The organism is Actinomycetospora lemnae (assembly GCF_028737315.1).
GTDB classification, from domain to species: domain Bacteria; phylum Actinomycetota; class Actinomycetes; order Mycobacteriales; family Pseudonocardiaceae; genus Actinomycetospora; species Actinomycetospora lemnae.
Map to the genome: position 1 here is coordinate 57,672 of NZ_JAQZAO010000001.1, position 56,799 is coordinate 114,470.

Below are 56,799 nucleotides of genomic sequence, written 5' to 3' on the forward strand. Positions count from 1 at the left end.
TCGCCTGGTGCAGGCCCTCGTTGTAGCGCCGGCCGACGAGCACGCGGCCGGTGAACTCGTCGACGATCAGGACCTCGCCGTCGCGGACGATGTAGTCCTTGTCGCGGAGGAAGAGCTCCTTGACCTTGATCGCGTTGTTCAGGTAACCGACGAGCGGGGTGTTCGCGGCCTCGTAGAGGTTGTCGATGCCGAGCTGGTCCTCGATGAAGGACACGCCCTCCTCGGTGACACCGATCGTCTTCTTGCGCTCGTCGACCTCGTAGTGCACGTCCTTGGTCATCTTCGGCGCGAGGCGCGCGAACTCCGTGTACCAGCGCGCGCTCTGCTCGGCGGGACCCGAGATGATCAGCGGGGTGCGGGCCTCGTCGATGAGGATCGAGTCGACCTCGTCGACGATCGCGTAGGCGTGGCCGCGCTGCACGCACTCGGCCTTCGACCAGGCCATGTTGTCGCGCAGGAAGTCGAAGCCGAACTCGTTGTTCGTGCCGTAGGTGATGTCGGCCTGGTAGGCGCGGCGGCGCTCGTCGGACGGCATGCCGGAGTAGATGGCGCCGACCTCGAGGCCGAGGAAGCGGTGCACGCGGCCCATCCACTGCGAGTCGCGCTGGGCCAGGTAGTCGTTGACGGTGACGACGTGCACGCCCGCGCCGGCGATCGCGTTGAGGTACGCCGGCAGCGTCGAGACCAGCGTCTTGCCCTCGCCGGTGCGCATCTCGGCGACGTTGCCCTCGTGCAGGGCCGCCCCGCCCATGATCTGCACGGGGTAGTGGAACTGGCCCAGCGTGCGGGACGCGGCCTCGCGCACGACGGCGAACGCCTCGGGCAACAGGTCGTCGAGCGACTCGCCGTCGGCGTAGCGCTCGCGGAACTCCACGGTCTTCGCCCGGAGCTCGTCGTCGGTCAGCTCGGCGGTCTCGTCGGCGAACGTGTCGACGTAGTCCGCGATCTTGCCGAGGCGCTTGACCGTACGCGCCTCACCGGCACGCAGCAGTCGGTTCAGGACCACGCTGGTGACCTCGCTCGTCCTCGTCGGCGCCACGGATTGCCGGGCCCACGACACGCGAACGGCCACGGGCCCGCCCCCATCGTAGGTGCTCCGGGGACGGGCCCTGTGGCCGCGTGCGGGGGGACGGGCTCCCGACGAGCCCTGGACGAGCCCTAGACGAGCGCGATGACGCCGTACGCGTAGCCGTGGCGGCGGTACACGACGCTCGGCCGGCCGGTGGCCTTGTCGGAGAACAGGAAGAAGTCGTGCCCGACGAGCTCCATCTGCGAGAGCGCGTCGTCCACGGTCATCGGGATGGCGTGGTGCTCCTTGTGCCGCACCACCTGGCCCGGCGGGTACTCCTCGTCGGGCGTGTCGGCGGCGACGTCCACGGCACGGTCGTGGGCACGGTCGTGGGCAAGGTCGTGGGCACGGTCGTCGGCAGCGTCGTCGGCCCGGTCGTCGGCGCCGTCGTCGGACGGGACCCGCGCCGCCGGCACGTCGACCGACCAGCCGTCGGGCGTCTCGCGCTCGAGCAGCTCCGTGGCGGCCGCGGCGGACGAGGCGATCGGGGTCTCGGGCGCGGTGATCGCACCCGTGGCCCGCGCGACGGAGACCGGCACGCGACGGCCGTGGCTCACACGCCGGCGGTCGTGCGCGCGGCGCAGACGGGCCTCGAGGCGCGCCACCGCCTGGTCGAGGGCGCAGTAGAAGTCAGCTGAACATCCTTCGCCGCGGACCACGGGGCCGCGTCCGCGGCCGGTGATCTCGACGCGCTGGCAGTTCTTGGACCGGCGGGGGTTCGGCTCGTGGGAGAGCTGGACCTCCATCCGCACGATCTTGTGGTCGTAGCGCTCGAGTCGCGACAGCTTGTCTGCCGTGTGCTCGCGGAAGTGTTGCGGGACCTCGACGTTGCGTCCGCAGACGACGATCTCCAAGACGACCTCCCGGTCTGGGGATGGCTGCACGGCCCGCTCATCCGGGAGGGATCGGCACGCCTCGCCGGGACCCGGACCGCGTCCAACTGCGACGTTCGCGCCTCCTGTCGTTCACCGAATCAGGATGTGAGGCGTCACCGTAGTGTCGACCGCCGTTCCTGCGGAAGGTCCGATCCGCCCGATCCCGGCCGCGCGGACGACACCCGGCCGGAGGGTTCACCCCGAGTGGAGGAGTCCGGGCGGGTGACGACCCCCATCGCGCGACGACCTCACCCGGACGGACGACCGCGGGGCCCGACGGTCCGCGAGCGTGAGCACCACGACCACGTCGACCGGCCGGCCCGCCGCCGCGAGCACGCTCGTCGCCGCCCGGGCGGTGGCGCCGGTGGTGAGCACGTCGTCGAGCAGCGCCACCGCGCAGCCCGGCGGCGGGAGGCCCCGGGGGCGCAGGCGCAGGTGGCGGGCGAGGTTGTCGGCGCGGGCGGCGGCGTCGAGGCCCACCGAGTCCGCGGCGCCGCGACCGAGCGCCAGCGCGCGGGACACGCAGGGCACGTCGCCCCCGGCGGTCCGGGCCCGACGCACCACCGCCCGCGCCAGCCGCAGCACGTGGTCGCCCCCGCGGGCCCGGGCCGCGGACGGCCGCGACGGCGCGGGCACGAGGGCGGCCGGCGGCACCGCCGCGGCGCGCAGGGCCTCGGCGACCAGGCCCGCGAGCGGGCGGGCGAGCTCCCGGCGTCCCCGCTCCTTGTACGACAGCAGCACCTCCCGCGGGCTGCCCGCGTACGGCGCCAGCGCCAGCACCGGCGGCAGCCCCGGTACCTCGAGCAGCGCGGGGCGCCGCCAGCGGCCGCGGCAGGTCGCGCACCACCGCGTGCCGTCCACGCCGCACCCGGCGCACGGCGCGGGCAGGAGCAGGTCGGCCAGGGCGAGGAACGCCTCGCCCGCGCCGGCACCGGGTCGTCGGGACACGGCGGCCAGCCTCGGGCGGGACCGCGCCGCGGCGCCAGCACTGCTCCGGACGGCCGTGGACGCACCCGGAGGATGGGGACGGCGGGAGCTCAGCCCGGGTACGACGGCACCGTCGAGGCCCCGAAGCCGGGCACGGCCTGCCAGACGTCGCCGCCGCTGGTGCTGCCCCCGTCGAGGGGCAGGGTCCAGGTGCCGCTCTGGTCGGCCACGACGAGCGGGCGACCCGGGCGGGCGGCGACGGCCGTGACCGGCGGCGTCAGGTTCGTCGTCGACAGGGACTCGAGGTCCAGCCCGTCGACCGAGACGAGGGTGACGGGCCGGTCGGCGCGGTTGCCGACGGCGACGAGCTGGTCGGTGCGGGTCCAGCCGATGTCGAGGACCTGGTCGAGCGCCTCCGGGCGCAGCGCCGTCACCGAGCCGAGGCGGGCCCCGCCCGTGGTGTCGCGCGCGATCGCGGCCACGAGCACCCGCCCGCCGGCCACGAGCGCGAGCCGCGAGCCGTCGGGCGAGATGCGCAGCGCCGACAGCGGCCCGGGTGCCCCGGGTCGCGGGGCGACCCCGGCCCCGGCCAGCGCGGACGCGTCGACGGCCACCGGCCGCACCGCGCCGCCGGGTCCCTGCCGGGCGGCGCGCACGACGGTGGTCCCGTCGAGCACCGACCAGACCTCGGCGCCGTCGGGGGTCCAGGTGGGACGGGCCAGCGAGCGCCCCTCCACGCCGCTGGCCGTGAGCTCGGAGCCGCCGACGCCCGTGAGCAGGCGCGCCCGGGTGGCCGCGGGATCGCCGCCCGGGCCGTCCTCGGCCACCACCGCGACGTCACCCTCGAAGCTCGCCGACGCCGACACCGCCCGGTAGGTGCCGCGCCCGGCCGGGCCACCGGCGGGCTCCCCGGAGAGCAGGCGCAGGCGCCCGGCGTCGGCGACGAGCACGGGGACCTCGCTGTCGCCCGGGCCGCCGACGACCGGGTCGGCGGGCAGGTCGGGGCGGCGTGCGACCTCGAGGGGCAGGCCCTGGAGGGTCGTGGTGACGTCGACCTCCGGCGTCGCGGGCAGCAGCGGCTCGCCGTCGACCAGCAGCCGCGTGCGCGTCACCCCGATGCCCGCGAGCGTCAGCGACACCTGCTGGGCGATCTCGCGGCGCCGCGGGTCGTCGAGGGGTCCGGTGCGGGCGAGGTCGACCACCGCGGCGCCCTCGGAGGTGATCGTGACGTCGGACCGCAGGGTGGTGCCCACCGGCAACGAGCTCACCGCCGCGCCCGCGAGCGACTCCGACGGCCCGCTGAGCAGGTACTGCACGGTGCGCGTCGGCACCGAGCGCGCCGGGGTGGTCGCGAGGTAGCGGGGGTCGGACACGGGCCCCGCGCGCTGCGGGTCGAGGAACCACGTCCGCACCGGACGGGTGTTCGCGCGCAGGTCGGAGCGCCGCACGATCGTGCCCGTCGGGAGCGACGCGATGCGCCACTGGCCGTTCTGCTCGACCAGGCCGACGTCCACCTCGACGGGGCGCACGCCGGCGACGAAGACGCCCTCGGGGGTGAGGACGCCGAGCGCGGTGGCCCGGATCCGCACCGCGGCCTCGCCGACGGGGACGGGGCGGTCGGCGAAGACGGTGTCGACCTGGTCGTTGACGACGACCGGGGCGGCGCCGTCGTCCCACGTCCCGGCCGCGGCGGGCGTGAGGAACGCGCGCGCCGCCCGGTGGCGCTCGGCGGTGGCGCCGGAGGCCAGCACCCAGCCGCGCACCGTCTCCAGCGGGCCGGCGTCGCGCATGGGGCCGGGCGGGGCGGTCGGCTCGGCCGCGTCGCCGACCCGGCGCAGCACGGTGACCTCGGACGACCCGGGCACCGAGGCGCACCCGGCCGCGAGCGCCAGCGCGAGGAGCAGGGCCAGCGCAGCCAGCAGGCGGCGGGCCCCGCTCACCGGACCACCGAGGACGTGCCGGGGTCCGACGGCGGGGCGGGCTCGGGGAGGTCGGGGCTGCCGTTGCCGGTGTTGCCGTTGCCGGTGCCGTTGCCGCCCGCCGGGCCGGCCTCGCCGTCCCCGCCCGCGTCGTCGTCGTCGGGCGGGGGCAGCGCGGTGCCGGTGGTGGGCGCGGCGTCGTGGATGCCGGGCTCGGCGGCGGCGGGCGCGGCGGCCACGGGCAGCAGGGGCAAGGGGCTCGTACGCAGCCGCTCGCCGTGACGCAGCGGCAGCGTCAGCCGGAACACCGCGCCGCGGTCGACCTCGCCCCACGCCTGCAGCCAGCCGCCGTGCAGGCGCGCGTCCTCGAGGCTGATCGCGAGCCCGAGCCCGGTGCCGCCGCTGCGGCGCTGGCGCGACGGGTCGGCGCGCCAGAACCGGTTGAACACCAGGCCCGCCTCGCCGGGCTTGAGCCCGATGCCGTGGTCGCGCACGACCACCGCGAGCGCGCCCTCGTCGGCGGCCAGCCGGACCTCGATGGGCCGGCTCTCACCGTGGTCGATGGCGTTGGCGAGCAGGTTGCGCAGGATGCGCTCCACGCGCCGCGGGTCGATCTCGGCGAGGACCTGGTCCCCGAGGTCGAGCAGCAGCGGCGTGTGGGTCTCGTCGACGAGGTGCCGCACGGTCTCCGCGGCGCGACGCACCACCGCGCCGACGTCGACGGTCTCGAGGCCCAGCTCGGCCATGCCGGCGTCGAGGCGGCTGATCTCCAGCAGGTCGGACAGCAGGGTCTCGAAGCGGTCGAGCTCGTCGACGAGCAGCTGCGCCGAGCGCGCGGCGGTGACCTCGGCGGGATCGACCTGGGCGTGCAGCACCTCGGCGGCCATCCGCACGGTGGTCAGCGGGGTGCGCAGCTCGTGGCTGACGTCGGAGGTGAACCGGCGCTGGAGCGCCCCGAACTCCTCCAGCTGGCGGATCTGCGACTGGATGCTCGCCGCCATCTCGTTGTACGACTCCGCCAGGCGCGCGACCTCGTCGTCGCCGTGCACCGGCATGCGTTCGTCGAGGTGGCCGTCGGCGAAGCGTTCGGCGACGTCGGCGGCCTGGCGGACCGGGCGCACGACCTGCCGCGTCACCACCGACGAGATGCCCGCGAGCAGCACGAGCAGGACACCCGCGGCCAGCGCCAGCGTGCTCTGGACGAGCGCGAGCGTGCGCTGCTCGGCCGAGAGCGGGAAGAGCAGGTAGAGCTGCAGGTTGCGCCCGGCGGTGCGTACGGGCTGGCCGACCACGAGCGTCGGCACCGGCGCCGCCTGCCCCGACGAGGCGACCGTGAGGTACTTCGTCGCGAGGAAGCCCTGCAGCACGGGTGCGCGCAGCTGGGGCGGGATGACCTGGGCCGGGCCCGCGCTGACCTCACCCGACGTCCCGCCGGGCACCGTCGGCAGCGTGCCGGGCACGGTCCCCACGGTGTCCGAGCCCGCGATGAGCACCGCGTCGAACGCGCCGGCGTCGCTGACCGGGTCGCTGCCGCGGGCCAGCCCCGACGACTCGGCGTCCTGGCCGCTGGTGGACAGGCGGTCGAGGACGTCGTCGAGCACCGCCTGGGCGCCGTCGCGGTCGGGGTCGATGCGCGCGAGGTCGCGCTCGAGGGCCTGCCGGGAGATGTCGGCCTGGATGAGCGCGGCCTGTTCCTTGCCCTGCACCAGCCGGTCGGCGATCTGGGTCTGCAGCACGAGCCCCAGCACCGCCACGACGACGACCGACATGGCCAGCGTCGAGAGCACCACCCGCAGCTGCATCGACCGCCGCCACAGCACGCGCACCTGACCGACGCGCTCCGCGGCGAAGCGGTCGAGACGGCGGCGGACGGCGGTCAGCACGGCAGCCGTCCGATCAGGGTGGGCCGGCCTTGTACCCCACCCCGCGGACCGTCAGCACGACCTCGGGGTGCTCCGGGTCGACCTCGACCTTCGAGCGCAGCCGCTGCACGTGCACGTTGACCAGCCGGGTGTCGGCGGCGTGCCGGTAGCCCCAGACCTGCTCGAGCAGCACCTCGCGGGTGAACACCTGGCGCGGCTTGCGGGCCAGCGCCACCAGCAGGTCGAACTCGAGGGGCGTCAGCGGGATGGTGCGCCCGTCGCGGCGCACCTGGTGGGCCGGGACGTCGATGGTGACGTCGCCGATCTGCATCTGCTCGGCCGGCTCGGCCGGGAACTGGCGCAGCCGCGCCCGGATGCGCGCGACGAGCTCCTTGGGCTTGAACGGCTTGACGACGTAGTCGTCCGCGCCGGACTCCAGCCCGAGCACGACGTCCACCGTGTCGGTCTTCGCCGTCAGCATGACCACCGGCACCCCGGACTCCGCCCGGATCGCCCGGCACACGTCGATGCCGTTCATCCCCGGGAGCATGAGATCCAGCAGCACCAGGTCGGGCGAGCTCTCGCGCAGCGCCGGCAGCGCGGCCGTGCCGTCGCCGACCACCGTCGTCTCGAAGCCCTCGCCCTCGAGGACGATCGTCAGCATCTCCGCCAGCGAGGCGTCGTCGTCCACCACGAGGATCCGAGAGCTCATGTCTCAATGGTGTCACTTCTCACCGACGATCCGGAGCCGATGTCGCCCGACGATCGTCCGACGAGCCGTTCTGCGACCACGGACTCCGCCGTTCGGGTGACAGCCGCGTACCCCTCCTCGGCCCCGACCACCGACCATGGCGCGAGCCAGGCGCGCTCGACGAGCTGGTCGTACACGTGAGCGCACCGCGCCTGCAGGGCCGCGTCGGACTCGTAACCGTCGGGCGTGCGGGTCGGGTCGGCCGCGGCGCGCTCGCGGACCCGGCGCGCGGCGACCTCCCCCGGGACGCGCACGAGCACCTGGGCGTCCGGGGCGGGCACCCCGAGCCGCTCGATCTCCAGCGCGTGCACCCACGCCACGAACGCCCCGTCGACGTCCTCCTCGCGCCGGGCGGCCCCGTAGGCGGCGTTGGAGGCGACGTAGCGGTCGACGAGGACGAGGTCGTGCGCGTCGCGGGCGGCCCGCAGCTCCGCCGCCGCGTCCGCCCGGTCGAGCGCGAACAGCACGGCCATGGCGTGCACCGAGCCGCGCAGGTCGCCGTGCTCGCCGTGCAGCGCCTCGCCCGCCAGCCCGGCGTGGACGTCGGCGTCGTAGCGGGGGAACGCGAGCGTGGCGACGCTCGCGCCCCGCCGGACGGCGGCGTCGGCGAGCGCCGCGACCAGCGTCGCCTTGCCCGCCCCGTCGAGACCCTCGACGGCCACCATCACGCCCACGTCGGAACCCTATGCAGGGGTCCGTGAGGACGAGCGAAGGGCCCCTTCGCTCGAGTAGTCCGAGCGAAGGGGCCCTTCGTTCACAGCATCACGCGCTCACGCCCCGCCGGAGCGCGGCGCATCCAGCTGGCCGCGACCACTCAGTAGCGGTAGTGATCCGGCTTGTACGGGCCCTCGACGTCGACGCCGATGTACTCGGCCTGGTCCTTGGTGAGCTTGGTCAGCTCGCCACCCAGGGCCTCGACGTGCACCTTCGCGACCTTCTCGTCGAGGTGCTTCGGCAGCCGGTAGACGCCGAGCGGGTACTCGTCGTTCTTCGTGAACAGCTCGATCTGCGCGATCGTCTGGTTCGAGAACGAGTTCGACATGACGAAGCTCGGGTGCCCGGTGGCGTTCCCGAGGTTCAGCAGCCGGCCCTCGGACAGGATGATGATCGAGTGGCCGTCGTCGAAGCGCCACTCGTCGACCTGCGGCTTGATGTTGATCCGCGTGGTGCCCGACTTCTCGAGCTTCTCCATCTGGATCTCGTTGTCGAAGTGGCCGATGTTGCCCAGGATCGCCTGGTGCTTCATCCGCTTCATGTGGTCGAGGGTGACGATGTCCTTGTTGCCGGTCGTCGTGATGACGATGTCGGCCTCCTCGATCACGTTGTCGAGGACGTCGACGTCGTAGCCCTCCATGAGCGCCTGGAGCGCGCAGATCGGGTCCGCCTCGGTGACGGTCACGCGGGCGCCCTGGCCGCGCAGCGACTCGGCCGAGCCCTTGCCGACGTCACCGAAGCCGCAGATGACGGCCTTCTTGCCGGAGATCAGCACGTCGACGGCGCGGTTGATGCCGTCGATGAGCGAGTGGCGGCAGCCGTACTTGTTGTCGAACTTCGACTTGGTGACCGAGTCGTTGACGTTGATCGCCGGGAAGAGGAGCTTGTCCTCGTTGAAGAACTCGTAGAGCCGGTGGACGCCGGTCGTGGTCTCCTCGGTGACGCCGCGGATGCCGGACGCGACCTTGGTCCAGTGCTGCGGGTCCTGCTCCAGCGAGCGGCGCAGCGTGGCCAGCACGACCTGGTACTCGGCCGGGTCGTCGTCGGTGACCGACGGGACGACGCCCGCCTTCTCGAACTCGACGCCCTTGTGGACGAGCATCGTGGCGTCGCCGCCGTCGTCGAGGATCATGTTCGGACCGCGGGTGTCCGAGTCCTTCCACGACATCATCTGCTCGGCGCACCACCAGTACTCCTCCAGCGTCTCGCCCTTCCAGGCGAAGCAGGAGATGCCCTTGGGCTCGTCCGGGGTGCCGTGCGGGCCGACCACGACCGCGGCGGCCGCGTGGTCCTGGGTGGAGAAGATGTTGCAGGAGGCCCAGCGGACCTCCGCGCCGAGCTCGACCAGCGTCTCGATGAGCACGGCGGTCTGCACCGTCATGTGCAGGGAGCCGGAGATGCGCGCGCCGTGCAGCGGCTTGGCCTCCGCGTACTCGCGGCGCAGCGCCATCAGGCCGGGCATCTCGTGCTCGGCCAGGCGGATCTCCCGGCGGCCGAAGTCGGCCTGACCGAGGTCGGCGACCGCGAAATCGATCCCGTTCCGCTCGGTCCACTTCTCGTTGGCGGTGCCCACTGCGTTCGTCATGACTCCTCGTCTTCTCGGGTGTGTCGTCCGGCGGTGGACCGTGGGGCCCCACCCGCGCCGCGACGTGTCTCGACCGACTCTCGACCGACGGTTCGGACACGCCGGGAGGTCACGGGATCGGGAGCACGGTTCACCACCATCCACAGGCGCCCTTGCGATGGTGCGGACCACTGCCGAGCGTGGCGGACGATCGTCGCGACCGGCCGTTGCAGCGCCACTCGACAGCTTCCGTTCGCACGAGGTGTGCGATCGATGCCGTGACAGCAAGTCCAGCACAGGGCCCATACCCGGTCAACCGCGACGGGGCCGCCCCGGGTGCCCCCGGACGCGTGGTCCGGCACGTCCGCGCAGGTGACCGCGGGCGCCGCCACGACACCGTCAGGCGGGTCACAACGTCCGCCCACCGGGCGGCGTCCGGGCTCTCACCGTCCGTGACCGGATCCGACGAGCCGGTCATCCGGGCACGAGGTCCGTAGGATGCGTGACCGGAACCACAGGACGCCTGGACACCCCAGGACGAGGTCTCAGGAGGCCACGGACGTGCTCGGACAGATGCAGGACTACCCACTCGCCCTGCCGCACGTGTTCCACCGCGCCGAGCAGCTCTTCGCGCACAAGGCGATCGTCGGCGTGGGCGCCGGCGGCACCGTGCACCGCACCGACTACGGGTCGTGGGCCCGGCGGGTCCGGCAGGCCGCGGCCGCGCTCGACGCGCTCGGCGTCTCCTCCGAGGGCCGGGTGGGCACCTTCTGCTGGAACAGCCCGGCGCACCTCGAGCTCTACTTCGCCGTGCCGTGCAGCGGGCGCGTGCTGCACACGCTGAACATCCGGCTGTTCACCGAGCAGCTCATCTACATCGCGAACCATGCCGAGGACGAGGTCGTCTTCGTCGACCGCTCGCTGTTCGGGCAGTTCTGGCCGCACGTCGACCAGATGACGACGGTCCGCAAGGTCATCGTCATCGACGACGGCGCCGACGTCGCGATCCCCGACGACGAGCGCATCGTCGGCTACGAGGAGCTGCTCTCCTCGGTCGAGCCGTTCGCCGGTCGCTTCGAGATCGCGGACGAGAACCAGGCCGCGGCGATGTGCTACACGTCGGGCACCACCGGCAACCCCAAGGGCGTCGTCTACTCGCACCGCAGCTCGGTGCTGCACTCGATCGCCGTGCTCATGGCCGACGTCGCCGGCCTCGTCGAGCGGGACACCCTGCTGCCGATCGTGCCGATGTTCCACGCCAACGCGTGGGGCACGCCGTACGCGGCGGTGTTCGCCGGCTCCTCGATCGTCATGCCCGGGCCGAACATGACCCCGAAGGCGATCGCCGGCATCCTGCGCGACCACAGGATCACCGTGACGGCGGGCGTCCCGACGATCTGGATGGGCGTGCTGCCCGAGCTCGCCGAGGGTGACCTGCCCGACCTGCGCCTGCTGCTCTGCGGCGGGTCGGCGGTGCCGAAGTCGCTGTCCGAGGCGTGGCGCCAGAAGATCGGCCTGCCGATCACCCAGGCCTGGGGCATGACCGAGACCAGCCCGATCGCCACCACCGGCGTCCTCAAGAGCGTCCACGACGGCCTGTCCGACGACGAGCTCGCCGACGTGCGGGCCACCGCGGGCACCCCGTCGCCGCTGGTCGACCTGCGCATCTGCGACCCGGACACCGGCGAGGTGCTCCCGTGGGACGGCGAGACCTCGGGCGAGCTGCAGGCCGCCGGCCCGTGGATCGCCGCGTCGTACTACCGCAACGAGGACGGCGGCAAGCAGTTCACCGAGGACGGGTGGCTCAAGACCGGCGACGTCGCGGTGATCGACCGCTACGGCTACGTGCGCCTCGTCGACCGCACCAAGGACCTGGTCAAGTCCGGCGGTGAGTGGATCTCCTCGGTCGACCTCGAGAACGAGATCATGTCGATGGAGGGCGTCGCCGAGGCCGCGGTCATCGCGATCCCCGACGAGAAGTGGTCGGAGCGCCCGCTCGCCTGCGTCGTGCCGAAGCAGGGCGTGGAGCTCACCCGCGAGGCGGTGCTCGAGCACGTCGCTACCCGCGTGGCGAAGTGGCAGGTGCCCGACGACGTCGTGTTCATCGACGAGGTGCCCAAGACCTCCACGGGTAAGTTCTCGAAGAAGACCCTGCGCGAGAAGTTCGCGGGCCACCAGGCCCCGGCGCAGGCCTGACCCCCGCACGACGGCGCCCCCGGAGCCGCGGGCTCCGGGGGGCGCTCCCGTGCGCGCAGGGCTACTGCGGCTGGGTCGGCGGGGCCGACGGGCCGCCACCCGGATTGCTCACGGAGGCCTCCTCGCCGCGCTCGCGCTTGCCGAGCACGGAGTTCCGGCGCGAGTAGGCGAAGTAGATGACCACCCCGAGGACCATCCAGACGATGAACCGGATCCAGGTCTCGACGGTGAGGTTGATCATCAGCCACAGGCAGCTGATGACCGCGAGCGTGGCCACCAGCGGCAGGGCCTTGACGGTGAAGCCGCGGGGCAGGTCGGGCCGGTTGCGGCGCAGGTAGACGGTGCCCACGGCCACCAGCACGAACGCGAACAGCGTCCCGATGTTGACCATCGACTCGAGCTCGTCGATCGGGAAGAAGCCGGCCAGCACGGCGCAGAGCGCGCCGATGATGATCGTGATCATCACCGGGGTGCCCCGCGAGCCCGTCCGGGCCAGGCCGCGCGGGAGCAGCCCGTCGCGGCTCATCGCGTAGAACACGCGACTCTGGCCGAGCATGAGCACCAGGACGACGGTGGTCAGACCGGCGAGGGCGCCGATGGAGATCACGGTGGAGGCCCAGTTCGCCCCGACGAGCGAGAACGCCGTGGCCAGGGTGGCGCTGTCCTCGCTGCCGGGCGGGGTGGAGAGCTGGGTGTAGCTGACCATGCCGACCAGCACGAGCGAGGTCGCGACGTAGAGGACGGTGACGACGCCGAGCGAGCCGAGGATGCCGCGCGGCAGGTCCTTCTGCGGGTTCCTGGTCTCCTCGGCGGTGGTGGAGACCGCGTCGAAGCCGATGAAGGCGAAGAAGACCAGCGACGCCCCGGCGAGCAGGCCGTAGACGCCGAAGGTCGACCCCTCGCTGCCCGCGATCAGGGACAGCAGCGACGCGTCGGCCCCGCTACCGCCCTCCTGCTCGCCCCCGGGCGGCGGGATGAACGGGGTGTAGTTCTGCGCCCGTACGTAGAACAGCCCGACCACGATGACGAGCAGCACGACGAGCACCTTGATGGCGGTGATGGTCGCGCTGACCCGGCTCGAGAGCTTGATGCCGAGCACGAGGACGACCGTGAGGGCGCCGATGACCAGCACGGCGCCCCAGTCGAACGTCACCGGCCCCAGTTCCAGGGACGCGGCGCTGCTGCTGCCGCTGAAGAGCTCGCCGAGGTACTGCGCCCAGCTCTTCGAGACCACCGCCGCGCCGAGGGCGTACTCGAGGACGAGGTCCCAGCCGATGATCCACGCGATGAACTCGCCGAAGGTCGCGTAGGAGAACGTGTAGGCGCTGCCCGCCACCGGCACCGTCGAGGCGAACTCGGCGTAGCAGAGGCCGGCGAACCCGCAGGCGATCGCGGCGATGACGAACGAGATCGCGATGGCCGGCCCGGTGATGTCGCCGGCCACGCGGGCGGTGATCGTGAAGACACCGGCGCCGATGAGGACCGCGACACCGAAGATGGTCAGGTCGAGGGCACCGAGCTCGCGGCGGAGCTTGCTCCCGGGCTCGTCGGTGTCCGCGATGGACTGCTCGACCGACTTCGTCCGGAAGAGACCGCCTTGCGGCTGGGTCGACGACATGGGCGTTCCTCCCGGGGATCCTGCGTACGGGTGCGGCGGGACCCTACGCCCGCACGCGGCCCGTCGAGCACGGACACGACAGGTTTGCTGACACGGAGTTCACCGTGCTGCCCCCGGCAGGCAGAGCGCGCTGGTCCGTTCCACCCCGCGTCAGCGCGTCCGGGGCGTGGGGTCCAGGGCCTCGTCGACGGGGCCGGCGTCGCTGCGGTCGAGGTCGGGCTCGAGGTAGACGAGCCGCGCCTCGGGCACCGCCGCGCGCAGCCGCGCCTCGGCCTCGTCGATGGCCTGCGCGATCGTCTCGGTGGGCAGCGAGCCCGACACCGCGATCTTGGCCGCGACCAGCAGCTCCTCGGGGCCGAGGTACTGGGTGCGCAGGTGGATGACCCGCTCCACCGGCCCGCCGACGAGCGAGGACGAGATCGTGTTGGCGATGCGCGGGCTGACCCCCTCGCCGATGAGCAGGCTCTTCGTCTCGACGATGAGGATGACCGCGATGATCCCGAGCAGGACGCCGATGCAGATCGTGCCGATGGCGTCCCAGATGACCGCGCCCGTCAGCACGCTGAGCCCGACGCCCGCGAGCGCGAGGATGAGGCCGACGAGGGCGCCGAGGTCCTCGAGCAGCACGACCGGCAGCTCCGGGTTCACCGAGGTGCGGATGAACCCCCACCACGACTGGTCGCCCTTGAGCTCCCGGGACTCCTTGACCGCGGTGCGGAAGCTGTACGACTCCAGCCCGATGGCCACGACCAGGATGACCACGGCGACGATCGGGCTCGTGAGGTCCTCGGACCCGCTGAGCTTGTGGATGCCCTCGTACAGGGCGAACACCGAGCCCAGGCTGAAGATCAGCAGGGCCACGATGAAGGAGTAGAAGAACCGGTCGCGGCCGTAGCCGAAGGGGTGCTCGCTGTCGGCGTCACGGCGCGCCCGCCGGCGCCCGAACAGCAGGAGGCCCTGGTTGCTCGTGTCGGCCACCGAGTGCACGCCCTCGGCGAGCATCGAGGACGAGCCGGTGATCGCGAAGCCGATGAACTTGGCCACGGCGATGCCGGCGTTGGCCGCCAGCGCGGCGACGATCGCCTTGCCGCCTCCGGATGCGGACACGAGGGGCCTCCAGGGATGGACCGGGCGGGCGTGAGGTCGCGGTGAAGGTAGCGCGTCGGGGTGCCCGGTGACCCGCCCGGCTAGACCCCCAGGCCGTCGGCGGCCACGAACGCCAGCGCCGGCCCGTCCACCGGGGCCACGGTGACCGGGCCGTCGCACGCCGGCAACCAGGCGGCCGTCCCCCGCGGCACCTCGCGACACTGACCCCGCGACGTGCGCAGCCGCACGCTGCCCTCGACCGTGACGACGATGCGGGGCCCCTCGACGCCGAGGTCGACGCCGTCGTCGGGCAGGTCGGCCTCCTCGCCGGCGAACGCGCAGCGTGCGAGGCTGAAGTACTCCGACGGCGTGAACCGCGTGACGGGGCCGCGCCCCTCCCCCGGCAGCAGCGTCGGCGGCCCCGGCGCGAAGTCGAGCACCCGCAGCAGCTCGGGCACGTCGACGTGCTTCGGGGTCAGCCCGCAGCGCAGGACGTTGTCGGAGTTCGCCATGAGCTCGACCCCGGCGCCCGCCAGGTAGGCGTGCGGCGAGCCCGCCGGCTGGTAGAGACACTGGCCCGGCGCGAGCACGAAGCGGTTGAGCAGCAGGGCCGCCAGCACGCCCGCGTCGCCCGGGTAGCGCTCGCCCAGGTCGAGCAGGGTGCGCGCCTCGGTGGTGAACGGCCCGTGCTCGCGCGCGTGGGCGACGCAGCCGTCGAGCAGGGCGGGCACGAGGTCGTCGACCGCGCGCTGCGGCAGCGTGATCCAGGTGGTGAACAGCGCGCGCAGGCCGTCGGCGTCGGGCTGCGCGGCGAGCAGCTCGGTGTGGTGGTCGAGCGCGCGCACGTCGAGGGCGCGCAGGAGGGCCACGGTCTCGGCCGGGTCGCGGAACCCGGCCAGGGCGTGGAACTCGGTGAGCGCGCAGAGCAGCTCGGGCTTGGGCAGCGGGTCCGGGTAGTTGCGCTCGGCGGCCGTGCGCGGGACGCCGGCCGCCTCCTCGCGGGCGTAGCCGGCAGCCGCCTGCTCCGCCGACGGGTGCGCCTGCAGGCTCAGCGGCTCCTCGGCGGCCAGCACCTTGAGCAGGTAGGGCAGGCGGTCCGACCAGCGCTGACGGCGCGACGGGCCGAGCGCGCCCTGCGGGTCGTCGCGCAGGACGTCGGCGAGCGAGCGGGTGGCGTCCCCGCCGTTGCCGGGCGCGTCCCCGGGGGTGTCGCCGGCCAGCAGCTGCGAGGGCTCGTCGCGGTGCGCACCGAGCCACAGCTCGGCCTGCGGGTGCGGCGACGGGACCTCCTCACCGAGCAGCTCGGCGAGGTGCGTCCGGGAGCCCCACGCATACGTGCGCACGCTGCCCCTGAGGACCTCCACTGTTCTGGTGCCCCTCGTGGTCAGGCGGTCCGGACCCCGGTCGTGCGCGCCCCGAGGGCGAGACCGAGGTAGACCGCGGTGAAGTCGAGACGGGTGGCGAGCACGGCCGCGCGCAGCGCGTCCGGCGCCGGCCCCTCCCCGGCCAGGTCGACGTCGTCGATCTCCAGGACGTCCGCGCCCGGGTGGCGGGCGCCGACGTCGGCGACGAGCCGTCGCACCGCGAGGTCCTCGCGCGCGGCCAGCAGCACCAGCCGGGGCGGCGGTGCCTCCGGGACCGGGTCGTCGAAGGGGTCGGCGAAGATCGACGCCTCCCCCGCGCTCTCCTGCAGCCGCGCGCGCAGCGCCGGCTGCGCGCCCGCCGCGGCGACGGTGGTGGCCTGGGCGACGACCCCGGCGTGGGTGGCCAGCACCGTCGCGCCGTAGCCCGCGAGCAGGCCCGCGATCGGGTCGGCGCCCCACAGCAGCGGGGTGCGCTCGGCCAGGCGCAGCGCCAGGCTCTTCGCCGGGTTGACGAACGCCTCGCCCCGCGGGCCGTCGCGCTCGGCCTCGGCGTCGAGGCGGTCGGCGAGCACGTCGAGGTCGAGGTCGAGCAGATCGAGCGAGCGAGCGACGGCCAGCCCGGTCGCGAGGACCGTCCCGGTGTCCAGCCCGTCGAGGTCCTCGCCGGGCACGCCGTACGTCATCCGCGGGGCGACCGCGAGCACGCGCCCGGCGCCGGCGGCGGCCACCGGGCCCTCGGCCGGGCCCCCGAGCACCACGTGGGCGCCCCGGCGCACCGCGCGGTGCACCGCCTCGGCGAGGTCGGCCTCGACCGGGTCGCCCTCGCGCCCCCGGTGGGTGGCGACGACGACGTCGAGCGGGCCGAGCCAGGGCGGCGCGACCCCGCTGACGATCACCGGGAGGGGCGCGGTGGGCGTGAGCAGGGCCGCGAGCAGGCGGCACGCCGACTCGGTGGTCCCGGGGCGCGTCAGCAGCACCAGCGCGCGGGGGCGCAGGCCCGCGAGCTCCCGGTCCACGCCGGCCTCGCGGGCCGCCTCGGCCACGGCCCGGACCTGGGCGCCGGCCGTCGCCACCGCCCGCAACACGCCGTCACGGTCGGCGGCGAGCAGGCGCGTCTCGTCGGAGAGCAGGGCGTCGTCGAGCACCACGACTCACTCCTGCTCCTGGTGCTCGGGGCCCCCGGTCGCCTCGGACAACAGGAGCACCGGGATCCCGTCGGTGACGGGGTAGCGCCGATCGCACACCGTGCAGGTGAGGGCCGCGGCGTCGGCGTCCTCGGGCGTGCCGGGGCGCAGGGCCCCGTGGTCCGGCGCGGGGCACGCCAGGATCTCCAGCAGGTCGGCGTCCAGACCGAGCGGCATCCGGGTTCTCCTCCTCGGTCGGGTCAGCCGCGGACGAGGCCCAGGACCTCGTCGCGCAGCGCGGCCACGGCGTCGTCGTCGGCGGCCTCGACGTTGAGCCGCAGCAGCGGCTCGGTGTTCGACGGGCGCAGGTTGAACCAGGAGCCGTCGTCGAAGGTGACGGTCAGCCCGTCGAGGTCGTCGGTGGTGACACCCTCACGCGCGCCGAACGTCTGCTCGACCTCGGCCATCACGGCCCGCGGGTCGTCGACCGTGGAGTTGACCTCGCCCGACGCGGCGTAGCGCGAGTACTGCGCCATGAGCTCCGAGAGCGGGCGGTCCTGCTCGCCGAGGGCGGCGAGGACGTGCAGGGCCGCGAGCATGCCGGAGTCGGCGTTCCAGAAGTCGCGGAAGTAGTAGTGCGCCGAGTGCTCGCCGCCGAAGATCGCGCCCGTCTCGGCCATGGTGGCCTTGATGAACGAGTGGCCCACCCGGCTGCGCTCCGGTGTCCCGCCCGCCTCGGTGATGATCTCGGGGACGGCACGCGAGGTGATGAGGTTGTGGATCACTGTCGAGCCGGGGTGCTTGGCCAGCTCGCGGGTGGCGACGAGCGCGGTGATCGCGCTCGGGCTGACCGCGTCGCCCTTCTCGTCGACGAGGAACACCCGGTCGGCGTCGCCGTCGAAGGCGAGCCCGGCGTCGGCGCGCCCGAGGGTGATGACCTCGCGCTGCAGGTCGCGCAGGTTGTCGGGGTCGAGGGGGTTGGCCTCGTGGTTGGGGAACGAGCCGTCGAGCTCGAAGTAGAGCGGGTAGACCTCGATCGGCAGGGGATCCAGCACCGCGGGCACGGTGTGGCCGGCCATGCCGTTGCCGGCGTCGATCACCAGCGACAGCGAGCGGATGCCCGAGAGGTCGACCAGGGAGCGCAGGAAGGCCGCGTAGTCGGCCAGCATGTCGCGGTGGGAGACGCTGCCGCGCTCGCCCGGGGCCACGTCCTGGCCCGCGGACACCGCCTCGCCGGGCCCGCGGTCGAGCAGCGCGGCGATCTCGTCGAGCCCGGAGTCCTGGCCCACGGGCGAGGCGCCGGCGCGGCAGAGCTTGATGCCGTTGTAGGTCGCGGGGTTGTGGCTCGCGGTGAACATCGCGCCGGGCATCTCGAGCGCGCCCGAGGCGTAGTAGAGCATGTCGGTGCTGGCCAGGCCGATGTGCACGACGTCGACGCCCAGCGCCGTGACGCCCTCGGCGAAGGCGTCGGCGAGCTCGGGCGAGGACTCCCGCATGTCGTGCCCGACCACGAGGCCCTTGCCGCCGCCGAGCCCGGAGCCCGTGCCGTTCTCCTGCTCGTCGAGGAGGACCCGCGCGAAGGCGGCGCCGACGTCGCGGACGAACGTCGCGTCGAGCTGGCTGCCCACGAGTCCGCGGATGTCGTACGCCTTGACGACCTGGTCGATCACCTGGGCACGGTCGGGTGCCGAGGACTGCGCACTGGCCACCTCGTCAGCCTATCGGCGCGGCCGGGCCCCCGCGCCCGCCGGGCGGGCGCGTCCGCCGATGGGTGAGGTCGTGCCCCACCGGATCGCTCCAGGTGGCGGAGGGGACACCGCGTGCGGGACCGGTCAGGACGACGCCGGGTCGGGCAGGACCCGGAGGTGGCCGCGACGGCCGGTGGGCGTGCTCGCGGGACCGCTCCCGACGCCGCCCGCGACGCCCGTGGCGAGGCCCGGCAGTGGGCCCGGGGGCAGCCCCGGCCCGCCGCCCGATCCCGCCGTGATCCGCGGGCGGCCGTCGGTCTCGACCGGGCGGTCGGCCCGCCCGGCCTCGCGGACGGCCTCGGCCAGGGCGGTCAGGTCGTCGACGGAGGGCTCGGTGGGGAACTCGCCCTCGTAGCGCACGACCTCCCAGCCACGCGGCGCGGTGAGGCGCACGGCGTGGCGTTCGCAGAGGTCGTACGAGTGCGGCTCGGCGCTCGTCGCCAGGGGCCCGACCACGGCGGTCGAGTCCGAGTAGACATAGGTCAGGGTGGCCACGGCCGCATGACCACACCCGGTCCGTGAGCACTTCCGCACTCCTCGCACGCCGGGGACGATAGCCCGGACGGACGCCCCCGCCCGGGAGGCGCGCGGTGGCGCGTCGGGGCACGTGCCCACGTCGCCCGGCCGCCGCGCGTAGGCTCACCGCTCGTGACCAGGAGTGCCAGCCGCCGGGGCAGCACCGCGGCGTTCGGCGCAGGGTCCGGCTCCGGGTCCGGGTCGGCGGCCGGTCCGCGCCGGCGCCGCCGCGACCGCCGCGGTCGCGGCCTGCGGATGCCGCTCTACCCGTCGGGCTCCCCCGCGTCGCGCACCCGCGCCGAGCGCTTCGACGCCCTCGTGCTCGAGGCGCTCGAGCCCATCGAGGAGCGCTGGAGCGCGGAGCTCGCCGACCTCGACGTGGCCGTCGACGACGTGCCGGAGGTGCCCGCGGGCCCCCAGGGCTCGCCGGTGGACGACGACGCGGTGCTCGGCGACGGCGAGGTGCCCCTGGCGCGGCTCGTGCCCGCGGGCATGGACCGCCGCGGCGCCGTGACCCGCGCGCGGATCGTGCTCTACCGCCGCCCGCTGGAGGCGCGCGCGCTCGACGGCGAGGACCTCGCCGACCTGCTGCACGACGTGCTCGTGGAGCAGGTGGCGGGCTACCTCGGCGTCGAGCCGGACACGATCTCCGGCGACGAGTAGGCCCTCAGCCCCAGGTGTGGTGGACGGCTTCGACGTTGTGGCCGTCGGGGTCGCGGAGGAACACCGCGTAGTAGCCCGGGTGGTACTCGGGGAAGATCCGCGGCGCGTGCAGCACCTCCGCCCCGTGGGCGAGCGCGGCCTCGTGCACGGCGTCGACCGCCGCCCGGTCGGGCGCGGCGAACGCGACGTGCAGCTCCTGGGCGACCGCCCCGCCCGGCGCGAGCCAGAAGTCCGGGTGCGTCCCGCCCGTGGTCATGCCCACGACCTCGGGCGCACCGGGCGGGCCGGTGGGGATGCGCACGCCCACGGCCATGCGCAGCGGCGCGAACACCGCGCTGTAGAAGGCGACGGAGGTCTCGACGTCACCGCAGGGGAATCCGACGTGGTCGAACATGCCACGGAGACTAGGACCGACCCCCGACGGTCCCGGTCCGGCCGCCGGTCCTAGTCGAGCCGCCGGCGCGACGGCAGCGCCGACAGGGCCGTGAACAGCACCAGCGCGAGCTGGAGCAGCAGGAGCAGCAGGCGCGTGGTCTCGTCGCGGTCGACGACCACGGCCCCGCCGCCCGGCGGCACGGCGACGCCGACGAGGTGGCCCCACGCGGGCACCACCGGGGCGGCGACCCCGCCGACGGTCGCCGACCAGCCCGACTCGAGCTCGGCGGCGACGACGAGGAGCCGGCGATCGGCGCCCGGCGACACGCGCACGGCCACGGTGGGCAGGTCCGAGGGCACGGTGGTCAGCCCGGCGGGCCGGCGCGGGGCGGCGCGGGCCTCGGTGGCGTCGTCGGAGACCGGCGGCTCGAGCAGCACGGCCCCGGCCACCGGGAGGGCGACGCGGGCGGTGGGCCGCCCGTCGGAGACCGGCGGGGCGTCGCCGAGCAGCGGCCCCGCGGCCGTGCGCACGGCGCGGGCGGTCTGCTCGTCGGGCAGGACGACGAGGCCGGTGCCGCCGGTCGCGAGCTCGGCGACGCCCGCCTGCGCGGTGGCCGGGTCGCCGGAGAGCAGGGCGCGCACGTCGCGCTGCAGCCGGGCGGGCGACGCGCCGACCGGGGCGAGGTCGTCGTCGCCGTAGCGCGGCAGCTCCGGCCCGGCGCGGCGGGTGGTGTCCTCCTCGCGGGTCACGACGACCACGCGCGCCCCCGACCGCGCGAGATCCGCCGCCACGGCCCGGTCGAGCGCGGGCGCGGGGGCGTCGGCGAGCGGGCCGGCCCCGCCGCGCAGGACGGTGGCGACGGCGAGCACCACGACGGCGGTCGCCACGACGGGCACCGCGACGCCCCGGGCGCGGGCGCTCGGGTCACCGGCGCCGGGGGCGCGCGAGCGCAGGCGCCCGGCCAGGAGCGACGCGCCGGCCCCGGCCCGCTCGACGGCGCCGGCGAGGCGCCCGCCGAGGCCGGCGCCCCCGAGGTCCAGCTCCGACTCGCCGCGCCGGGCGGGTCCCCGGTCGGCCCGGTCGGCGGGGTCGCCGCGGCCCAGCAGGCGCCCCAGCGGTTCGGTGCGCGAGGCCGCGACCTGCGCGAGCAGGCTCCACAGCGCCCCGCACGCGGCGACGGCGAGCGCCGGGCCCGTCCAGCCCGGCCGCGGGTCTCCGCCGGCGAGCGGCGCCAGCGCGAAGGACCCGACGACGCCCGCGGCGACGATGCCGAGCAGCAGCAGCGCGAGCCCGGGCACCGCCGCCCTGCGCGGCGCGACCAGCGCCCCGCCGACCGCCGCCACCACGAGCACGAGCCCCGTCCACGGCAGGGTCGCGGGCCCGCCGGGGTCGAGCGAGAGCACGTCGAGCGCGGACACGAAGCGCTCGGGCACCGTCGACCCGGTGCCGTGCAGCAGGACCTCGGGCGCCGCGAGCAGCACCGTCGGCCAGGGCAGCAGCAGGAGCACCGGCAGCACGACGATGACCGCCAGCGACATCGCCCGGCGGCCGGCCGCCCGCGGCGGCGCCGGCACGAGCACGAAGCCGATCACCACGACGACGAGCACCAGCACGTGCACCAGGGGCGCGAACGCGCTGACGATCCCGAGCGCGAGCGCCGTGCCCGCGGCCGTGCTCCACCACGAGCCGCGCCGGCCCGCCGTGCGCACCCCGCGCAGCACCGCGACCACGCCGGCCAGCACCAGCGGCAGCAGCACCACGGCCACGACGCCGTCGAGGCGCCCCTGCGCCACCGCGCCCGCCGTGATCCCGAGCAGCGCGTACACCGCCGCCGCGAGCGCGCGCAGCACCCGGCCGACCCGCAGCTCGCGCGTCGCCAGGTACGCCGACAGGCCCGCCAGCGGCAGGGCGGCGACCAGCAGGAGCGACACCGCGGCCGGCGGGCCCCCGACCGGCCACGCGGGCCCGCCCAGCACCCCGACCACGGCCAGCGCCGCCGGGACCGGCGCGCCGGTGCCGCCCGCGATCGGGTGCCAGCCGGCGAGGTAGGTCGACCAGAGCTCGCGCAGCCCCGGGACCTCGGCGATCCGCCCGCCGGCGAGGTCGAGCCCGAGGCGCGCGCGCTGCGTCACCAGCGAGACGAGCGTCAGCCCGACGACGAGCAGCAGCGGCGGGGCGAGGAGCAGCTCGCGCGCCACCCGGCCCGGCGTGACCGGGACGTAGACGACGCGCTCGCCCGGCTCGGTCGGCGGGTCGGCGACGGGGGCGCCCGCAGGGGCCGGCGCGGCCGACGCCGCGGCGGGCCGGTCGTCGGCGGGCGCCCGGGGCCCGGGCAGCGCGACGGCCAGCGACTCCCCCGGGCGGCGCAGCCCCGCGGTGCGACGCCGGCGCAGCGCCGCGCCCGCGGGCAGCGCCTCGGGGCCCACGGCGCGGCGCCGGCCGTCCGCGTCCCCGCCGCCCTCGGCGTCGGGGCCACCGGTCCGTCCGCTGCGCTCGGCCCACTCGGGCAGGCGGCCGAGCTCGAGCTCCTCGCGCAGGCGTCCCCGCACGAGCGAGGTCAGCCCGCCGCGCACGGCGTTGCGCAGGCGCGTGGTGCGGCTGGTCAGCAGTCCGCGCAGCTCGCGGGGCAGCGCCGTCGCCCCGGTGCTGCGTCGGCGGCGGGCGTCGGCGAGGTCGGCGATGCCCGGGCCGGAGCCGAGCACCCGCGACAGGCCCGCGAGCTCGGCGCCCGCCGCCCGCGCCCGGCGCACGAGCAGGAGCCCCAGCGCGCGCAGCACCGCGAGCACCGGCAGGCGCAGGAGGCCGAGCACGAAGGCGGGGCTGGAGCAGTTGGCGAGGAACGTCCGCACGCCGTGGGCGCGGTCGGTGGCGCGGTAGCGGGGGTCGACGCCCGCGGTGTCGAGCGGGCGCGCCCGGGTGGTGAGCGCGCGGGCGTGGCGCAGCCGGGCCGAGGGCGCGCACAGCACGAGCCCGCCGGCGCGGTTGACCCGCCAGCCGTAGTCGACGTCCTCGCGCAGCAGGCCGAGCGCGGTGTCGTAGCCGCCGAGCGAGTCCCACTCGCGGCGGCGCACCAGCGAGCCCGCCGAGCCGACCGCGAGGACCTCGGAGTTGGTCGCGAACTGGCCGAGGTCGAGCTCGTCGGCACCGATGCCGGTCTGCCGCGAGCCGGACGCGTCGATGGAGACCCCGGCCTCGACGACGAGGCGGGGGTCGTCCCAGTCGAGGCACAGGGGGCCGAGGACCGCGGCCGACGGGGAGGCCTCGGCGACCGAGAGCAGGACCTGGAGGCAGTCGGGCGCGGGGGCGGCGTCGTCGTGGAGGACCCAGAGCCAGTCCCCGGACCCCCTCTCGGCGTGCTCCCCTCTCGGCCCCACGGAGGCGGTGCGGCCCCAGCGGCGGTCGGCGTCGTCGACCGCGGTGTGCACGGCCTCGGCGAAGCCGGTGTCGCGGGGCATGCGCAGGACCACGTCGACCTGGTTGCTCGCGGCGAGGATGCCCGCGGTGCCGTCGGCCGAGCCGGTGTCGACCGCGACCACCCAGCGCGGCCGGCGCGTCAGGCGGGAGAGGGCGTCGAGCGTGCCCGGGAGCCAGGTCTCGCCGTCGTGGCAGACGAGGACGGCCAGGACCGGCGTCGATGCCCGTGTCGCGGTCGGGGAGGGTCGAGCCACGCGCGCCGTCCTTCCCCTCGGGCCACCACCCGAGGGCGCCCACGCTGCGGTCCGGCGTCCGAGACTAGGACCCGCCCCGGACGGGGGACGGCCGGGGTGTCAGACGACGGCCCCCGCGCGCTGCCTCAGACGGCGCGGCGCTTGAGGCGCCGCCGCTCGCGCTCCGACAGCCCGCCCCAGATGCCGAACCGCTCGTCGTGGCCGAGCGCGTACTCGAGGCACTCGCTGCGGACCTCGCAGCTGTTGCAGATCTGCTTGGCCTCCCGGGTGCTGCCGCCCTTCTCGGGGAAGAACGCCTCCGGGTCGGTCTGCGCGCAGAGGGCGCGCTCCTGCCACTCCTGCTCGTCCTCGGTCACCATGGCGAGCTCGGACAGGACGTCCCGCAGCCCTGCCCTCGGCGCCTGCGCCGGACCCGCCGGGCCCCCGGCCCAGCCCTGCTCCGCTCCGTGTCCCTGGCTGCCCAGCACCACCGACCCGCTCTCCGCACCGTTCACGACGCCCTCCTCGCCTCGACTCCCCCGGCCCCCCGCTGAGCGGACGAGGCGTCGGCCCCGCACCGACGTGTCATCGCGTAGGAATTACACCGGTGTCGTTCCATCCGGGTCAAGCCGGGGGCCTCGTCCGGCCGCATGTCGCGACGACCGGTCGTCACGTGCGGTGAGCGTCATGCGCTATCCGTAGCAACGAACGGTCAAACCTCATCGGGGACACTGGTCCGTGTGGCCCCACGCTCACGTCTGCGCTCCCCGGTCAGTCCCATCTTCCTGGTGCTCGTGGCCCTCACGGCCGCGGGGGGCGCGCTGACCCTGGTGCCCTCGGAGGGCGCGATCATCGGCGGGACGGTGCTGCTCGTGCTCGCCGGGTGGGCGGTCTCCCTGTGCCTGCACGAGTTCTCGCACGCCCTGACCGCCGACCGCTGCGGCGACCACTCCGTGCGCGCGCTGGGCTACCTGACCCTCGACATCCGCCGCTACGCGAACATCGGGCTCACGCTCGTGCTGCCGCTGCTGTTCCTGCTGCTCGGCGGCATCCCGCTGCCCGGCGGGGCGGTGTGGATCCAGCGCGCCGCCCTGCGCTCGCGGCCCGCGATCAGCGCGGTGTCGCTCGCGGGGCCGTTCGCGAACCTCGTGCTCGCGGCCGTCATCGCGATCGCCGTGGTGCTCACCGCGCCCCCGCTGCCGCTCGCCGCCGCGCTGATGTTCCTCGGTCTGATCCAGGTGCTGACGTTCGTGCTGAACCTGCTGCCGGTGCCGGGCCTCGACGGCTGGGGCGTCATCGACCCCTACCTGCCCTACCGCACGCGCGCCGCCGCGGCCCGGATCGCGCCCTACGCGCCGATCGCCTTCATCTTGATCATCTTCTTCGTCCCGTACGCCTCGGCCCTGCTGTTCACGGTCGCCGACGCGCTGTTCGGCCTCGTCGGCGGCGACTCCGCCCTCGCGTCGCTCGGCGGCGCGCAGTTCACCGAGCTGCTGCGCTGATCCGGACCCGCCGCGGCGTGGGGGTGCGCGGCAGGAGGACCATCGGGGACGGTCGGACGAGAGGAGCACCCGGTGCAGGTCACCGTTCTGGTCGGGGGCGTCGGGGGCGCCCGCTTCCTGCAGGGCGTCAAGGCCGCCGCCGGTCCCGGCGACACCATCCGCGCCGTCGTCAACATCGGCGACGACATCTGGATGCACGGGCTGCGCGTCTGTCCCGACCTCGACACGTGCATGTACACCCTCGGCGCGGGCATCGACACCGAGAAGGGGTGGGGCCGCGCCAAGGAGACGTGGTCGGTGCGCGAGGAGCTCGAGGCGTACGGCGCCGACCCGACGTGGTTCGGGCTCGGTGACCGCGACGTGGCGACCCACCTCGTGCGCACCCGGATGCTGCGCGCCGGCTACCCGCTCTCGCAGGTCACCGCGGCGCTGTGCCACCGCTGGTCGCCCGGTGTCGACCTGATCCCCGCGAGCGACGACCGCATCGAGACCCACGTCGTCGTCGACGACCCCGCCGACGGCCGGCGCAAGGCGATCCACTTCCAGGAGTGGTGGGTGCGCCACCGCGCGGCGCTGCCGGCGCATTCGTTCGCCTCGGTGGGGCGCGACGAGGCCACCGCCTGCCCCGACGCGCTCGCCGCGGTCGCCGACGCCGACGTCGTGCTCGTGGCGCCGTCGAACCCGGTGGTCAGCGTGAACACCATCGTCGACGTCCCCGGCATGCGCCCGGCGCTGACCGCGGCGCACGCGAAGGTGATCGGGGTGTCGCCGATCGTCGACGGCCACGCGGTGCGCGGCATGGCCGAGGCGTGCCTCGCGGCGGTCGACGTGCCGGTCACCGCCGAGGGCGTCGGGCGCTGGTACGGGCCGCGGGCCGCCGGCGGGCTGCTCGACGGCTGGCTCGTCGCGCCCGGCGACGGCGCCGAGGTGCCCGGCGTCGAGGTCCGCGAGGTGCCGCTGATGATGACCGACCCGGACACCACCGCGGCCATGGTCCGGGCGGCGTACGAGCTCGCCGGTGTCTGACCACGCCGCCCAGGGCCTGACGCTCTGGGGCGTCACCGGCCTGCCCGAGTTCCGGCCCGGCGACGACCTGGCCGGGGCGCTGGTCACGGCGCTGTCTCCTCCCCACCCGCCCCTGGCCGACGGCGACGTCCTGGTCGTGACCTCCAAGGTGGTGTCGAAGGTCGAGGGCCGGCTGGTCACCGTGCCGTCCGACCCCGACGCCCGCGACGCCGCCCGCCGTGCGCTGATCGACCGCGAGACCGTGCGCCTGCTCGCCACGAAGGGCCGCACCAAGATCGTCGCCAACCCCCTCGGCATCGTGCAGGCCGCGGCCGGTATCGACGCCTCGAACGTCGCCGGCGACGAGGTCGCGCTGCTGCCCGAGGACCCCGACGCCTCAGCCGCCGCCCTGCGCGCCGCGCTGCGCGAGCGGCTCGGGGTCGACGTCGCGGTGGTCGTCACCGACACCATGGGCCGCACCTGGCGCACCGGCCAGACCGACGCCGCGATCGGCGCGGCGGGCCTCGAGGTCGTGCACGCCTACGGCGGGGCGATCGACGCGCAGGGCAACGAGCTGGTGGTCACCGAGGTGGCCGTGGCCGACGAGGTCGCGGCGGCCGCCGACCTCGTCAAGGGCAAGCTCGGTGGGGTGCCCGTCGCCGTGGTGCGCGGGCTGCCCGCGTCGCTGCGCTCGGAGACCTCGCGGGGGGCGGATCTGGTGCGCCCGGTCGAGGAGGACCTGTTCTGGCTGGGCACGGACGAGGCGCTCGCGCAGGGTCGTGAGCAGGGACGGCGCGAGGCGGTCCCGGCCCGCCGGTCGGTGCGGGCGTTCGCCCCGGACCCCGTCGCCCCGGAGGCCCTGCACCGGGCCGGCGCCGCGGCGCTCACCGCGCCCGCCCCGCACCACACCCGCCCGGTGCGGTTCGTGCGCCTGGCCTCGTCGGCGGTGCGCACCCGGCTGCTCGACGCCATGGCCGAGGCCTGGCGCGCCGACCTGCGCGGCGACGGGCTCGCCGAGGACGCCGTCGCGCGCCGCGTCGCCCGCGGCGACCTGCTGCGCACCGCGCCGGAGGTCGTGCTGCCGTTCCTCGTGCTCGAGGGCGCCCACGCCTACCCCGACGCCCGGCGCACCGCGGCCGAGCACACGATGTTCACCGTCGCCGGCGGCGCGGCGGTGCAGGGGCTGCTCGTGGCCCTGGCCGCCGAGGGGCTGGGCTCGTGCTGGGTGTCGTCGACGATCTTCGCGCCGGACGTGGTCCGCGCCGAGCTGGACCTGCCCGCCGACTGGGAACCCCTCGGCGCCGTCGCCGTCGGGCACCCCGCGTCCGCGCCGCCCGCGCGCGGCGGCCTCGCCGTCGACGACCGTTGGGTGGAGATGTGAGCGACCCCGAGCTCGACGACCGCACCCTCGCCGCCACCACCCGCGCCGCGGTGTCCACGGCCGCCGCGCACGCCGACGCCCGCGCGGTGCTCGACCGCTGGCGCCCCGCCGTCCGCGACGTCGACTCCGTGCGCCAGGCGCTGCTGTCCTACCTCGACGCCCGCCCCGACGCGTGCTCGCGCTCCTGTGTGCCGGGGCACCTCACGGCCTCGACGCTGGTGCTCGACGCCGCCGGCGAGCACGCCCTGCTGACCCTGCACCCGCGCATCGGCGCGTGGATCCAGCTCGGCGGGCACATCGAGCCCGACGACACCACCCTCGCCGGTGCCGCGCTGCGCGAGGCCACCGAGGAGTCCGGCATCCCGGGTCTCGTGCTCGACCCGGAGCCGGTGCACGCCGAGGTCCACGCCCTGACCTGCTCGCTGGGCGTGCCCACCCGCCACCTCGACGTCCGCTTCGTCGCGCACGCCCCGCCCGGCGCCGTGGAGTCGATCAGCGAGGAGTCGCTGGACCTGCGCTGGTGGCGGCTCGCGGAGCTGCCCGACGACGTGGCGTTCGGGCGGGCGCTGTAGATCGGGATTCTGGCCGGGTCAGTACGTCCGGTAGTCCTTGGGCGAGAAGCGGGGCCCGAAGCGCGGGCGCCGGAACCCCGAGGCCTCGATGTAGCGCACCGCCCGCTGGCGCTGGGGCGTGTAGCAGGCGAGCACCTCGAGCATGCCGGCGTCGTCGAGCTTGCGGCCCACGAGCGCCCAGCCGACGGTCGCGGGGATGTGGAAGTCGCCGACGCTCACGGCGTCGGGGTCGCCCCAGGAGCGCTGGGCCACCTCGGCGGCGGTCCACACCCCGATGCCCGGCACCTTGCGCAGCAGCGCTCGCCCCGCCTCGCCGCGCAGCTCGGCCGCCTTCTCCAGGCGGTGCGCGACGGTGGCGCAGGCGAGGATCGCGCGCCGGCGGGCCTGGTCGACGCCGGCGCGGTGCCACTCCCAGTCGGGGATCTCGCGGGTCCGGCGCGGGGTCGGCGGCAGCTTCATGCGCCGCGGGGTCGGGCCCGGCGCGTCCTCGCCGAAGCGCCAGCACAGCTCGCGCCACGACCGGCGCGCCTCGACGCCCGTCACCTTCTGCTCGAGGATCGCGGGCAGCAGCTGGTCCCACACCGTGCGCGTGGCCCCGAGACGCAGACCGGGCATGCGCCGGCGGGTCTCGGCGACCAGCGGGTGGTGGCCGACGAACCCCGCGTCGTCGTCCTCGGCACCCAGGAGCGCCGGCACGCCGTCGACGACCCACTCCGCCCCCGGGCCCCACGCCCGCGCCCGGACCTCCCCGTCGCGCCGGGACAGCGCCAGCGTCGCCGGTCCCTCGGGCGTCGGGGTGGCGCGCCAGAGCTCGCCGCCGTGCGCCCCCTCGATGTCGGTGTGGAACGTCGGGTCGCCCTTGCCGCGGCGCAGCGGGGCGATCAGGGCGCGCACGTCGAGCACGAAGTCGGGCCGCCAGACCCGTTCTGCGGCCGGGGCCTCCCGGACCGTGACCGATGGTCCGGCTCCGCTGCGCTCCGCGTCCGTGACCTCAGGCACCACCCGAGAATCGCAGACCGCCATCGGGGATGACGAGACCGGGCCAGATCCGCACGCCGGCCAACAGCTCGCACGACGCCCCGATCGCCGCGCCGTCGCCGACGACGGCGTCGCCGACCACGGTCTCGTCCCCGATCGTCGCGCCCGGGCCGATCACCGACCGCTCGACCACGGCGCCGTCGCCGATCCGCGCCCCGTCCATCACCACCGACCCGGAGACGCGGCTGCCCTCGCCGACCTGGACGTCGGCGCCGAGCGTCGTGCCGTCGGTGAGCGACGCCGAGGGCGCGACCTTGGCGCCGGGCAGCAGCAGGGCGGTGCCGACCGGTCCCGGGAGCGCGGCGGTGGGCGCGGCGCCCTGGACGAGGTCGGCGCTGCCGCGCACGAAGGAGGCGGGCGTGCCGAGGTCGAGCCAGTACGACGACTCGACGTGGCCCTGCAGGCGCGCGCCGCCCGCGAGCAGGCCGGGGAACGTCTCGCGCTCCACCGACACGGGGCGCCCGGTCGGGATGGTGTCGATGACCTCGCGGCGGAAGACGTAGCAGCCGGCGTTGACCTGGTCGGTCGGCGGCGTGAGCGTCTTCTCCAGGAACGCGGTGACCCGGCCCGTGGCGTCGGTGGGCACGCAGCCGAACGCGGTGGGGTCGGGCACGCGCACGAGATGCAGCGTCGCGTCGGCGCCCGCCGCGCGGTGCTCCCCGATGACGGCACGGACGTCGACGCCGGAGAGGATGTCGCCGTTGAACACGACGACCTCGTCGAACCCCGGCGCGAGCGCGTCCGCCGCGTGGCGGATGCCGCCGCCGGTGCCGAGGGGCTCGGGCTCGGGCCGGCAGGTCAGGTCCAGACCCAGCGCCGAGCCGTCGCCCAGGAAGCCCTCGAAGACCTCCGCGCGGTAGGCGGTGCCGAGCACCACCCTCCGGATGCCGGCGGCGGCGATCCGTGAGAGCAGGTGCGCCAGGAACGGCACCCCGGCCGTCGGCAGCATCGGTTTCGGCGTGCTCAGCGTGAGCGGCCGCAACCGGCTGCCCTGCCCGCCGACGAGCACCACCGCGGCCGTGCGCGCCGGGTCGATCGCCCCCCTGTCGAGCTCCGCGTCCCCTGTCTGCATCACCCGAAGACCCCCCTCGTCGATGACGAATCGTGACCGCGGGCGATAGTGTGGACCCTCCCGGGGCCGTGTCGGCCGACGACCCGACCGAGACCCGCCGTCGGGGGAACGAGCAGGAGGGTCGCAGGTGGCCTCGAATGCGTGGGAGCGCGCCCAGGACGCCATCGCGCATGCCTCCCAGCGGGCCACGGAGCGTGACGAGGACGTCATCACGCCCGATTCCGCCGTCTCCCCGTTCGACGCCTCGAGCACCACGGTCCTGCCGCACGCGCTGACGTCGCGACGGGGCCAGGGGCACGACCCGGATCTCACCCAGAGGCTGCGCCACGACGGCCTCCGGCCGGACGGGCAGGGCGACGGGCACGGGCACGGGCACGGGCACGGGCCGCGCAACGGCCACCACCGTCGCCCCGACGAGGACGACGACGGCGACCCGACGACCGTGCGCTTCGAGACCCGCCCGTCGGCGGCCCACCCCGGCACCTCGCCGTTCCCCGCCAACCCGTTCCCCGGGGGCCCCGGCCCGCAGCCCGAGCAGCAGGACCGCGACGAGACCCCGGCCGCGGAGCCCCGGCGCTCCTGGTGGCGGCGGCTCTTCGGTCTCTGACGCTGCGCAGCGCGCCCGGCGGTCGGGCCACACCTCGAACGTCCGGGCTCCGAGCGGCGCCTACCCGGGCAGCTCCGCCACCCCCGGCCGGGCCCCGGCGAAGCGGCGCTCGAGCTCGCGGCGCGTCCAGGCATCCCCGGCCCGTTCGAGGGCCCGGCGCCCACGGCGGGTCCGCGCCACGAGCCCGGAGAGCACGAGGTTGCGCAGCACCGTCGGCGGCACGGTCCAGGGCAGGGACCGGAGCGGTCCGTCGGGCAGCCCCAGGTCACGCAGCGCCTCGCGGCCCAGGAACCAGCGCAGCAGGCCGAGCACGTGGCGCCGGCGCAGCTCGCCGCGCCAGGGGCTCGACGACACCGCCCGCTGGCCGTCGACCAGCGCGCCGGCCAGCGCCGGACCGGCCGGGGTGACGTCGTCCTGGACGAGCAGGACGTGGTGCAGGAAGTGGTTCTGCTCGCGTTCGGTGGTGAACAGCCAGTCCTCGTCGACGCCCATGAGCCAGCCGGTGTAGCACCACAGGTGCATGACCGCGTGCGACTCGGCGGGCGTCACCAGCCACCCCAGCGCCCGGGCGCCGAGCAGGCCGGTGCTGCTGAAGAGCCCCAGGGTCGCGGCCTGGTCGGACTGGTTGACCGGCAGGCCCCAGTGCCCCACGTCCCAGCGCCCGTTGGTCTCGAAGCGGCGGTCGACCAGGGCGTGCATGGCGCGGACGTGCACGGTCAGGCGCCAGCCCTCGCCGTCACGGCGCAGCCCGCCCGGGGCGATCACGGCGCGCGCCCACGCCGTCGTCTCGCCGAGGCGGCGCATCGCCGTCCCGCCGGTGAGCCCGCCGGTGGCGACGAGCAGGTCGGCGGGGCCCCCGAAGCGGTAGCCGCCGATGAGCGAGAGCGTGAGCAGGACGTCGTCGAGCGTGCGGCCCATCCGCCGCAGCGCCCGGCCACCGCGCTCGACGAGCGCGGGGTCGACCCAGTCGGGGGTGTCCTCGACGACCGCGAAGAAGTCGGCGAGCGGCCCCGAGGCGGGGACGGCGGCCGGGTCGGCGAGCGCGCGGTGGAACGCGGCCATGGTGACCCGCTCCTCGTCCCCGCGCGGGCGGCTCATGGCGGCCGCGAGATCCGCCCCGACCTCGTCGCGGGCGAACATGCGCCGGCCGATGCGGTCGAGCAGCTCCTCGTCGGTCGACCGGACCCGGGCGACCAGGCCCAACGGCCGGGCGATGCGCCGCGACCGCTCGGGCGCGGCGCGGTAGCGACCGGGGTAGGGCTCCAGCTGCTCGCGTGCCACCATGCGCACCATGCTGAGACGAGTTCCTGCTCGCGTTCAAGTCGCGTCTGCGCGGGCCCGACGGCCGTGACCGCCCCGCGCCGTCGTCGCGAGCCCCGCCAGGAGCGCTCGCGGGCGATGGTCGAGCGGATCGTGGCCGCCGGGCGCGCCGTGCTCCTCGAGCGCGGCACCGACGGCCTGACCACCAACCACGTCGCCGCCGCGGCCGGGATCAGCCCGGGCTCGCTCTACCAGTACTTCCCGGACAAGGAGGCGGTGCTCGACGAGGTCGTCCGCCGCTACGCCGACGACCTCGAGGACCGGGTGACCCGCACGTTCGTCGACACCGCCGCCGAGCGCGACGCGACGGTGGCGGTGCGCCGGGTCGTGCTCGCCCTCGTCGACGCGCTGGCCGAGCACCCGGCACTGCTGCGGGCGGTCGCCGAGCGGCTGCCGCGGTCCGGCGACGACCGGCGCGCCGCCTTCGCCCGCCGGGTCGACGCCCTGCTCACGAGCACCCTGCTCGCGCGCCACGGCGGCGAGCTGCGGCACCCGGCGGGCACCGTGGCCTGGCTGCTCGTGCGGACCGTCGAGAGCCTCGCGGTCGGCTACGTGCTCGAGGAGCCGCCGATCGCGCGCGAGGCGTTCGCCGACGAGGTCACCGCGCTGGTGCTCGGCTACCTCGATCGGGCCCTCGGGGGCTAGCTAGAACGCGCTGCGCGCGCCCGTCCGGGCCCGCACGCGCAGCCCGACCCGCAGCCCGAGGCGCAGCGGCGCCCAGCGCTTCCCGGGGTAGCGGTCGGCGAGGAAGCGGTAGGCGCTGCGGTGGTGCTCGGCGAGCATGCGGCTCGAGGTGGGGGCGTCGCGCTCGGTGGCGTGGCCGCCGGTGTGCACGACCTCGGCGTCGGGGACGTAGACGTTGAGCCAGCCGGCGCGCCCGAGGCGGTCGCCGAGGTCGACGTCCTCGAAGTACATGAAGTAGCGCGGGTCGAAGCCGTCCACCGAGTCCCACGCCTCGCGGCGCAGCAGCACGCACGAGCCCGAGAGCCAGCCCGCGGTGCGCTCGGCGACGGCGCCGTCCTGTCGGTAGGCGCGCGTCCAGGGGTTCGCGGGCCAGACCGCGGCGAAGAGCGCGTGCCCGACGCCGCGACCGAGGCTGGGCTGCAGGCGCGCCGACGGGTAGACCTCGCCGCCGGTGCGGATCAGCGGGCCCAGCGCCCCCGCGCGCGGCCAGCGCTCGCCGGCGTCGAGCAGCGCGTCGAGGCTGCCCGGGCCGAACGCGATGTCCGGGTTGGCCACGAGCACCCAGCCCACCTCGGCCGGCAGGCCCGCCACCGCGCGGTTGGCCGCTGCGCCGTAGCCCACGTTCTCGCCGATCCGCAGCAGCTCGACGCGTTCGTCGGCGGCGGCCGCGGCCTCGGGGACGCCGTCGACCGAGCCGTTGTCGGCCAGGACCACGCGGTACGGCCGGGACGTGGCCTTCTCCAGCGAGGTCAGGAACTCGGCGAGCGACTCGCCCGGCGAGTAGGTGACGGCGACGACGGCGAGGCCGGGGCCGTAGGCAGGGCCGGAGACAGGGCCGTTGGCGGGATCGGGCACGGCCGGCATTCTCACCGGTCAGTCGTCGTACTCGTCGACCAGCCCGCGGTACTCGGCCTCGAGGAGGGCCTCGGCGTCCGGGTCGCCGCGCCACGACGCCTCCTCGAGGTAGGGCTGCGCCTCCTCGCGGCGACCGAGGTCGTGCAGGAAGCGGCCCAGGTGGAACGCCGCGCCCGGCTCGCCGACCTCGTGGGCCCGGCGCAGCTGCTCCTCCGCGCCCGCGAGGTCCTCGCGACGGTCGCGCAGGAACCAGCCGAGGTAGATGTGCGCGCACGGCGCCCCGAGGTCGGCGGCGCGGCGGTAGAGCTCCTCGGCCTCGGGCACGCGCCCCTCGGCGAGGCGGCAGTCGGCGAGCGCGACGAGGGTCGCCGGCCGGCCCTCGTCGAGGAGGTCCTCGGCGAGCTCGGTGGCGGTCAGCGGGTCGTCGAGCTCCTCGAGGTGAAGGGCGACGAGGTTGAGCCCCGCGAGGTCGTCGCCCAGGCGCACCGCGCGGTCGAGCACGTAGAGCGCCTCCTGGGTACGCCCGCGCTCGCGCAGGAAGACGCCGTAGTCGTTCATGGCTGCGGGGTCGCCGGCGTCGAGGCCGACCAGGAAGGCCGCCTCGGCGCTCTCGTGGTCGCCGACCGCGGCGAGGGTCTCGCCCAGGAGGCCCGCGAGGTCCGCGCGCCCGCCCCGCATGACGGCCGGCGTCAGGATCTCGACGGCCTCGCGACGGTTCCCGCGGTCGAGGTGGGCGTTCGCGAGCAGGGCGTGCGCCGACGGCTCGCCGCAGGCCAGGGCCCGGCGCAGCACGGCGACGAGCTCCTCGTGGTGGACGGCCGGGTCGGGGTGCGGATCGGCGGCGAGCGCCCGCGCCTCGGCGCAGACCGGCTCGTCGACCTCGTGGTGCGTGTCGGCGTCGACCGACGGTCCGCTCGCCCCCGGCGCGGCCTGCTCCGTCATCGGGTCAGTGTGCGCTCCGCGCATGTGAGCAGAAAGGCGTGTCCGGGCACTTCTTCGTGCTCACGAGCGCGGAGCGCACCTACAGCCGCGGGCCGCGCGTGGCGTCGTCCGGCGAGGGCAGGGTCAGCGGCCAGTACCGCCAGGCGTCGGGCGTGGCGTTCGCCGCCGTGTCGCGCCGGGCGCTGCGCCGTCGCTCGGCCTGCCACCGCTCGTCGCGGGCCACCCGGGCCCGCAGCCGATGCCGCTCGCGCCCGGCGTCGATCACCAACCACACGGCGACGAGACCGAGCAGTGCCAGGAGGACCGTCTCCACAGCCATGACCGTTCAACGCGCGAGACGGCCCCGAGGACACGCAAATGACATCGATGGGATTACGTCTCTAGCCCGTTCAGCCCAACAACAGCTCCGGGTGGCGGGCGACCGCGGTGTGCAGGGCCTCGCGCCACGGTGGTAGAGGGGCGAGGCCCGCGGCACGCCACGACGCGTCCGAGAGCACCGACCACGCCGGGCGCGGGGCCGGGCGCGGGAAGGACGCGGTGTCGCACGGGCGCACGCGGGCGGGGTCGGCCCCCAGCTCCTCGAACACCGCCCGCGCGAGCCCGCACCACGTCGTCGCCCCGCCGCCCGCGGCGTGCCGGGTCCCCGCCGGCGCCGACGAGCGCGCGAGCGCGACGAGGCCCACGGCGAGGTCCGCCGACCACGTGGGCGAGCCGTGCTGGTCGTCGACGACGTCGAGGGTGTCGCGCTCGCGGGAGAGCCGGGCCATCGTGCGCACGAAGTTCGCCCCGGTGGCGCCGTAGACCCACGCGGTGCGCACGACGTGGTGGGCGTCGGGCAGGGCGGCCCGCACGGCCTGCTCCCCCGCGAGCTTGCTGCGCGCGTAGACGCCGGCGGGCGCGGTGGGGTCGTCGGGCTCGAGGGGGCGGCGCGCGCCGTCGGGCAGCGGGCCGAGCACGTAGTCGGTGGAGACGTGGACCATCGTCGCGCCGACCTCCGCGCACGCCGCCGCGAGCAGCCCGGGGGCCTCGGCGTTGGCCGCCCACGCCGCCGCGCCGGCCTCGGGATCGGTCTCGGCGCGGTCCACCGCCGTGTAGGCGGCCGCGTTGACGAGCACCGGGCGTCCCGCTCCGGCCGTCTCGGCCGCCCACCCGTGCACCGCAGCGCGGACGGCCGCGGCGTCGGTGACGTCGAGCTCGGCGCGGGTCACGGCGAGCACGGAGTCGTCCGGCGGGGCGTCGGGAGCGGTGAGCCGGGCGACCAGGTCCGTCCCCAGTGCACCCCCCGCCCCGGTCACCATCCACCGCACCGGGCCCCGCCCCCCGTCGATCACGTTCGGCAGTCTCCCAGCCCCGCCGGGTGACACCCGCCCGTGCCCGGTCACCGTGCTCGCACGACCCCGGCGCCTCGACCCCCAGCTCGAGCCACGGACACGGGCCCGCTCTCACCGCGCGTCGCCGCGACGCGCCGACGAGCCGTCCAACGGGTGAGAGACACCGAACGGGACGGACGCCGTCTAGCCTCTGGACAGGCCCCTCGTCGACCGCGGGAGCCCCACCGGGCCCGGCACCGTGGGGAGCTCGTCGCGCCGCGCCGGGGGCGTCGCGGACCTGCGACGACGACGACGGACCATGATCGACCGACGGCCCTGCCGGGCCCGGACGGCGGAGGGAGGCGGGGCGATGGATCGTGACGACCCCGGCCCGCCCCGCCGCGACCCGGCCCGCCGTTTCGGGCCCTCCGCCGCGCGTCGCAGCCCCGGTCGTGCCGGCGGTCCACCCCTCGACGACGACGGGTGGGGCCCGCCCCCCGACGACAGCGCCACCCAGCCCGACCGCCGACCCTCCGCGCGCGGCAACGGCAGCGCGCGCGGCAACGGCGACGGCGGTGCGCGCACGAACGGCGACGGCCGCGGCAAGGGCAACGGGGCCGGCGCCCGCCTGCGCCGCCGCGACCTCGCCGAGCTCTCGGCCGTCCCTGCCGGGGCACGCAAGGGCGCCAAGCGCGTCGCGGGCCACGACGACCTCCTCGACCTGCCGCCCGAGCGCCCCCGGCGCCCGGCGCCCCCGCGCGACCGCGACCCAAGGGACCGCGACCCCCGCGACCCCCGCGACCCCCGCGACCCCCGCGACCTGGACCGCCGTCCCGGCCGGGACCGCCCCGACCGCGAGCGGGGTCGGCCCGGGCCGCCGCCGCCCCGGCCGCCCGGCCGCCCGCGCCCCGTGCGCGAGCTCCCCGAGGGCGACGGCCGCCGCCCGATCGGCCGCTGGATCCGGGTGGGTCTCGTGGTGCTCTCGGTGCTGGTCTTCGCGCTGTCGGGCACGGCGTGGGCGGCGCTGTCGGGCAGCGTCGGCGGGACGAGCGCGCTGGGCGACGGCCCGGTCGGCGACGCCGCCGACGGCGCCACCGACATCCTGCTCGTCGGCGTCGACAGCCGCACCGACGCCCAGGGCCAGCCGCTGCCCGAGGAGGCGCTGCGCGCGCTGGGCGCGGGCGCCGCGGACGGCGTCGTCAACACCGACACGATGATCCTGGTGCGGGTGCCCAACGACGGCAGCCGCGCGGTCGCGTTCTCGATCCCCCGCGACAGCTACGTCTCGATCCCCGGCGCCTTCCGCCGCGACAAGATCAACTCGGCGTACCCGGGCGCCAAGGCGGCGGAGGCCGACCGCCTGGTCCACTCCGGCGTCACCGACCCCCGCGAGGTCGACGTCCGCTCGTCCGAGGCCGGCCGCCAGGAGCTGGTGCGCGCCGTCGCCGGCCTCACCGGGCTGACCGTCGACCACTACGCCGAGGTCAACCTCATGGGCTTCTACACGCTGACCAACGCCATCGGCGGAGTCGACGTGTGCCTCAAGAACCCCGTGGACGACGAGCTCTCCGGCGCCCGCTTCCCCGCCGGCCCGCGGACGGTCGCCGGGCACGACGCGCTCGCCTTCGTCCGCCAGCGCCACGGGCTGCCCAACGGCGACCTCGACCGGATCCGCCGCCAGCAGGCGTTCCTCGCGTCGATGTCGCGCAAGGTGCTCTCGAGCGGCACCCTCGCCGACCCACTCACGCTCGGGCGGCTGCTCGAGGCCGTGCAGCAGTCGGTGGTCCTCGACGGCGGCTGGGACCTGCTCCGCTTCGGCCAGCAGATGCAGGACGTCAGCGCGGGCGCGGTCGCGTTCCTGACCATCCCCACCAACGGCACGCGCAACGTCGACGGCCGCGGCGAGGTGCTCGACGTCGACCCGACCGCCGTGCAGCGCTTCGTCGCCGACGCCATCGGGCCCGAGGACTCCGCCGACGCCAACGACGAGGGCCCCGCGCCCGCGACCATCCCCGTCGACGTCCGCAACGCCTCCGACGCCGAGGGCGCCGCCGCGCGCGTCGTCGCCGTGCTCTCCGCGCAGGGCTACGCCCGGGCCGTCGCCGGCAACGCCGAGGCCCCGGCCCCGCGCTCCGAGGTGCTGTTCGGCCCGGCGGGCGACGGCGCCGGCGCGCGGGTCGCCCGCAGCCTCGACGACCTGCCCACCCGCTTCGACCCGACGGTGCCACCCAACACCGTGCGCGTCCTGCTCGGCGCCGACTACGACGGCCCCGGCGCCGCGTCCTCCCCGCCCCCGGCGGTCGGCGCGACGAACGGGCTGACCGGCACCGGCGAGGTCGCCCCGGTGCCGCCGCCCCAGCCGGCGATCACCGCTGAGGGCGTCCCCTGCATCGATTGACCGACGGGCGATAGCGTCCGGGCCCGATGACCGTCACCGACGCCCTGCTCGCCCCCTGGCTCGCGGGCGACCCGGCCCGCCCACTGATCACCTTCTACGACGACGCCACCGGCGAGCGGATCGAGCTCTCTGGCGCCACGTTCGGCAACTGGGTCGCGAAGACCGCGAACCTCCTGCGCGACGAGTGCGACGTGGAGCCGGGCACCCCCGTCGCGGTGCTGCTCCCCGCGCACTGGCAGACCGCCGCGGCCCTGTGCGCGGTGTGGTCCTGCGGCGCCGAGGCGGTCGCCGAGCCGGCGGGTGCCGAGGTCGCGCTGGCCGACGCCGAGCACCTCGAGGCCGCGGGCGCCGCGGGGCTCGTCGTCGGCTTCTCCCTCGACGCGTTCGGCCAGGGGCTCGGGGACGCGCTGCCCCGCGGTGCGGTCGACTACGCGACCGAGGTCCGCGTGCACGGTGACCACTTCGACCCGCTCACCCCGGTCCCCGACGACGCCCCGGCCCTCGAGGGCGCCGACGTCGCGACCGTGGTCGCCGCCGCCCGGGAGCGCGCCGCGGCGCTGGAGCTCTCCCCGGGCGACCGCGTGCTCTCCTCGGCGTCGTGGCCGCTCGCGACCTCCGGTGGTCTCGTCGACGGCTTCCTCGCCGTGCTCGCCGCCGGCGCCTCGCTGGTGCAGGTGCGCCACCCCGCCGGCGACCAGGAGCGGCGCGCGTGCACCGAGAAGGTCACGCGGGTCCTGTGAGCACCCCGCTGATCAGCACCGAGATCACCGCCGAGCTGGTCCGGGGCGCGGTCGAGCTCGAGCGCACCGAGCACGGGGTGCTCCCCCACCGCCTGCCCGCCCGGGGCCGCGCGCAGGGTGACGGCCAGATCGCGATGGCCGAGGCGCAGCCCTCCGGCGTGCGGGTCGTCGTGCGCACCCGGGCGACGGTCCTGGAGCTGGACACGCTGCGCACCCGCGTCGGCTACGTCGGCACGCCGCTGCGCCCCGACGGCGTCTACGACCTGCGCGTCGACGGCGAGCTCGTCGCGCAGGGCGGCACGACGGGCGGCAAGGTGCTGCGCCTCGACCCGGCCACCGGCGCCGCGGCGACCGAGCCGGGCCCGGTCGGCACCGTGCGCTTCGACGGCCTCGCCGACCGCGACAAGCTCGTCGAGGTCTGGCTCCCGCACACCGAGATCACCGAGCTCGTGGCCCTGCGCTCCGACGCCCCGCTGACCGCGGTCCCGGCCGGCGGCCGCCGGGTGTGGCTGCACCACGGCAGCTCGATCAGCCACGGCTCGAACGCCGCGAGCCCGTCCACGACCTGGCCCGCGCTGGCCGCGGCCGAGGTCGGCGTGGAGTTGGTCAACCTCGGGTTCGGCGGCAGCGCGCTGCTCGACCCGTTCACGGCGCGCGCGATCCGCGACACCCCGGCCGACGTCATCAGCCTCAAGATCGGCATCAACCTCGTCAACGCCGACCTCCTGCGCCGCCGCGCGCTCGGGCCCGCGGTGCACGGGTTCCTCGACACGATCCGCGAGGGCCGGCCGACGACGCCGCTGCTGGTGGTCTCGTCGATCCTGTGCCCGATCCACGAGGAGACCCCGGGCCCGGGCGCGATGGACGTCACCGGGGAGGGCACGCTGCTCTTCCGCGCCACCGGCGACCCGGCCGACGTCGCGACCGGGCGGCTGACGCTGCAGGTGATCCGCGAGGAGCTCGCCCGCGTCGTCGCGGCGCGGGCCCCCGACGACCCGCACCTGCACCACCTCGACGGTCGGGAGCTCTACGGCGAGGCCGACGCCGTCGAGCACCCCCTGCCCGACCGCCTGCACCCCGACCCCGCGACCCACCGGCTCATCGCCGGGCGCTTCGCCGCCCACGCCTTCGGCCCCGGCGGCCCGCTGGCGGGCTGAGGCCGGCGGGGCGAGCTCCTCGGCGCGGACGGTCCGCCCGACCGCCCCCCGCGCAGGACGAACGGCGCCCTCGCTGCTCCGGGAGCAGCGAGGGCGCCGTTCGTTCCGTGTCGGGGCCGAGGCTCAGGATCGAGGCGGCCCGCCCGTCACGCCTGCGGCGCGCCCGGGTACTGCTGCTGCGGGGGGTACTGCTGCTGCTGCGGGTAGCCGCCCTGCTGGGGGTAGCCGCCCTGCTGGGGGTAGCCGCCCTGGTCGTAGCCCTGCTGCGGGTAGCCGCCCTGCGGGTAGCCGCCCGCCGCGTCCTGCTTCGGGTTCATGCCGTACTCGTTCGCGCCGGGCTGACCGTCGGTGGCCCACCAGACGATGAGGATGATGATGCCGACGAGCGGGATGAGGGCGAGCAGCTGCCACCAGCCCGAACGGCCCGTGTCGTGCAGGCGCCGGGCGCCGACCGCGAGCGACGGGATGAGCACGGCCAGCGAGTAGATCGTGCTCAGCAGCCCGCCGGTCATGGCGAAGCCGGTGCCGGTGCTGGAGAAGCTGGCCGTGCCGATCAGCACGTCGATGATGTTCAGGACGATCGACGCGAGGATGTTGAACAGCACGAACATCCAGAACTCGGTGCGCCGCGCACGCCCGTTGAAGTCGGCGTACTGCTTGAGCACCTTCAGGTACCACTGCATGGGAGGACCTCTCACGGAGCGTGGGGCAGGGCCGCGTCCGCCGCGGTCCCTTTCGCCCAGGTAGGCTAGCGATCCACACGCTCCGTGAGCAGTACCCCGAACGGGTTACTTCTTCAGCAGGGCCCGGGCCATAACCATGCGCTGGATCTGGTTGGTGCCCTCGTAGATCTGCGTGATCTTGGCGTCGCGCATCATCCGCTCGGCCGGGAAGTCGACGGTGTAGCCGGCGCCGCCGAAGAGCTGGACGGCGTCGGTGGTCACCGACATGGCCGTGTCGGAGGCGAAGCACTTCGACGCCGAGGCGATGAGGCCCATCTTCTCGCCGCGCTCGGCGCGCGCCGCGGCCGCGTAGACGAGGTGACGGGCGGCCTCGGTGTTCATGGCCATGTCGGCGAGCATGAACTGGACGCCCTGGAAGTCGGCGACGGCCTTGCCGAACTGGTGGCGCTCGCGCACGTAGTCGACGGCCGCGTCGAGAGCGCCCTGCGCGATGCCGACGGCCTGCGCGCCGATGGTCGGGCGGGTGTGGTCGAGGGTCGCGAACGCCGTCTTCAGGCCCGTGCCGGGCTCGCCGATGATCCGGTCGCCCGGGATGCGGCAGTTCTCGAAGTAGATCTCGGTGGTGGGCGAGCCCTTGATGCCGAGCTTGTGCTCCTTCGGGCCGACCGAGAAGCCGGGGTCGTCCTTGTGCACCACGAACGCCGAGATGCCGTTGGCGCCCTTGTCCGGGTCGGTCTTCGCCATGACCGTGTACCAGTCGGAGACGCCGCCGTTGGTGATCCAGCACTTGGTGCCGTTGAGCACCCAGTCGTCCCCGTCCTGGTGGGCACGGGTGCGCATCGAGACGGTGTCCGAGCCGGCCTCGCGCTCCGAGAGCGCGTAGCTGATCATCGACTGGCCCGACGCGATGGTCGGCAGCACCTGCTGCTTCAGCTTCTCGGAGCCGGACAGGATGATCGGCATCGAGCCGAGCTTGTTCACCGCCGGGATCAGCGAGGCCGACGCGTCGACCCGCGCGACCTCCTCGATGACCATGCAGGCGACGATCGAGTCGCCGCCCTCACCCCCGTACTGCTCGGGGATGTGGATGGCGTGGAAGCCGTTCTGCGTCAGCGCGGTGCGGGCCTCCGTCGGGAAGCGCGCCTGCTGGTCGACCTCCGCGGCGTACGGGGCGATCTCCTTCTCCGCGAGGGCACGGATCGACTCCCGCAGCGCATCGCGCTCCTCGCCGAGGCTGTACAGGTCGAAATCCGGATCCACGACGTCCCTCCACACCACTGGCCCACGCCCCTGACGGCACTGCGCCATCACGGTACTCGGACGTCCTACCGTTGCGGGACCTCGCGCTCCCGCCGTCGGGTGTGGGACTGGCTACCCTGGTCGGCCCTCACCGGCTCGGCGCCGGGGACGGATGAGCGGCGCGCGAACGCCGGGGCCCGCTCGGGCCGCAGGCCCACCCCGATGAGGTAGGCCGGCACGATCGTCAGACGGGGGAACCGGGCGAGCAGGTGCCGGATCGGGGCGGGCGGGCCGCCGCGGCGCCCGGCCAGGACCGGCACCACGAGTCCGCGGTGCATGAGCCGCTGGACCGTCTGCACCGCGATCGTCGGCAGCAGGCGGCGGCGCCGGACGGCGTCGAGGTCGTCGGGCGTCACCCCGGCCCCGCCCTCCTGCCCGCGGAGCAGCGGGGCGGCGAGCAGCGTGGCCGCGGCGACGGCGTCCTGGACCGCGAGGTTGATGCCGACCCCGCCGACCGGCGACATCGCGTGCGCCGCGTCGCCGAGGCAGAGCAGCCCGTCCACGTGCCAGCGCTGCAGCCGGTCGAGGCGGACGTCGAGGTGCTTGACGTCGTCCATGCTCTCCAGGGCGTCGACGCGGTCGGCGAGGTCGGGCGCGAGCTCGGCGACGTCGGCCCGGAACGCCTCGATCCCGCGGGCGCGCAGCTCGGCGTCGCGACCCTTGGGGGCCAGGTAGGCGATCTGGAAGTAGCCCTCGCGCGGGATGACGACGGCCAGGCGCCCCTCGCTCATGCGCGGGGTGAGCCCCGGCGACCCGTCCTCGGGGCGGCGCGGCAGGCGGAACCACCAGGCGTCCATGGGCACCGGGTACTCGACGACCCGCAGCCCGGCCTGCGCCCGCGCCGTGGAGCCGCGCCCGTCGCACGCGACGGTGAGGTCGGCGGCGATCTCTCCCTCGGCACCGTCGGCGGTCCGGTACACGACCCCGCGCACCCGGCCGTCGGCGTCGCGGCGCAGCTCGGTGACCTCGGTGCCCATCCGCAGCGTGAACGCCGGCTCCGCGGCGCCCGCGTCGGCGAGCAGGTCGAGCAGGTCCCACTGCGGGACCATGGCGATGTAGGGGTGCCGGACGCGGCCGGCGAGGCGTCGCAGGTCGCCGACGACGAGCGTCTCGTCCCGGTCGATCGGGAACGCGACGCGGTCGAGCCGGCTCTGCGGGAGCGCGGCGAACCGCTCGCCGAGCCCCAGCTCGTCGAGCAGGTCCAGCGTCGTGGGGTGGACGGTGTCGCCGCGGAAGTCGCGCAGGAAGTCCCCGTGCTTCTCGAGGACCGTGACCTCGACCCCGGCCCGGGCGAGCAGCAGGCCCAGCACCATCCCCGCCGGCCCGCCCCCGACCACGCAGCACGTCGTCCGCTCCATCGTCCCCACCTCCAGCGATCTCAACGCGTGTTGAATCCGAGTGTGGACCCGTCGCGTGCGGAAATCAACGCTTGTTGAACTAGGATCGGGTGGTGGCCAGCACCGACCCGATCCGGCGTGGACGGCGGCCCGGCGACTCCGGCGCGCGCGACGCGATCCTCGACGCCGCGCGGACACGGTTCGCGGGCGAGGGATTCCGGTCGGCGACGGTGCGGGCCATCGCCGGGGACGCGGGCGTCGACCCGGCGCTGGTCATGCACTACTTCGGCACCAAGCAGGCGCTGTTCGTCGCGGCGATGGAGTTCCCCCTGGACCCCGCCCAGGTCGTGCCGCGGCTGCTCGGGCCGGGGATCGACGGGCTGGGCGAGCGCCTCGTCCGATTCCTGCTCACGGTCATCGACGACCTCGGTGACGCCAACCCCATGCTCGGGCTCGTGCGTTCGGCCGTCGGGCACCCCGACGCGGCCCGGATGATGCGCGAGTTCCTCGGCGAGGCGATCCTCGACCGCCTCGCGCAGGCCATCCACGAGGCCATCGACACCGACCGTCCGCGCCTGCGCGCGGACCTGTGCGCCTCCCAGGTCGTCGGGGTCCTCGTCGCCCGTCAGATCCTGGCGCTGCCCGAGCTCGCGGCCGCCGACCGGGAGACCCTCGTCGCCGCCTACGGTCCGACGATCCAGCGCTACCTCACGGGGTCGCTGGACCCCTGAGCCTCGCCGTGCGCCCGGGCCGCGAGGGCCTCGTCCTTCGCCGCGACGGTCTCCGCGAGCCCGGCCTGGAAGCGCTCCATGGCCCGCGCGAGGGCCGGGTCCGACGCGCCGAGGACGCGCACGGCGAGCAGGCCCGCGTTGCGCGCGCCGCCGATCGACACCGTCGCCACCGGCACACCGGCGGGCATCTGCACGATCGAGAGCAGCGAGTCCATGCCGTCGAGGTGCGCCAGCGGCACCGGGACGCCGATCACGGGCAGCGTCGTCGCCGAGGCGACCATGCCGGGCAGGTGCGCCGCGCCGCCCGCGCCGGCGATCACGGCGCGCAGCCCGCGCCCGGCGGCCGCGGCGGCCCAGTCGAGCATGACCCGCGGGGTGCGGTGCGCCGAGAGCACCCGCGCCTCCCAGGGCACGTCGAACTCGTCGAGCGCCTCGGCGGCCGCGCGCATCGTGGGCCAGTCGGAGTCGCTGCCCATGACGATGCCGACGGCGGGCTGGTCACTCATGCGTTGGCCAATCTCACGGGTGTGCTGTCCATCCGTCGCTCCACACGCCGGTGGAGAGGTGGTCGGCGGCCAGCCGGGCGCGGGTTCGCACGGCGTCGAGGTCGTCACCGCGCAGGGTCACGTGCCCGACCTTGCGGCCCGGGCGCTCGGCCTTGCCGTAGAGGTGCACCCGCGCCTCGGGGAAGCGGGCGAGGGTGTGGTGCAGGCGCTCGTCGACGCCGGTGCCGGGGGCGGGGTCGCCGCCGAGCACGTTGGCCATGACGGTGACGGGCGCGGTGGTCGCGGTGGCGCCGAGGGGGTAGTCGAGCACCGCGCGCAGGTGCTGCTCGAACTGCGAGGTCACCGAGCCCTCGATCGTCCAGTGCGCCGAGTTGTGGGGGCGCATGGCGAGCTCGTTGACCACCAGGCCCTCCTCGGTCTCGAACAGCTCCACCGCGAGCAGCCCGACCACCCCGAGCGCATGCGCGATGCGCAGGGCGAGCTCCTCGGCCTCCTCGGCGCGCGCGGGGTCGAGGCCGGGCGCGGGGGCGAGGACCTCGGTGCAGATGCCCTGCTCCTGCACGGTCTCGACCACCGGCCACACCGCCGCCTGCCCGAACGGGGAGCGCGCGAGGACCGCGGCGAGCTCGCGGCGCAGCGCCACCTTCTGCTCGACCATCAGCGGCGTGCCCGCCGCGAGGAGCTCGGTGACCGTGGCCTGCGCGGCGTCGGCGCCGTCGAGGACCCACACCCCGCGCCCGTCGTAGCCACCCCGCACGGCCTTGAGCACCACCGGCCAGCCGTGCTCGGCGGCGAAGGCGGTGACGTCGGCGACCTCGGCCACCGGCGCGAACGGGGGCACGGGCTCGCCGAGCTCGCGCAGGCGGGTGCGCATGACGAGCTTGTCCTGGGCGTGCAGCAGGGCGTCGGGCCCGGGGTGCACGGCGACGCCGTCGGCGACCAGGGCGCGCAGGTGCTCGCCCGGGACGTGCTCGTGGTCGAAGGTCAGGGCCTCGGCGCCGGCCGCCGCACGGCGCAGGGCCTCGAGGTCGGTGTGCTCACCCAGCACGACGTCGGGCGTCACCAGGGCCGCGGGCTCGTCCGGGCCCGTCGCGAGGACCCGCAGCGACTGCCCGAGGGCGACCGCGGCCTGGTGGGTCATCCGCGCCAGCTGACCGCCGCCGATCATCGTCACCACGGGCAGGCCGGTGCGCTCGTCCACGGTCGGAGCACGGTACGCGGGAGACGGAGCGGAGCGGAGGTCGACCCGTCGATGCTGGTCAGGTGTGATGTGGCTCCGGCTCGTGGTGGGGCTCGTGGTGGGGCTCGTGGTGGGGCTCGTGCTGCGGCTCCGGCTCGGCGTCGCGCAGCCGGGCGAGCAGCGCGCAGGCGCCGTCGTGGGTGGCGGGCAGGCGCGCGATCCGCACCGTCGGCGTCCCGACGAGCCCCTCGGCGGCCGCCAGCCGCCGGGTCAGCAGGCGGCGCAGCACCGCGGTGCGCTCGGGGAGGCCCTCGCGCGGGGCGAGGACGACGACGGTGCCGCGGCCGACGACCGCGATCGACTCGCCGGCGTCGAACACCACGCCCGCCGCCTCGCCGGCGATCGTGAGCGGCGCGACGCGGCGCCAGTCGCGGACGTCGAGGGCGAGCACGACCAGCGCGTGGTCGTCACCGGCGGCACGGCCGTGGGCGCGGGCGGCGCGGTAGACCTCAGTGAGGCGCGTGCGCAGGTAGCGGACGCTCGCGAGGCCGGAGAGGGGGTCGACGGCCGCGGTCTCGGCGATGTCGCCGCAGGCCACGTCGGTCCACGCGACCGAGACCGCGCGCAGCAGGCGCACGCCGTCGGGTCCGCGGACCGGGGTGTGGTGCTCGTGCTCGGCGTCGGCGCCGTCCCCGGGCTCCTCCGTCCCGGCGCCCGACACCGCGGTGCTCAGGGCGGCGAGGTCGGTCAGGGTCTCGGCGAGGCCGATGCCCGCCCCCGCGCGGGCGCCCGCCCACCGTGCGAGGACCCGCTCGACCGCGAGGTCCCGGGCGGCCCGGCCCTCGTGGCGCGCGGTGACGACCGCGCAGACGGCCTCGACCGTCGGGTCCGGCCACTCCGCCGCCGCGGCCCAGCCGAGGGCGCAGCTGCACGCGAACCACCGCTCGCGCAGCAGGGCGGCCCGGCCCGGCCGGGGTGCGGCGCCCGCGAGCGCGGCGTCGACGACGTCGGTCGCGCCGGCGGCGCGCGACCCCTCGATGCTGCTCACGTCCATCCCGCGGCCGACCTCCACCGTCCTCGTCTGGCCGGGTCTCGTCCCGACCTCCGGACAGGAGACGCGCGGGACCGTCGCCCATGACGGTGACGGTCACCTCTTCGGCCGTACAGACCCCCTCACACTCGACCGGACGGGTGAGGGGGGAGGTGGGGTCATGTCCGCCGACGACGGAGCCGGCAGCGGTGCGGAGGGCGTCCCGGGCGACGCCGGGGCCGGCGACGCCCGCAGCGACGCCGAGCTGATCGCGCTGCTGCGCGGACGGGGCGCGGACCGCGACTCGACCGCCGCCTTCGCCACCCTCTACGCGCGCCACCAGCTCGCCGCCCGGGTGCTGGCCCGCCAGCTCGCCCGCTCCCCCGCGGACGCCGACGACCTCGTCGCCGGCGCCTTCACGAGGATGCTCGAGGTGCTGCGCGCCGGGCGCGGCCCCACCGAGGCGTTCCGGGCGTACCTGCTGACCTCGGTGCGCCACCTCGCCTACGACCGCAGCCGCGCCGAACGCCGCGTCGACCTCACCGACGACCTCACCGACGTCCAGGGCGTCGACCCCGACCGCACGATCGTCCCGTTCACCGACCCCGCGCTGGCCGGCCTCGAGCGGACGATGGCCGCGCGCGCGTTCGCGACGCTGCCCGAGCGCTGGCAGGCGGTGCTCTGGCACCTCGAGGTCGAGGGCGACACGCCCGCCGACATCGCGCCCTTGTTCGGGCTGTCGGCCAACGCCGTGTCCGCGCTCGGCTACCGCGCGCGGGAGGGCCTGCGCCAGGCCTACCTCCAGGAGCACCTCGACAGCGGGTCCGGACGCTGGGACCGCCGGCACCGCGAGACCGGCGAGAAGCTCGGCGCCTACACCCGCGGCGGCCTCGCGCGCCGGGAGGCGGAGCGGGTCGAGGCGCACCTCGCCGAGTGCTCCGAGTGCCGCGCTCTCGCCGACGAGCTGCGCGACGTCAACGCCGGGATGTTGCGCGCGGTGGTGGCGCCGCTCGTGCTCGGGGCGGGGGTGCTGGGCTACCTGGCCTCGCGGGGCTCGACCGGCCCGTTGGCCTTCCCCGCCAGCACCGGGGAGCTGGCCGTCGCCGGAGGCGGCGCGCTCGGGCTGCTCGGGGCGCTGACCGGGATCACGGGCGCCGTCCGGCCGGTCCCGACCGTGCGCGTGCGCACGGCCGGCGTGATCGGCCTCGCCGGGGCGGTCGGCCTCGCGGCCGTCGTGCTGGGCGACGCCCTCGAACCGGCCCCGCCGGTCGCGGCCCGCCCGGCGCCGGTGATCGTGCCGCCGGGGGTGGTGCCGCCGGGGGTGCCGGAGGTCCTGCCGCCGGGGGTGGTGGTGCCCGACGTCCCGGAGGCCCTGCCGCCGGGCGTGCCGGTACCGGACGCGTCGCCGAGCTCGGGCGCGCCGGGCGGTGGCGCGGGGCCGACCCCGGGGACGGAGCGAGGCCCGGCCCGCGCACCCTCGCCGGAGGCCGTGCTCGCGATCCCGGGCCTGACCGGCGACGGCGGTGACGGCGGCGGCGGCGGTGACGGCGGCGGTGACGCCGACCGCCCCACCGCGCCGGACCGCGCGAGCCGGTCCGCACGTGCGGCGGCCGCCGAGGCGCACGCGACCGCCGCCGCCCGTCGCGACACGACCCGCGCGACCGTCGACGGTCGACGCGCCGAGCACCCGGCGCCCGCCGCCCGCACCACCGCCGCCCGCGCCCGACCCGCTGACCTGGACTGCCTCGTCACGGCCCGGCTGCCCGTGCTCGGCGGGACGGGCGTGATCTGCCGGACCGGCACCGCGACCCGGGAGGCCTCACTACACTCCGCCCGGTGACGGGGCTGCGCGACGTGCCGGGCCGGGCCGCGCGGCTCGTCGACCGGCACGGCGAGCTGGTCAAGTTCGCCACCGTCGGCGCGATCACCTTCGTGGTCGACACGGCCGTGTTCGTCACCGCCAAGTCCACGGTGCTCGAGCCCAAGCCCGTCACGGCGAAGGTCGTGGCGGTGCTGGTCGCGACGATCGTGGGCTACGTCCTCAACCGCGAGTGGTCGTTCCGCACCCGCGGCGGGCGCGGGCGGCCCCACGAGGCGCTGCTGTACTTCGCCGTCTCCGGCGTCGCGCTGACGATCAACGCCGCACCGCTCGGGATCTCGCGCTACGTGCTCGACCTCGCCACGCCCGCCGTCTCGTCGCTGACCGAGCACGTCGCCGACCTGGTCAGCGCCCAGGTGGTCGGGACGCTCCTCGCGATGGTGTTCCGCTGGTGGGCGTTCCGGCGGTGGGTGTTCCCCGACGAGGTCGGCCCGCTGCGGTAGCCGAGCGAACGCTCGACGTGACCGAGCCGGGGCCCCGATCGGGGTACGACCCTCCGCCGACCGATGTCGTCGCGGCCACCGCATGCCGAGATCGACGACCGCCGGTCTCCGAGGCGGAGCCGGTCGTCGCCCGAACGCGCAGGGGTTTCCAAGGTTCTTGATACCTTCGGTACCGCTCGGCCGGGGAGGGCTCAGGCGGGCCGGGCCTCGAAGGACGCGGAGGAGGACCAGCTGTGCCGAAGCTCCCGTGCCCGCATCGCACCGCCGGCCGGGACGTCACCGCCGATCCCCTGCTCGACGCCGACGGGCTCGAGCAGTGCGACGGACTGATGGTCCTGGTCCTCGACCCCGTCACCGGTGCCGCCGACACCTACGGACCGTATCCGGCGCCGCGGGCCCGCGAGGAGGCCCACGGCCGTCGCCGGGAGCTCGACGCCGAGGACCTCACCGAGGTCACCGTCGCGCTGGTCCGCCACCACCGTCCCCGCTGAGCCGGGCCCGGCTCAGCGCGGTCCCGTCGTCGGCAGCGGTCGCGGGGCGGCGACGGTCCGGTCGGTGCGGGGCACGGGCAGGAACACCGCGAACGTCGCGGGCCGGGTGCGGGCGAGCTCGAGGCGCCCGCCGTCGGCCTCGACGAGGGCGCGGGCCAGGGCCAGCCCGAAGCCGGTCGACGCGGCCCCGGACACCCCGCGGTCGAACACGTGCGGGGCGAGCTCGGGCGGCACGCCGTCGCCGTGGTCGCCGACCTCGACGACGATCGTGTCGTTGTCCGACAGGCGCGCCGAGAGCGTGACCGTGCCCCGCCCGTGGCGCAGGGCGTTGTCGACGAGCACCCCGAGCGCCTCGCGCAGCCGCCCCGACGTCGCGCGCGCGACGAGGCCCTCGGGCGTGCGCACGCGGATCGTGCGGCCCTCGGCGCGCAGCGGGTCGCGCCACTCGTCCGCGACGGCCTCCAGCTCGCCCGCCACCTCCAGCGGCGCCGCCCCCGCCGCGCGGGCCGCGCGCGCCGAGGCCAGGAGCTCGTCGAGCACCTCGGCGAGCCGCTCGGCCTGCTCCAGCGCCGCCGCGCCCTCCGCCGAGACCTGCTCGTCGGGGTGGGCCGCGAGCTCGTCGAGGCGCAGCTGCAGGGCCGTGAGGCGGCTGCGGAGCTGGTGGGACACGTCGCCGACGAGCTCGCGCTCCCGCTGGAGCAGGTCGGCGAGCGCGGCGGCCGAGGAGTCGAGGACGTCGGACACCCGGTCGAGCTCCGGGATGCCGTGGCGGTGCGGCGCGGGCCGGAAGTCGCCGGCGCCGAGGCGCGCGGCGCGGCCGGCCACCTGCTGCAGCGGATCGGCCAGCCGCCGGGCGGTCAGCGTCGCCACCACCGCACCCACGGCCACCGACAGCAGCACCGCCGCGAGCACCAGCGCCGTCGCCTGCAGCTGGCGCGCCCGCATCTCGGTGATCGGCTCCGAGAGCACCGCCGACCCCGACAGCCCGAACGGCAGGGTCTCGCTGACCGTCGGCCCCGGGGCCAGCTCGCCCAGCGTGCTCGTGCCCCGCGGCGTGCGGACCACCAGCGACCCGCCCGGCGGCACCGCGATCCCGACCGCGCTGAGGTCCACCGCTCGCTCTGCCGAGACCTGCGAGTCGAGCGTCGCCACGACCTGCCGCAGCCGCGAGTTGATGTCGGCGCGCGTGAAGTCCTCGACCAGCCGCCACGTGGTGAGCGCCAGCGGCCCGCCCAGCACCGCCACCGTGATGGTGACGACGATGAGCGTCGAGACGAGGATCCGGCGGCGCACGGGCGGGCCCTAGGTGTTGAAGCGGAACCCGACCCCGCGCACCGTGCTGATGCGCTTGCCGCCGACCCCGCCGCCCTCGTCGGCGAGCTTGCGGCGCAGCCAGGACATGTGCATGTCCAGGGTCTTGGAGGTCTTCATCTCGGGGTCGTTCCAGACCTCGCGGAGGATCTCCTCCCGGGACACCACCTGCCCGGCGTGGGCCATGAGCACCCGGAGCAGCTCGAACTCCTTGTTGGCCAGGCCGACCTCGACCCCGTCGACCGTGACCCGCCGCGCCGACGGCTCCAGCCGCACCCCGCCGGCGTCGAGCACCTCGGGCGCCCGGCGCCGCAAGAGCGCCCGCACCCGGGCCAGGAGCTCGGCGAGCCGGAAGGGCTTGCCCACGTAGTCGTCCGCACCGGCGTCCAGGCCGACGACGAAGTCGACCTCGTCGGTGCGCGCGGTGAGCATGAGCACGGGCAGGTCGGGCTGGTCGGCGCGCACCCGCCGGCAGACCTCGAGCCCGTCCATCCCCGGCAGGCCCAGGTCCAGCACCATGAGGTCGGGTCCGGCGGCGCCCGCGCGGTGGAGCGCGGCCTGACCGTCGCCGACGACGTCGACCTCGTAGCCCTCGCGCTGCAGCGCCCGGGAGAGGGGTCCGGCGATCGCCGCGTCGTCCTCGACGAGCAGCACGGTGGTCACCGCGCCACAGTAGCCCCGGGGAGGGAGAGCCCTGGCACGATCGCCCGCCATGAGCTCCGCCGGGTCCGCCGACCTCGATCCCGCCGATGACCCCGCCGATGACCCCGCCGCCGACCCCGCCCTCGACGCCGACCTCGACACCGACCTGGACGCCGACCTCGCCCTCGCCCTGTCGCTCGCGGACGCCGCCGACGCGGTGACCCTGCCCCGCTTCCGCGCCGTGGACCTGCGCGTGGAGCGCAAGCCCGACCGCACCCCGGTGACCGACGCGGACACCGCCTGCGAGGACCGCCTGCGCGCCGTGCTCGCCACCCACCGCCCCGACGACGACGTGCTCGGCGAGGAGCGCGGCGGCGACCTCGGCGCCGGGCGGGTGTGGGTGATCGACCCGATCGACGGCACCAAGAACTTCTCCCGCGGCATCCCGGTGTGGGCGACCCTCATTGCGCTCGTGCAGGACGGCCGTCCCGTCGTCGGCGCCGTCAGCGCGCCCGCGCTGGGCCGGCGCTGGTGGGCCGCGGCGGGGCGGGGCGCCCACACCAGCGACCCCGCCCGCGGCGTCGACGCGGCGCCGCTCGCGGTGTCGGCGATCGGGACGCTCGAGGACGCCTACGCCTCCACCACCGACCTCGAGTACTGGCGCACGATCGACCGGCAGGAGCAGTGGCTCGCGCTGACCCGGGCGTGCTGGGAGACCCGCGCGTTCGGCGACTTCTGGCACCACTGCCTCGTCGCCGAGGGCGTGCTCGACGTCGCCGTGGAGCCGGCCGCCAACACCTGGGACCTCGCGGCCGCGCAGGTGCTCGTCGAGGAGGCCGGCGGCCGCCTCACCGACCTGGCCGGCGTCGCGCGCCCCGACGGGGGCGACTCGCTGACGACCAACGGCCTCCTGCACGACGCGGCCCTGGAGATCGTCCGCCGCTAGCCGGTCGACCCCGCGAGCCGCGCCCACACCAGCCGCCCGAACAGCGAGAAGCACGCGGCCGACTCGTCGTCGAACCGCGTCCACTCGAACCGCCCACCACGCTCGCACCAGAACACCTCCCAGCTCCCGTCCTCGGTCCCGTCCGCCCCCGGCACGCGGCGCACGCACCACGCCCGCTCGACCTCGGCGTCCACGCTGACCGCCGCCCCGGCCACCCCGGCCGCGGCCAGCCAGCCCGCCAGCTCACCGGCTCGCACACCGGGTTCGACGCAGCCGCACACCGGGCGGTTCCCCCGCGAGGCGGCACCGTGCCGAGCGGGAGCTGTCGCGCCGGAGGCGGATCACCGGTGGCACGATCACCGCCGTGACCGCCCCCGAGGTCTGCTTCGAGGATCTGCCCGCCGGTCGGCGCATCGCGCTCGGCTCGGTGGTCGTCGACCGCGACGAGATGCTCGCCTTCAACCGCCGCTTCGACCCCCAGCCCTTCCACGTCGACGAGGAGGCCGCCCGGGAGTCGCTGTTCGGCGGGCTGTGCGCGTCGGGGTGGTTCACCGCGTCGCTGTGGATGCGCTGCTACGTCGACGGGCTGCTCACGCGCGCGGCGTCGCTGGGCTCACCCGGCGGGGACGAGATCTCCTGGCCGGCACCGGTGTTCCCGGGCGACCGGCTCGACGCCGCGATGGAGGTGCTCGCCGCGCGGGTGTCGGCGAGCCGTCCCCACCTGGGCCTCGTCACCCTGCTGGGCACGCTCACCCGCGACGACGGCACCCCGGTCTACCGCGGGCGTTTCACCGGGATGTTCGGGCGGCGCGACGGCGCTCCCGCCGCCGCGCCCGGCGACCCCGCCAGCCCCTGACCGGCTCATCGGTCTCGTCGGTCTCGTCGGCCTCGTCGATCTCGTCGGCCTCGTCCGGGTCCTCCTCGTCGAGGGGCTCCTCGAGCTCCTCCTCGTCCCACCCGCCCCACTCGTCGGCCGCCCGCGGGACGACCGCCCGGTCGAGCCCGCCCCGGTCCTCGGCCATGGTCTCGACCAGCGACGCCAGGCGCTCGACGTCGCCCAGCCCCGCGAACTCCCACGGCTCGTCGGTGCCCGCGGTCGCGACGACGAGCGTGCCCGCGCCCAGCACCCGCTCCGACCCGGTGCTGCGCGTGCGCACCTCGGTGATCGTCGGGCCGGCGACCTCCACGCTCTCGCGGGCGAGCACGCCCTCGCGCACGAGCAGGCGCCGGTCGGTGACGACGAGGTGCGTGCAGCGCCAGCGCACGAGCGGCAGCACGGCGAGCCAGGCGATCGCGACCACCGCGAGCAGCACCAGCGCGAGGCGGACCGCGGTGCGCGTGGAGCCGGACGGGATGCCGTCGGCGAGGCCGGCGAGCAGGGCCGCGAGGAACACCGCGGCCGGCGGGACCAGCGCGGGCACGACGAGCATGCGCCAGTGCGGGCGCCGGTGGGCGAGCACGTGCTCGCCGCGGCGCAGCACGCCGTCGGGGTAGGCCACGCCCGCACCCCCTCCCGGGACCCTCCGGCGAGGCTAGCGAGCGGCGGGCCGCACGTGGACGACGTCGCCCGCCGACACGACGGTGGTGTCCCCGTCCGGGGCACGCACGGCGAGCCGCCCGTCCCGGTCGACGTCGACGGCGCGGCCGGCGAGCACCCGGTCGCCGGGCAGCGTCACCGTCACCTCGCGGCCCAACGTGGCGCAGTGCGCGCGGTAGTCGTCGACGATCCCGGCGGCGACCGCGTCCCCGTGCGCGTCGCGCCACCGCCCGTCGAGGTCGGCCAGCGCGCGCAGCACCGCGACCAGCACGTCGCCCCGCTCGAGCTCGGCGCCCTCGGCGGCGAGGGACGTCGCGCCCGCGGGCAGGTCGGCCAGCGGGGTCGCGACGTTGAGGCCGATCCCGACGACGAGCGCGCGCTCGTCACCGGTGACCGCGCCGACCTCGGCCAGCACCCCGGCGCCCTTCGCGCCGTCGCCCAGCAGCAGGTCGTTGGGCCACTTCAGCGCGGCGGGGACGGCGCCGCCGGTCAGCGCGCCCACCGCCTCGACCAGCGCCAGCCCGGCCAGCAGCGGCGCCCACCCCCAGCGCTCGGGTGCCACCTCGCGCGGACGCAGGAGCACCGAGAACGTCAGGCCCTCCCCCGCGCGGTCCTCCCAGACCCGCTCGCGGCGTCCCCGGCCCGCGTCCTGGTGCTCGGCGACGAGGACGGTCCGGTCGGGCGCGGCGTCGGGGCCGGCCACGCGCGCGAGGAGGTCGGCGTTGGTGGAGCCGGTGCTGGTCACGACGTCCAGCACCGCCCACGGCCCCGACGGCGGACCCAGCGCGCGACGCAGCGACTCTTCGTCCAGGGGAGCGGCCACGACCGCGCACCGTAGTGCCGCTGATCACCCTCTCGCCCGCGTCCCCCGGCCGTGTCGGGGGCGGTCGCTACAGTGCCGCTCCATGACGGACACCAAGCGGAGCGGAGCTGGACCATCATGACCGCCGCGACGGAGCCGTTGCCGCAGCCTGACGACGCTGCCGGGGAGCCCGACGTCCACACGTCGGCGGGCAAGCTCGCCGACTGGTACCGGCGCCAGGAGGACGTGGTCCACGCCGGCAGCGAGCGCGCCGTCGAGCGCCAGCACGCCAAGGGCCGCAAGACCGCCCGCGAGCGCATCGACCTGCTGCTCGACGAGGGCTCGTTCCTCGAGTTCGACGCGATGGCGCGCCACCGCTCCACCAACTTCGGCCTCGACGCCAACCGCCCGTACGGCGACGGGGTCGTCACCGGGCAGGGCACCGTGGACGGCCGCCCGGTGTGCGTCTTCTCCCAGGACGCCACGGTCTTCGGCGGCGCGCTCGGCGAGGTCTACGGCGAGAAGATCGTCAAGGTCATGGACGTGGCCATGAAGATCGGGTGCCCGGTCGTCGGCATCAACGACGGCGGCGGCGCGCGCATCCAGGAGGGCGTCGTCGCCCTCGGCCTCTACGGCGAGATCTTCCGGCGCAACGTGCACGCCTCGGGCGTCGTCCCGCAGATCTCGCTGGTCATGGGCCCGGCGGCCGGCGGCGCGGTGTACTCCCCCGCGCTCACCGACTTCACGGTCATGGTCGACGAGACGTCGTTCATGTTCATCACGGGCCCGGACGTCATCAAGACGGTCACGGGCGAGGACGTCGGCTTCGAGGAGCTCGGCGGCGCCCGCACCCACAACGCCACGTCCGGCAACGCCCACTACCTGGCCTCCGACGAGGACGACGCGATCTCGTTCGTCCAGGAGCTGCTGGGCTACCTGCCGTCGAACAACCTCACCGACCCGCCGCGCATTCCGGGCGAGGAGGAGAGCGGGTCGGTGCCCGACGGCATCGGCGAGACCGACCTCGAGCTCGACACCCTCGTGCCCGACTCGCCCAACCAGCCGTACGACATCCGCGAGGCGATCACGAGGGTCGTCGACGACGGCGACTTCCTGGAGATCCAGGCGCTGTACGCGGCCAACATCGTCACCGGCTACGGCCGGGTCGAGGGCCGGCCGGTGGGCATCGTCGCCAACCAGCCCACCCAGCTCGCCGGCTGCCTCGACATCGGGGCCAGCGAGAAGGCCGCGCGGTTCGTGCGCACGTGCGACACCTTCAACATCCCGGTGCTGACCTTCGTCGACGTGCCGGGATTCCTGCCGGGCACCGACCAGGAGTACAACGGCATCATCCGCCGCGGCGCGAAGCTGATCTACGCG

The 56,799-nt window shown here is 75.7% G+C and carries 54 protein-coding genes (2 of these 54 running past the window's edge); 18 read left to right on the top strand and 36 right to left on the bottom strand.

Translation table 11 applies throughout. The features are described from left to right. The 8 genes from secA to ahcY all read right to left on the bottom strand — a co-directional run. On the bottom strand, positions 1 to 1,006 hold the 5' end (the start) of the coding sequence (gene secA / locus PGB27_RS00255) for a preprotein translocase subunit SecA (protein ID WP_274198329.1). Its footprint begins 2,171 nt before the window's first position; only the first 1,006 of its 3,177 coding nucleotides appear in the window; the start codon lies at positions 1,004 to 1,006; its stop codon lies beyond the left edge, outside the window. Positions 1,007 to 1,158: 152 nt separating this feature from the next. After that, on the bottom strand, positions 1,159 to 1,923 hold the full coding sequence (gene hpf, locus PGB27_RS00260) for a ribosome hibernation-promoting factor, HPF/YfiA family (RefSeq protein WP_274198970.1): 765 nt from the start codon (positions 1,921 to 1,923) through the stop codon (positions 1,159 to 1,161). Positions 1,924 to 2,139: 216 nt separating this feature from the next. Next, positions 2,140 to 2,892, bottom strand: coding sequence for a ComF family protein (locus PGB27_RS00265; RefSeq protein ID WP_274198330.1), 753 nt, complete (start codon positions 2,890 to 2,892; stop codon positions 2,140 to 2,142). A gap of 89 nt (positions 2,893 to 2,981) precedes the next feature. Then, entirely contained in the window at positions 2,982 to 4,811 is a 1,830-nt protein-coding gene (locus PGB27_RS00270) for an LpqB family beta-propeller domain-containing protein (RefSeq protein ID WP_274198331.1), read from the bottom strand. Beyond that, positions 4,808 to 6,592 carry an MtrAB system histidine kinase MtrB gene (gene mtrB / locus PGB27_RS00275; RefSeq protein WP_408629995.1) on the bottom strand — a complete coding sequence of 595 codons (1,785 nt, stop codon included), beginning with the start codon at positions 6,590 to 6,592 and terminating at the stop codon, positions 4,808 to 4,810. Before mtrB ends, PGB27_RS00270 begins: the two co-directional genes overlap by 4 nt. Positions 6,593 to 6,686: 94 nt before the next feature. After that, a complete protein-coding gene (mtrA, locus tag PGB27_RS00280; protein ID WP_274198333.1) occupies positions 6,687 to 7,364 on the bottom strand; it encodes an MtrAB system response regulator MtrA in 678 nt (225 codons plus the stop codon). Continuing rightward, positions 7,361 to 8,077 carry a dTMP kinase gene (locus PGB27_RS00285; protein WP_274198334.1) on the bottom strand — a complete coding sequence of 239 codons (717 nt, stop codon included), beginning with the start codon at positions 8,075 to 8,077 and terminating at the stop codon, positions 7,361 to 7,363. Before PGB27_RS00285 ends, mtrA begins: the two co-directional genes overlap by 4 nt. Before the next feature lie 140 nt (positions 8,078 to 8,217). Continuing rightward, on the bottom strand, positions 8,218 to 9,702 hold the full coding sequence (gene ahcY, locus PGB27_RS00290) for an adenosylhomocysteinase (protein WP_274198335.1): 1,485 nt from the start codon (positions 9,700 to 9,702) through the stop codon (positions 8,218 to 8,220). A 552-nt stretch (positions 9,703 to 10,254) separates the two neighbouring features. Here ahcY and PGB27_RS00295 point away from each other — a divergent pair. Continuing rightward, a complete protein-coding gene (locus PGB27_RS00295; protein WP_274198336.1) occupies positions 10,255 to 11,877 on the top strand; it encodes a long-chain fatty acid--CoA ligase in 1,623 nt (540 codons plus the stop codon). Between the two features lie 61 nt (positions 11,878 to 11,938). On the opposite strand, the gene PGB27_RS00300 is transcribed toward PGB27_RS00295, so the two are convergent. From PGB27_RS00300 to PGB27_RS00330, 7 genes are all read right to left on the bottom strand, one after another. Beyond that, a complete protein-coding gene (locus PGB27_RS00300) occupies positions 11,939 to 13,495 on the bottom strand; it encodes an amino acid permease (RefSeq protein WP_274198337.1) in 1,557 nt (518 codons plus the stop codon). A gap of 150 nt (positions 13,496 to 13,645) precedes the next feature. Further along, positions 13,646 to 14,602, bottom strand: a complete 957-nt coding sequence (locus PGB27_RS00305; RefSeq protein WP_274198338.1) for a cation diffusion facilitator family transporter — start codon at positions 14,600 to 14,602, stop codon at positions 13,646 to 13,648. Between the two features lie 80 nt (positions 14,603 to 14,682). Next, positions 14,683 to 15,945 carry a mannose-6-phosphate isomerase, class I gene (gene manA / locus PGB27_RS00310; protein ID WP_274198339.1) on the bottom strand — a complete coding sequence of 421 codons (1,263 nt, stop codon included), beginning with the start codon at positions 15,943 to 15,945 and terminating at the stop codon, positions 14,683 to 14,685. A gap of 20 nt (positions 15,946 to 15,965) precedes the next feature. Then, positions 15,966 to 17,093, bottom strand: coding sequence for a phosphoheptose isomerase family protein (locus PGB27_RS00315; RefSeq protein WP_332843725.1), 1,128 nt, complete (start codon positions 17,091 to 17,093; stop codon positions 15,966 to 15,968). Between the two features lie 3 nt (positions 17,094 to 17,096). Continuing rightward, complete coding sequence (locus PGB27_RS00320; RefSeq protein WP_274198340.1) at positions 17,097 to 17,306, bottom strand: Trm112 family protein; 210 nt, start codon at positions 17,304 to 17,306, stop codon at positions 17,097 to 17,099. A 23-nt stretch (positions 17,307 to 17,329) separates the two neighbouring features. Beyond that, positions 17,330 to 18,778 (bottom strand): phosphomannomutase/phosphoglucomutase, encoded by a 1,449-nt coding sequence (locus PGB27_RS00325; RefSeq protein WP_274198341.1) that lies wholly within the window; start codon positions 18,776 to 18,778, stop codon positions 17,330 to 17,332. A gap of 123 nt (positions 18,779 to 18,901) precedes the next feature. Further along, positions 18,902 to 19,360, bottom strand: a complete 459-nt coding sequence (locus PGB27_RS00330) for a DUF3499 domain-containing protein (RefSeq protein WP_274198342.1) — start codon at positions 19,358 to 19,360, stop codon at positions 18,902 to 18,904. 228 nt (positions 19,361 to 19,588) lie between these two features. Here PGB27_RS00330 and PGB27_RS00335 point away from each other — a divergent pair, with 228 nt between their 5' ends. Then, the gene (locus PGB27_RS00335) at positions 19,589 to 19,996 is read left to right on the top strand and encodes a metallopeptidase family protein (protein ID WP_274198972.1); all 408 of its coding nucleotides are present in this window, start codon (positions 19,589 to 19,591) and stop codon (positions 19,994 to 19,996) included. Positions 19,997 to 20,000: 4 nt separating this feature from the next. Here PGB27_RS00335 and PGB27_RS00340 read toward each other — a convergent pair whose 3' ends face one another. From PGB27_RS00340 to PGB27_RS00350, 3 genes are all read right to left on the bottom strand, one after another. Continuing rightward, positions 20,001 to 20,390, bottom strand: a complete 390-nt coding sequence (locus PGB27_RS00340; RefSeq protein WP_274198343.1) for a VOC family protein — start codon at positions 20,388 to 20,390, stop codon at positions 20,001 to 20,003. A 50-nt stretch (positions 20,391 to 20,440) separates the two neighbouring features. Continuing rightward, a complete protein-coding gene (locus PGB27_RS00345; RefSeq protein ID WP_274198344.1) occupies positions 20,441 to 24,040 on the bottom strand; it encodes a glycosyltransferase family 2 protein in 3,600 nt (1,199 codons plus the stop codon). Positions 24,041 to 24,165: 125 nt separating this feature from the next. Further along, positions 24,166 to 24,399 carry a WhiB family transcriptional regulator gene (locus PGB27_RS00350; RefSeq protein WP_274198973.1) on the bottom strand — a complete coding sequence of 78 codons (234 nt, stop codon included), beginning with the start codon at positions 24,397 to 24,399 and terminating at the stop codon, positions 24,166 to 24,168. 408 nt (positions 24,400 to 24,807) lie between these two features. Between PGB27_RS00350 and PGB27_RS00355 the strand changes: the two genes are divergently transcribed. The 4 genes from PGB27_RS00355 (at position 24,808) to PGB27_RS00370 (ending at position 28,479) form a co-directional block, all read left to right on the top strand. Beyond that, positions 24,808 to 25,521: a site-2 protease family protein gene (locus PGB27_RS00355; RefSeq protein WP_274198345.1), complete on the top strand. Its 714-nt coding sequence runs from the start codon at positions 24,808 to 24,810 to the stop codon at positions 25,519 to 25,521. Positions 25,522 to 25,593: 72 nt separating this feature from the next. Further along, positions 25,594 to 26,547: a 2-phospho-L-lactate transferase gene (gene cofD, locus PGB27_RS00360; RefSeq protein WP_274198346.1), complete on the top strand. Its 954-nt coding sequence runs from the start codon at positions 25,594 to 25,596 to the stop codon at positions 26,545 to 26,547. After that, a complete protein-coding gene (locus PGB27_RS00365; protein ID WP_274198347.1) occupies positions 26,540 to 27,907 on the top strand; it encodes a coenzyme F420-0:L-glutamate ligase in 1,368 nt (455 codons plus the stop codon). The genes cofD and PGB27_RS00365 overlap by 8 nt, the downstream gene beginning before the upstream one ends. Before the next feature lie 50 nt (positions 27,908 to 27,957). Then, complete coding sequence (locus tag PGB27_RS00370; RefSeq protein ID WP_408629996.1) at positions 27,958 to 28,479, top strand: NUDIX hydrolase; 522 nt, start codon at positions 27,958 to 27,960, stop codon at positions 28,477 to 28,479. Between the two features lie 18 nt (positions 28,480 to 28,497). Here PGB27_RS00370 and PGB27_RS00375 read toward each other — a convergent pair whose 3' ends face one another. Together PGB27_RS00375 and manB are read right to left on the bottom strand one after the other, a co-directional pair. Beyond that, positions 28,498 to 29,382, bottom strand: a complete 885-nt coding sequence (locus PGB27_RS00375) for a DNA-3-methyladenine glycosylase family protein (protein ID WP_274198975.1) — start codon at positions 29,380 to 29,382, stop codon at positions 28,498 to 28,500. Between the two features lie 88 nt (positions 29,383 to 29,470). Continuing rightward, positions 29,471 to 30,589, bottom strand: a complete 1,119-nt coding sequence (manB, locus tag PGB27_RS00380; protein WP_274198348.1) for a mannose-1-phosphate guanylyltransferase — start codon at positions 30,587 to 30,589, stop codon at positions 29,471 to 29,473. A 127-nt stretch (positions 30,590 to 30,716) separates the two neighbouring features. On the opposite strand from manB, the gene PGB27_RS00385 reads away from it, so the two are divergent. Then, on the top strand, positions 30,717 to 31,196 hold the full coding sequence (locus PGB27_RS00385) for a hypothetical protein (protein WP_274198349.1): 480 nt from the start codon (positions 30,717 to 30,719) through the stop codon (positions 31,194 to 31,196). A gap of 60 nt (positions 31,197 to 31,256) precedes the next feature. Here the strand turns inward: PGB27_RS00385 and PGB27_RS00390 are convergent, their stop codons facing one another. Further along, on the bottom strand, positions 31,257 to 32,480 hold the full coding sequence (locus tag PGB27_RS00390; protein ID WP_274198350.1) for an oxygenase MpaB family protein: 1,224 nt from the start codon (positions 32,478 to 32,480) through the stop codon (positions 31,257 to 31,259). Between the two features lie 63 nt (positions 32,481 to 32,543). On the opposite strand from PGB27_RS00390, the gene PGB27_RS00395 reads away from it, so the two are divergent. Continuing rightward, entirely contained in the window at positions 32,544 to 33,161 is a 618-nt protein-coding gene (locus PGB27_RS00395) for a TetR/AcrR family transcriptional regulator (RefSeq protein ID WP_274198351.1), read from the top strand. Here the strand turns inward: PGB27_RS00395 and PGB27_RS00400 are convergent, their stop codons facing one another. The 4 genes from PGB27_RS00400 to rfbD form a co-directional block, all read right to left on the bottom strand. Further along, positions 33,162 to 34,055 carry a glycosyltransferase family 2 protein gene (locus tag PGB27_RS00400; protein ID WP_274198352.1) on the bottom strand — a complete coding sequence of 298 codons (894 nt, stop codon included), beginning with the start codon at positions 34,053 to 34,055 and terminating at the stop codon, positions 33,162 to 33,164. It abuts the gene before it with no gap. 18 nt (positions 34,056 to 34,073) lie between these two features. Then, positions 34,074 to 34,997, bottom strand: a complete 924-nt coding sequence (locus PGB27_RS00405) for a tetratricopeptide repeat protein (protein WP_274198353.1) — start codon at positions 34,995 to 34,997, stop codon at positions 34,074 to 34,076. Between the two features lie 79 nt (positions 34,998 to 35,076). Next, positions 35,077 to 35,310, bottom strand: a complete 234-nt coding sequence (locus tag PGB27_RS00410; RefSeq protein WP_274198354.1) for a hypothetical protein — start codon at positions 35,308 to 35,310, stop codon at positions 35,077 to 35,079. Between the two features lie 76 nt (positions 35,311 to 35,386). Then, positions 35,387 to 36,295, bottom strand: coding sequence for a dTDP-4-dehydrorhamnose reductase (gene rfbD, locus PGB27_RS00415; protein WP_274198976.1), 909 nt, complete (start codon positions 36,293 to 36,295; stop codon positions 35,387 to 35,389). 382 nt (positions 36,296 to 36,677) lie between these two features. On the opposite strand from rfbD, the gene PGB27_RS00420 reads away from it, so the two are divergent. From PGB27_RS00420 to PGB27_RS00430, 3 genes are read left to right on the top strand one after another with little or no spacing between them, the layout of a single operon-like run. Beyond that, positions 36,678 to 38,705, top strand: a complete 2,028-nt coding sequence (locus PGB27_RS00420) for an LCP family protein (RefSeq protein WP_274198355.1) — start codon at positions 36,678 to 36,680, stop codon at positions 38,703 to 38,705. A gap of 26 nt (positions 38,706 to 38,731) precedes the next feature. Continuing rightward, the gene (locus PGB27_RS00425; protein WP_274198356.1) at positions 38,732 to 39,445 is read left to right on the top strand and encodes a TIGR03089 family protein; all 714 of its coding nucleotides are present in this window, start codon (positions 38,732 to 38,734) and stop codon (positions 39,443 to 39,445) included. Beyond that, positions 39,442 to 40,602: an SGNH/GDSL hydrolase family protein gene (locus PGB27_RS00430; RefSeq protein WP_274198357.1), complete on the top strand. Its 1,161-nt coding sequence runs from the start codon at positions 39,442 to 39,444 to the stop codon at positions 40,600 to 40,602. The genes PGB27_RS00425 and PGB27_RS00430 overlap by 4 nt, the downstream gene beginning before the upstream one ends. Positions 40,603 to 40,748: 146 nt before the next feature. Here the strand turns inward: PGB27_RS00430 and PGB27_RS00435 are convergent, their stop codons facing one another. The 3 genes from PGB27_RS00435 to PGB27_RS00445 all read right to left on the bottom strand — a co-directional run bounded on the left by PGB27_RS00435 (position 40,749) and on the right by PGB27_RS00445 (position 43,942). Continuing rightward, positions 40,749 to 41,285 carry a DUF805 domain-containing protein gene (locus PGB27_RS00435; protein WP_274198358.1) on the bottom strand — a complete coding sequence of 179 codons (537 nt, stop codon included), beginning with the start codon at positions 41,283 to 41,285 and terminating at the stop codon, positions 40,749 to 40,751. 105 nt (positions 41,286 to 41,390) lie between these two features. Then, the gene (locus tag PGB27_RS00440) at positions 41,391 to 42,545 is read right to left on the bottom strand and encodes an acyl-CoA dehydrogenase (protein WP_274198359.1); all 1,155 of its coding nucleotides are present in this window, start codon (positions 42,543 to 42,545) and stop codon (positions 41,391 to 41,393) included. 65 nt (positions 42,546 to 42,610) lie between these two features. Further along, positions 42,611 to 43,942, bottom strand: a complete 1,332-nt coding sequence (locus PGB27_RS00445) for an FAD-dependent oxidoreductase (protein WP_274198360.1) — start codon at positions 43,940 to 43,942, stop codon at positions 42,611 to 42,613. Positions 43,943 to 44,034: 92 nt separating this feature from the next. On the opposite strand from PGB27_RS00445, the gene PGB27_RS00450 reads away from it, so the two are divergent. Next, the gene (locus tag PGB27_RS00450) at positions 44,035 to 44,652 is read left to right on the top strand and encodes a TetR/AcrR family transcriptional regulator (RefSeq protein WP_274198361.1); all 618 of its coding nucleotides are present in this window, start codon (positions 44,035 to 44,037) and stop codon (positions 44,650 to 44,652) included. Here the strand turns inward: PGB27_RS00450 and purE are convergent. Genes purE through PGB27_RS00465 form a run of 3 tightly spaced genes read right to left on the bottom strand, consistent with a single transcriptional unit; the run spans position 44,625 to position 47,386 of the window. Then, positions 44,625 to 45,158, bottom strand: a complete 534-nt coding sequence (gene purE, locus PGB27_RS00455; protein ID WP_274198362.1) for a 5-(carboxyamino)imidazole ribonucleotide mutase — start codon at positions 45,156 to 45,158, stop codon at positions 44,625 to 44,627. The two genes, PGB27_RS00450 and purE, sit on opposite strands and share 28 nt — an antisense overlap. Before the next feature lie 13 nt (positions 45,159 to 45,171). After that, a complete protein-coding gene (locus PGB27_RS00460; protein WP_274198363.1) occupies positions 45,172 to 46,359 on the bottom strand; it encodes a 5-(carboxyamino)imidazole ribonucleotide synthase in 1,188 nt (395 codons plus the stop codon). A gap of 58 nt (positions 46,360 to 46,417) precedes the next feature. After that, on the bottom strand, positions 46,418 to 47,386 hold the full coding sequence (locus PGB27_RS00465; RefSeq protein ID WP_274198364.1) for a GGDEF domain-containing protein: 969 nt from the start codon (positions 47,384 to 47,386) through the stop codon (positions 46,418 to 46,420). Between the two features lie 163 nt (positions 47,387 to 47,549). Here PGB27_RS00465 and PGB27_RS00470 point away from each other — a divergent pair, with 163 nt between their 5' ends. The 3 genes from PGB27_RS00470 (at position 47,550) to PGB27_RS00480 (ending at position 50,181) form a co-directional block, all read left to right on the top strand. Continuing rightward, positions 47,550 to 49,208: a sigma-70 family RNA polymerase sigma factor gene (locus PGB27_RS00470; RefSeq protein ID WP_274198365.1), complete on the top strand. Its 1,659-nt coding sequence runs from the start codon at positions 47,550 to 47,552 to the stop codon at positions 49,206 to 49,208. Then, on the top strand, positions 49,205 to 49,690 hold the full coding sequence (locus PGB27_RS00475; RefSeq protein WP_274198366.1) for a GtrA family protein: 486 nt from the start codon (positions 49,205 to 49,207) through the stop codon (positions 49,688 to 49,690). The genes PGB27_RS00470 and PGB27_RS00475 overlap by 4 nt, the downstream gene beginning before the upstream one ends. 233 nt (positions 49,691 to 49,923) lie before the next feature. Next, the gene (locus PGB27_RS00480) at positions 49,924 to 50,181 is read left to right on the top strand and encodes a hypothetical protein (protein WP_274198367.1); all 258 of its coding nucleotides are present in this window, start codon (positions 49,924 to 49,926) and stop codon (positions 50,179 to 50,181) included. Positions 50,182 to 50,193: 12 nt separating this feature from the next. Here the strand turns inward: PGB27_RS00480 and PGB27_RS00485 are convergent, their stop codons facing one another. Together PGB27_RS00485 and PGB27_RS00490 are read right to left on the bottom strand one after the other, a co-directional pair. Then, positions 50,194 to 51,474, bottom strand: coding sequence for an ATP-binding protein (locus tag PGB27_RS00485; protein ID WP_274198368.1), 1,281 nt, complete (start codon positions 51,472 to 51,474; stop codon positions 50,194 to 50,196). 9 nt (positions 51,475 to 51,483) lie between these two features. Next, the gene (locus PGB27_RS00490) at positions 51,484 to 52,155 is read right to left on the bottom strand and encodes a response regulator transcription factor (protein ID WP_274198369.1); all 672 of its coding nucleotides are present in this window, start codon (positions 52,153 to 52,155) and stop codon (positions 51,484 to 51,486) included. A gap of 49 nt (positions 52,156 to 52,204) precedes the next feature. On the opposite strand from PGB27_RS00490, the gene hisN reads away from it, so the two are divergent. After that, a complete protein-coding gene (gene hisN, locus PGB27_RS00495; protein WP_274198370.1) occupies positions 52,205 to 53,080 on the top strand; it encodes a histidinol-phosphatase in 876 nt (291 codons plus the stop codon). On the opposite strand, the gene PGB27_RS00500 is transcribed toward hisN, so the two are convergent. Continuing rightward, positions 53,077 to 53,337 carry a hypothetical protein gene (locus tag PGB27_RS00500; protein WP_274198371.1) on the bottom strand — a complete coding sequence of 87 codons (261 nt, stop codon included), beginning with the start codon at positions 53,335 to 53,337 and terminating at the stop codon, positions 53,077 to 53,079. The genes hisN and PGB27_RS00500 overlap by 4 nt on opposite strands. Positions 53,338 to 53,444: 107 nt before the next feature. Between PGB27_RS00500 and PGB27_RS00505 the strand changes: the two genes are divergently transcribed. Then, positions 53,445 to 53,936, top strand: a complete 492-nt coding sequence (locus PGB27_RS00505; RefSeq protein WP_274198372.1) for a MaoC family dehydratase — start codon at positions 53,445 to 53,447, stop codon at positions 53,934 to 53,936. On the opposite strand, the gene PGB27_RS00510 is transcribed toward PGB27_RS00505, so the two are convergent. Together PGB27_RS00510 and PGB27_RS00515 are read right to left on the bottom strand one after the other, a co-directional pair. Beyond that, positions 53,869 to 54,579 carry a PH domain-containing protein gene (locus PGB27_RS00510; RefSeq protein WP_274198373.1) on the bottom strand — a complete coding sequence of 237 codons (711 nt, stop codon included), beginning with the start codon at positions 54,577 to 54,579 and terminating at the stop codon, positions 53,869 to 53,871. The genes PGB27_RS00505 and PGB27_RS00510 overlap by 68 nt on opposite strands. A gap of 33 nt (positions 54,580 to 54,612) precedes the next feature. Next, complete coding sequence (locus PGB27_RS00515; RefSeq protein WP_274198374.1) at positions 54,613 to 55,440, bottom strand: biotin--[acetyl-CoA-carboxylase] ligase; 828 nt, start codon at positions 55,438 to 55,440, stop codon at positions 54,613 to 54,615. Between the two features lie 117 nt (positions 55,441 to 55,557). On the opposite strand from PGB27_RS00515, the gene PGB27_RS00520 reads away from it, so the two are divergent. Continuing rightward, positions 55,558 to 56,799, top strand: partial view of an acyl-CoA carboxylase subunit beta gene (locus tag PGB27_RS00520; RefSeq protein WP_274198375.1) — the 5' portion only. Its footprint extends 402 nt past the window's final position; the window shows 1,242 of its 1,644 coding nt (coding positions 1-1,242); the start codon lies at positions 55,558 to 55,560; its stop codon lies beyond the right edge, outside the window.

Bases quoted from the DNA above. Each gene is read 5' to 3' on its own strand.
- mtrB (WP_408629995.1), bottom strand. From the start codon at position 6,592: ATGCAGCTGCGGGTGGTGCTCTCGACGCTGGCCATGTCGGTCGTCGTC.
- mtrA (WP_274198333.1), bottom strand. From the start codon at position 7,364: ATGAGCTCTCGGATCCTCGTGGTGGACGACGACGCCTCGCTGGCGGAG.
- ahcY (WP_274198335.1), bottom strand. From the start codon at position 9,702: ATGACGAACGCAGTGGGCACCGCCAACGAGAAGTGGACCGAGCGGAAC.
- PGB27_RS00295 (WP_274198336.1), top strand. From the start codon at position 10,255: ATGCAGGACTACCCACTCGCCCTGCCGCACGTGTTCCACCGCGCCGAG.
- PGB27_RS00300 (WP_274198337.1), bottom strand. From the start codon at position 13,495: ATGTCGTCGACCCAGCCGCAAGGCGGTCTCTTCCGGACGAAGTCGGTC.
- PGB27_RS00320 (WP_274198340.1), bottom strand. From the start codon at position 17,306: ATGCCGCTCGGTCTGGACGCCGACCTGCTGGAGATCCTGGCGTGCCCC.
- PGB27_RS00335 (WP_274198972.1), top strand. From the start codon at position 19,589: ATGCCGCTCTACCCGTCGGGCTCCCCCGCGTCGCGCACCCGCGCCGAG.
- PGB27_RS00340 (WP_274198343.1), bottom strand. From the start codon at position 20,390: ATGTTCGACCACGTCGGATTCCCCTGCGGTGACGTCGAGACCTCCGTC.
- PGB27_RS00350 (WP_274198973.1), bottom strand. From the start codon at position 24,399: ATGGTGACCGAGGACGAGCAGGAGTGGCAGGAGCGCGCCCTCTGCGCG.
- manB (WP_274198348.1), bottom strand. From the start codon at position 30,589: ATGCAGACAGGGGACGCGGAGCTCGACAGGGGGGCGATCGACCCGGCG.
- PGB27_RS00390 (WP_274198350.1), bottom strand. From the start codon at position 32,480: ATGGTGGCACGCGAGCAGCTGGAGCCCTACCCCGGTCGCTACCGCGCC.
- PGB27_RS00405 (WP_274198353.1), bottom strand. From the start codon at position 34,997: ATGACGGAGCAGGCCGCGCCGGGGGCGAGCGGACCGTCGGTCGACGCC.
- rfbD (WP_274198976.1), bottom strand. From the start codon at position 36,295: ATGGTGACCGGGGCGGGGGGTGCACTGGGGACGGACCTGGTCGCCCGG.
- PGB27_RS00420 (WP_274198355.1), top strand. From the start codon at position 36,678: ATGGATCGTGACGACCCCGGCCCGCCCCGCCGCGACCCGGCCCGCCGT.
- PGB27_RS00425 (WP_274198356.1), top strand. From the start codon at position 38,732: ATGACCGTCACCGACGCCCTGCTCGCCCCCTGGCTCGCGGGCGACCCG.
- PGB27_RS00435 (WP_274198358.1), bottom strand. From the start codon at position 41,285: ATGCAGTGGTACCTGAAGGTGCTCAAGCAGTACGCCGACTTCAACGGG.
- PGB27_RS00445 (WP_274198360.1), bottom strand. From the start codon at position 43,942: ATGGAGCGGACGACGTGCTGCGTGGTCGGGGGCGGGCCGGCGGGGATG.
- purE (WP_274198362.1), bottom strand. From the start codon at position 45,158: ATGAGTGACCAGCCCGCCGTCGGCATCGTCATGGGCAGCGACTCCGAC.
- PGB27_RS00470 (WP_274198365.1), top strand. From the start codon at position 47,550: ATGTCCGCCGACGACGGAGCCGGCAGCGGTGCGGAGGGCGTCCCGGGC.
- hisN (WP_274198370.1), top strand. From the start codon at position 52,205: ATGAGCTCCGCCGGGTCCGCCGACCTCGATCCCGCCGATGACCCCGCC.